Here is a 57671-nt window from a genome sequence, read left to right as displayed (position 1 = left end):
AAAAATTGCCAGCTTTCGGAAATGAAAAACGTGATTATATTTTAAGTGTTAAGTTATCGCGATTACAAATCATAAGGAGGGAATTTGTATGAAACTAGAACTCGGCAAATTTGAGATCAAGGACATCCAGTTTGCAGACAAATCATATGTGGAAAATCACGTATTGTATGTAAACAAAGAAGAGGTGGAAGCACTTGTATTGGAGGACGACAAGCTGATCGGATGCCATTTGGAAATTGCAAAACCTGGTGAGGCAACAAGAATCACACCTGTTAAGGATGTCATTGAACCACGTGTGAAAGTGAGCGGCGGAGAGATTTTCCCAGGAATTATCGGAAAGGTATCACCACAGGTTGGATCTGGAAGAACACATGCTTTAGATGGCTGCTGCGTAGTTACAGTCGGAAGAATCGTTGGATTCCAGGAAGGTGTTATTGATATGAGCGGACCGGCTGCAGAATATTGCCCATTTTCAAAAACATATAATCTGTGCGTAGTCATTGAACCAAAGAATGGATTAGAAACTCATGTATATGAGAAAGCAGGACGTATGGCAGGATTGAAAGTAGCTACATATCTTGGGGAGCTTGTAAGAAATCTTGAGCCAGATGTAATTGAGACATATGAGACAAAACCAGTATTTGAGCAGGCAGCACAGTATCCTGATCTGCCAAAGATAGGATATATACATATGCTTCAGTCACAGGGACTTCTGCATGACACATATTATTATGGTGTAGATGCAAAACAGATCGTTCCGACATTCATGTATCCAACAGAGATTATGGATGGAGCAATCGTATCTGGTAACTGTGTGGCTCCATGTGATAAAGTTACAACATATCATCATTTCCACAATCCGGTTATTGATGAATGCTACAAACATCATGGAAAAGACATTAACTTTATGGGAGTTATCCTTACAAATGAGAATGTATTCCTTGCTGATAAAGAGAGACATTCCGATATGGTTGCAAAATTCTGTGAATGGCTGCAGTTAGACGGAGTTCTGATTACAGAGGAAGGTTATGGTAACCCGGATACAGACCTCATGATGAACTGTAAAAAGGTTGAGAGAGTAGGTACAAAGGTTTGCCTGATCACAGATGAGTTCCCAGGAAAAGATGGTAAATCAGCATCTCTGGCAGATACATGTGAAGAGGCAACAGCACTTGCATCATGTGGACAGGGAAATGCAACACTGATGTTCCCAGCTATGGATAGAGTAATTGGAACTCAGGAATTTATTGAAAGCCAGATTGGTGGATGGGCTGGATGTATCAACGAAGACGGATCTTTCGAGGCAGAGCTTCAGATTATCATCGCATCTACAATCGCAAATGGATTTAACAAACTGGCTGCAAGAGGATACTAAGAAGGGGGATTCAGAGTTATGGCAAAATATAAAATCGTTCATTATCTTAATCAGTTCTTCGGTGGAATTGGTGGAGAAGATAAAGCAGACTTCCAGCCGGAAGTAAGAGAAGAAATTATAGGACCTGGTATGGCACTGAATGACGGACTGGGCGATGATTATGAGATTGTTGCAACAGTTATCTGTGGTGACAACTATTTTGGAGAAAATCTTGATAAAGCAACAGATACAATCGTTGAGATGGTAAAGAAATACGAGCCTGATATCTTTGTTGCAGGACCTGCATTTAATGCTGGACGTTATGGTGTTGCTTGCGGTACAATTTGTAAAGCGGTTGAAGAGCGACTCGGTATTCCGGTACTCTCTGGTATGTATGAAGAGAACCCTGGAGCTGATATGTTTAAACAGGATGTAATCCTTGTAAAGACAGGTAACTCTGCTGCAACTATGAAAAAAGCAGTTCCACAGTTTGTAACATTGATTAAGAAACTGGCTACAGGCGAGGAGATTCTTGGACCATCAATCGAAGGATATCTTGAGCGTGGTATCCGTGTGAACTATTTCGCAGAAGAAAGAGGAGCAACTCGTGGTCTTAAGATGCTGCTTAAAAAGATAGCAGGAGAGCCATTTGAGACAGATCTTCCTATGCCGAAATTCGACCGTGTAGAGCCAGGAAAAGCAATTGAAGATCTTAGCAAAGCAAAGATTGCAATCGTTACATCTGGTGGTATTGTACCAGTTGGTAATCCGGATCATATCGAGTCCTCTAATGCGACGAAGTTTGGATGGTATACAATGGAAGGCATGGACAGAATGTCTAAAGATGACTATATGACAATCCATGGTGGATATGACAGACAGTTCGTACTGGAAAATCCGAACCTTGTAATCCCACTTGATGCACTTCGTAAATTACAGAAGGAAGGCGTATTTGGAGAATTATATCCTTATTTTGCAAGTACAACCGGAACTGGAACAGCTACAAATTCAGCAGCCAAATTCGGTGATGAGATTGGTAAAAAATTAGTTGAAGAGCATGTAGATGCAGTTCTTCTTGTCAGCACTTGAGGTACCTGTACACGTTGCGGTGCAACGATGGTTAAAGGTATTGAAAAATACGGTATCCCAGTAGTTCATCTGTGTACAGTTGTTCCGATTTCCAGAACAATCGGTGCGAATAGAATTATCCCTGCTGTTGGTATTCCTTATCCACTTGGAGATCCAACTGAGGGTGAAGAAGAGTCCTACAAGATTCGTGAGAAACTTGTAAGAAGAGCATTCAAGGCTCTTCAGACTCCGATAACAGAGCAGACTGTTTTTGAAAAAGATGAGTGGTAAGTCATTGACATAAGTATACATTGAGCAATTACCGGCTTATATGCCGGTAATTGCTCATAAGAAAAGAAATGAATGAAAAGGGGGCACATTATGGGTAGTGCGGAAAAGGTGAGTTGGAAACGAGTACTGATACTTGCGGGAGCAATCATTGCATTTACAATTGGATCCGGTTTTGCAACAGGTCAGGAAATCATTCAATATTATACAGCATATGGAGTAAAAGGATTACTTGTAATTTTGGTATTCCTGGTAGCTTTTCTTTATTACAATTTTAACTTTGCAAAAGCAGGTGCAGAGCAGAAGTTTGAAAAAGGAAATGATGTATACAAACATTTTTGTGGAAAGTATGTAGGAACTTTCTGTGATTATTACTCCACATTATTCTGTTACATGTCCTTCTTCGTTATGGTAGGAGGAGCATCCTCTACACTTCATCAGGAATATGGACTTCCGGCATGGGTAGGAGGAGTCGTTCTGACAGCACTGGCAGTGATTACAGTTGTAGGTGGACTGAACTCCATGGTTGATGCCATCGGTGCTGTAGGACCGGTAATCGTAGTGCTTTGTATTGCCATTGGAGTTATTACATTAATTCGTGATGGCGGTGATGTTGGAGCTGGATTGGATATTATTAAAAATGCAGCTTACGAAGGCGCAGCGAATGGGGAAACAATTAAGAGTGCAGGATCCAACTGGCTTGTTTCTGGTTTATCATATGCCGGTTTCGTGCTCCTGTGGTTCGCAAGCTTTACAGCAGCACTTGGTTCTAATAATAAGAAAAAAGAATTAAATTATGGTATTATCGGTGGAACAGTTGCAGTTTGTGTGGCAATTGCAGTAGTAATGTTCGCACAGATTTCAAACATTAATACTCCGATGATTGGAAGTAGTGATACATTTGTATGGAATGCAGATATCCCAAATCTGATTCTTGCAGCTAAGATCTGGAAGCCATTCTCCGCTATCTTTGCAATTATTGTATTTGCAGGTATTTATACAACAGCGGTTCCACTCCTTTATAATCCAGCTTCTAGATTTGCAAAAGAGGGAACATCACAGTTCAAGATTCTCACTATTGTTCTTGGAGTTCTCGGTTTAATTGTAGGATTATTCCTTCCATTCAGAGTATTGGTTAATATTATCTATGTATTAAATGGATATGTTGGAGCAGTTTTAATTCTCTTTATGATTTACAAGAACATCAAAGATCTGATGAATAAAAAGAAAGCAAATTAATATAGAAATTGCCGATAATAGGGGCGCTGAGAAATCAGCGCCCCCTTTGTTGCCTGGAATTAAAAAGTGATTGACCACAGAGCGATTAAAGAATATTTAGAGAAAATGAATAGAATAAGTCGATAATTAACTGTGAATTATTGAAAAAATCTAACAAAACGATTGACAATAAGCACGCTTACTGTTATTATCTTAACATAAACAATAAATAAGCGCGCTTATTAAAAAATGTATCAATGTCGTTCATAGAGACTATCTATGAATCAGAAAAGGAGGACAATCACATGAGACTGGAGATTGGCAATTTCTATGTTAAGGATATCAAGTTTGGCGACAAGTTATCCTTTGATGACGGAGTGCTTACAATTAATAAAGAAAAAGCACTTGATTTTATCCGTGAAGATGAGAGAATCACGGAGGCAGATCTTTATATTGCAAAACCTGGAGATAAGATTCGTATGTGTCCGGTAAAGGAAGCAATCGAGCCTAGAGTAAGATTGGATGGAAGAGGACTTTTCCCTGGATATACAAGTGAACTTGCAAAGGCAGGAGATGGAGTTTTACATGCATTAAAGAACTGCAGCGTACTCGTAGTCGGAAAACACTGGGGAGGTTTCCAGGATGGATTGATCGACATGAGTGGTGAAGGACAGAAATATACATACTTCGGTTATTTGAACAATATTGTACTCGTAGCAGATACGAATGAGGATTTTGAGAAGCATGAGCAACAGAAGAAGAATGATGCACTTAGAAGAGCAGGACATAAACTTGCAGAGTTCATCGGACAGTGTGTAAAAGAACTGACACCGGAAGACACAGAAGTTTATGATCTTGAGGCGATGATCAAACGTAGTCCGGAGATTGAAAAGCTTCCATCTGTTGTATATGTTATGCAGCCACAGTCTCAGATGGAAAATCTGGGATACAATGATCTGGCATATGGCTGGGATATGAACCGTATGCTTCCAACAGTAATGCATCCAAATGAGGTACTGGATGGCGCTATCGTATCTGGAAGTTTCATGCCTGTATCATCAAAATGGTCAACATACGACTTCCAGAACACACCGAATATCAAGGCTCTTTACAGAGAGCATGGTAAGACAATTAATTTCCTCGGAGTAATTATGTCAAACCTGAATGTAGCTTTGGATCAGAAAGAACGTGCTGCACTTTATGTAGCACAGATTGCAAAGACACTCGGAGCAGATGGTGCGGTCGTCGCAGAAGAAGGTTATGGCAACCCGGATGCCGACTTTGTAGGATGTCTTGTTGCGCTTGAGGATGCCGGTGTTAAGACAATTGGAGTTACCAATGAATGTACAGGACGTAATGGTACATCTCAGCCACTTGTAACACTGGATGAGAAGTGTGATGCAATTGTATCCTGTGGAAATGTATCTGAATTAATTGAATTGCCTCCAATGGAAACAGTACTTGGAGAACTTCAGTCGTTAGCAAGAGACGGTCTGTCCGGTGGCTGGGCTGGAGATGAGATCTTAGGACCTTCAGTAAGAGAAGATGGATCCGTTATTATGGAGAATAACTCAATGTTCTGTGGTGATCAGGTAGTTGGATGGTCCCCGAAGACAATGAAAGAATTCTAAGGAGGGCAATAGCGATGAAAAAAGCAATCTTATATATTAATCAGTTTTTTGGTCAGATTGGTGGAGAAGAAAAAGCTGGTATTGAACCAGAGATCCACGAAGGTCAGATTGGACCAGCAATGCAGCTTGAAAAAGAGTTAAATGCAGAAGTTACCCATACAATTATCTGTGGTGACAACTATATTGGTACCAATACTGACGCTGCAGTTGCAACAATTCTCGGAATGCTTGAAGATAAAGAGTTTGATATTTTCCTTGCAGGACCAGCATTTCAGGCAGGACGTTATACCGTTGCATGTGGAACAATCTGCAAGGCAGTAAAAGAAAAATTTGGTGTACCTGTTGTAACATCTATGAACGAGGAGACGCCAGGTGTAGATATGTTTAAAAAAGATATGTATATCTTAAAAGGCGGTAATATTGCTTCAAAGATGAGACAGGATGTAAAAGCAATGGCAAAAGTTGCCAACAAGCTTCTTGCTGGTGAGTCGGTTGGCTCCGCGGATGAAGAAGGATATTTCCCGAGAGGAATCCGTCATCAGGTATGGCTTTCAGATGGAAAACCGGCATATGAGCGTATGGTAGATATGCTTGTTAAGAAATTAAATGGACAGCCGTTTGAGACAGAGCTTCCGATTCCGAAGCTTGATCGAGTACCGATCGCTCCTGCTATCAAGGATTTGTCAAAAGCAAGAATCGCACTTCTGAATACCGGTGGTATTGTACCTGTAGATAATCCGGATCATATTCAGTCAGCATCTGCAACACGTTGGGGACGTTATGATGTGTCAAATATGGAACGGTTAAAAGGTGGAGAGTTCAAGACAATTCATGCTGGATTTGACCCTGCAGCAGCAGACGCAGATCCAAACGTTATTACTCCGATTGATGCACTGAAGGTATTAGAAAAAGAGGGAGTTTATGGAAGCCTCCATCCATATTTCTATACAACAGTAGGAACAGGAACAACTGAGGCAGAGGCTGCCAGAATGGCAAAAGAAATCATTCCATATCTTCAGGAAGATCATGTTGATGGTGTTATCATGGTTAGTACTTGAGGTACCTGTACACGTTGCGGTGCAACGATGGTAAAAGAGGTTGAGAAGGCTGGATTCCCAATCGTACAGATGTGTAATCTGGTGCCTGTAGCTAAGACAGTAGGATCTAATAGAATCGTACCTACAATTTCTATTCCTTATCCACTTGGAGATCCTGATACTCCGAAGGAAGAGCAGTGGAAATTACGTTATCACAGAACAAAAGTTGCTCTGGAGGCTCTGGCAACAGATATTAAAGAGCAGACAGTATTTAAAGTATGATGACTGTTCGATGATTTAGAGTGAACGGGCAGATGGTTATACATCTGCCCACTACTATATCTGGCTTAGTTTGATGAAGGAGAATTGAATATGGGAGAAAAGAAAGGTAAGAATACAGTTTTTTATGTATCACTGATTATCGTCGGCATTATAGCAGTCTGGTCAGTTGCATTTAATGATAGTTTTACGGTAGTAGCTAATGCGGCATTTAAAGTTTTGACCACAGATTTTGGATGGTTATATCTGATTTCTATGATTATATTCTTTGGCTTTATTGTATATTTTGCATTTGGAAAATATGGAAAAATTCGTTTAGGAAGCGATGATTCCAGACCGGAATACAGTAATATAACATGGTTCGGACTTCTATTTGGATGTGGAATGGGAGTTGGTCTTGTATTCTGGGGAGTAGCTGAGCCGCTTACTTATTATCTGAATCCGCCAGATGGAATTGAAGCAGCATCTCAGGCATCTGCAAACTTTGCATTTGAGAATTTCTTTATGCACTGGGGAATTCTTCCATGGGCAAACTATGCAGTTATCGGTCTTGCACTTGCATACTTTATGTTCCGTAAGAACAAAAAAGGTTTGTTAAGTGTTATGCTTGAGCCGTTAATTGGTGAGAAGCTTGCAAATGGATGGCTTGGCAAGGTTGTTGATATTCTTGGTGTATTTGCGACAGTTGCAGGAGTTGTAACATCTCTTGGACTTGGAACATTGCAGATTAATGCCGGATTTAATTATTTATTTGGTGTCCCAATCAATTTAGTAGTAGAAATTATTATTATTATAATTGTATCATTTCTTTATATTGGATCCGCAGTATCCGGGCTGGATAAAGGAATTAAGATTATTTCTGATACAAACCTTTATGTTGCAATCGGACTTTTGGCAGTATGCTTTATAGTGGGACCAAAAGTAGAGACTTTGAATGCATTTGTAAATGGTATGGGTCAGTATATCGGTAATTTTATTCCAACTGCACTTAAGATTAATTCTTATAGTGACAATAGTTGGTTCGGAAGCTGGAGACTGTTTTACTGGGCATGGTTCATTGCATGGGCACCGTTCGTTGGAGTATTTGTAGCACGTATCTCTAAAGGACGGACTATTCGAGAATTTGTACTTGGTGTAGTACTTGTACCGACAATTGCTTCCTGTATTTGGGGGGCAGTATTTGGTAACCTTGGTATCAACCTTGGAGAAAAAGGTCTTATGGCGATTGAAAAGCTCCAGGAAGCGGTAGCAACACCGGAGGTTGGACTTTTCGTAGTGCTTGGACAATATCCGCTTGGATTTATTTTATCACTGGTAGCCTTGGTATCCTTGTGTGCATTCTTTGTAACATCTGCAAATTCAGGAGTTTATGTACTGTCTATGCTGTCAACGGACGGTGCAATCAATCCTCCAAATGGCAGAAAGATTCTCTGGGGAGTTATCCAGTCAGTTATGGCAATCGGACTTCTGATGGCTGGTGGATTGAAACCGCTTCAGACAATCTCACTTGTAGCAGCGTTCTTATTTATCTTTGTAATGTTTGGAACGATTGCAGCATTTATTAAAGTGTTGAAGGAAGAAAAGGCATAGTGAAAATGTTTTTTTCAAAATAATTAAATACAAAAAGCTGAAGAAGGAATGTGTGGAGCATTCTTGGATATATCAGGTGAGAAAAAGAGCTGAAGAATTCGAATCCTTCAGCTCTTTTGATTAAACAATTCTGTAAAACGACAATGTTTGTATATGGGTTTTAATAAGTGTTTTTAATCTAAATCAATATTATAGGATGTAAGCGCTCTGCGGATAAACGAAACAGTTGTCGCAGTCGCTTCTTCAATTGTCAAATATTCAGAGTCTTCCCGTAATGTCTCTAACATACCACGATAAAGCATAATATTCATTGTTGCCAGATTGTGAATGTCTGATTCCGGGAGAAAAATATTCTCTTTATTCAAAGAATCAGTCAATGATAAAAATTCACGTTCTGAGAAATTAGCAGATGAAAGCATATTTTTGTAATTTGCAGCATCTTCACTCCAACTTTCAGGAAAAATATCATAATAAGCGTGAAAATAGTAGGAAAAATCCCAGTTCGTATCTGCATGCTTAAAGAATAGCAGCCAGAAAATGTCTGGATGTGAGAAGGAGTGGAGACAGAAGCATTCCCAAATTTTCAGATATCTTTCAAGTGGCCTTGTAACCGGTTCTAAGTAGGCCGGCAGATCCTTAGCATATTGATCCAGATATTTCATAGCTGAAAAAATTCTCAGTTCTTCAAAATCTGAAAAATAATGATAAAGAGTCGCACTGTTATAGCCGGCTTTTTCTGCAGTTTTCCGAATAGATAAGCTGTCGATACCTTCTTCTTCAATGATCTCCAATGCAGCATTGATGAAGTAGCCCATAGTTTGCTGTCTGTACATTTGTTTACGATCTTTTTGTTGCATAAAAAATCCCCCAATAAAAAGTACTAAGACAAGCCTGCCCTAGTCATGGTATTTATTATATATGAAATACACGAAAAAAGCGAGTAAAATTGTTTGAATTAGTGGAAAATAGTAGATATGTTAACAAAGAAAACGACGAACTCTGCCATGGTTTGCCGTTTCCTTTGCTTAATTAAAGAGTAATAGTGATTCAGATAATATTGAAATTATTTGGCTGCTTTTTCGGCAAATGTAGTCGTTACCAGTTTATTGTACGGTGCACGTGTGTCAAGTTCTTCTGCGCTTTCCAGAATGTCCTGTAAAAGTTCAAAACTTTTTTTCTCAAATATGAGGTTATCTTTCCATGTGTCCTGTTCATAATAACGGCTCACAATTGTTTCTATTGTATTAAGATTTGTTTCTTTAAACTGAGGTGCAATTGCTTCTGCAATTTCCTTTGGTGTATGTTTCTGTACATAATTCATACCTTTTTGCAATGCATCTGTAAATCCTTGAATTACATCTGCATTCTTCTCGATATAACTTTTCTTTGCTGAAAATGCAGTATAAGGTACATAGCCGCTGTCTGTACCGAGAGAAGCAACTACATATCCCTTTTCCTCTTTTTCCAAATTTGTGGCTCCTGGTTCGAACTCAACTGTAAAATCAGCATTTCCTTCTGCAAATGCTGCTGCTGTAGAGCCAAAATCAATGCTCTGATCTATAATCAGATCTTTCGAAGGATCAATCCCATTTTGCCTTAAAATATACTCAAATACCATTTCTGGCATGCCACCTTTTCGTCCACCAAGTACTTTTTTATCTTTCAAATCAGTCCAATGAAAGTCGGGGATTTCTTCTCTTGCTACCAGAAAATTTCCTGCACGTTGTGTAAGTTGTGCAAAGTTCACGACATAATCATTGGCTCCTTCATTGTAAGCATAAATTGAAGCTTCAGACCCCATAAATCCAATATCGGCGGTTCCGGATATGACTGCGGTCATGGTCTTATCAGCCCCAAATCCTGTGACCAGGTCGAGATTAATACCTTCTTCTTCAAAATAACCTTTTTCAATAGCAACATACATAGGTGCATAAAAGATAGAATGAGCTACTTCATTAAGTGTTACTGGCATAAGGTTTTCTTCTTTGTTTGTTTTATCAGTGTTTATAATGGCTGAAGCATGTTTTGTCTCTTTTGTCTGGGAACAGCCAAAGAGAGCTGTCATCGACAATGCAAGAAGTAAAAGAAGTACAGAAATACGTTTTATCATACAGTCCTCCGTTAATAATTTTATATGTTATATAGTATATTCAGTGTTGTAAAACAGGTGCTGCTTTAATGAAGTGTATTTATAAATTGTAACAGAATCTTAAACAGTAGTTTGTTTGGCAAATGGTGGGGGCATAATAGAGAAACATATAATTGACATTATAAAACATATGGCGTATTCTGAATGAAATGGGGAGTATTTGTATGCTCCCCCCCACAGAATACAATTCAGAGTCACAGAAAGAACTTTGAAAGCATTCTTGAATACATATAATAGAAGAAACAGGAGAAAGACTATGAAGAAAATCGGATTTATCGGTGTTGGAATCATGGGAAAGTCCATGGTCAAAAATCTTATGAAAGCGGGATTTGAACTACATATATATGCAAGAACAAAGAGTAAAGTGAATGATGTGATAGAGGAAGGTGCTATCTTTCATGAGACGATTGGAGAATGTGTAAGAGCAAGTGAAGCTGTGATTACGATGGTAGGATTTCCTCAGGATGTGGAAGAAGTTTATTTTGATGAAGGAAATATTATGGATCAGGCAGAGAAAGGAATGTATCTGATTGATATGACAACGACCAGTCCGATGATTTCCAAGAAAATATATGAAGAAGGTAAAAAGAAAGGAGTTCATGTTGTAGATGCACCGGTGACCGGAGGTGATACAGGAGCAAAGGCAGGAACACTTTCTATTCTGGTCGGTGGCAACAAGGAAGATTATGAGGCTTGTATGCCGTTATTTGAAGCTATGGGAACGAATATCAATTATCAGGGAGAAGCTGGATGTGGACAGCATGCCAAGATGGTGAATCAGATCATGATTGCCGGAACCATGTCAGGACTTTGTGAGGCACTTAGCTATGCAAAAGCAAAAGATTTGGATTGTGAGACTGTATTAAAATCTGTTGCGACAGGAGCAGCCGGAAGTAAGCAGCTAGATTTCTTTGGAGAGAAGATACTACACGGAGATTATAATCCTGGATTTTTTATGAAACATTTTATTAAGGATATGAAGATTGCTTTGATTGAGGCAAATCAGTGTGAGCTGGATTTGGATGTGCTTAGTCAGACACTTGCAAATTATGAAGTTTTGGAAGCAGAAGGGTATGGTGATCTTGGAACACAAGCGTTGATCAAATATTATGAAGAAGGTTACAATGAAGAAATCATTGAAGACTAAGATGGAAAGATTCAACAGAAATTAGAATGTGGAAACTAAGATGGAAAGATTCTGTGGAAACGTTGACATTTTCCTTGAAATCCGATATCATATACTTTATCGGGTAAAAGCGCTAAAGCGTCAAAGCTATAAAGGATTTTGAAAATTCAGTATGGAAAGAGGATAATTGAAATCATTTGAAGCTTTGTGCCAGAAAGGGGAATAATTAGCAATGCCTATTACGGATATTTTGGAGAAAAATTGTCGCCTGTACGGCGATGACGTCTGTCTGGTAGAGATTAATCCAGAGATGCCAGAGACAAAAAGGAGCACGTGGAAGGAGTATGATTTGATTGAACCATCCCGTGCACCATATTACAGACGCGAAATTACATGGAATGTATTCAATGAGAAAGCAAATCGATTTGCAAATCTGCTTCTGGAACGCGGAGTCCAAAAAGGGGACAAGGTCGGAATCCTTTTGATGAATTGTCTGGAGTGGCTGCCGATTTATTTTGGTATTCTGAAAACGGGAGCTTTGGCAGTACCGCTGAACTTCCGTTATTCAGCCGATGAGATTAAATATTGTGTAGAACTGGCGGATGTAGATATTTTAGTGTTCGGACCGGAATTTATCGGACGTGTGGAGGAGATTGCGGACGATATCGGAAGAGGAAGACTTCTGTATTTTGTAGGCGATGGCTGTCCGGGATTTGCAGAAGATTATACTTCGCATACAGCAAACTGTTCCAGTCAGTCACCAAAGATTGACATTGTAGATGAAGATGATGCAGCAATTTATTTTTCTTCTGGAACAACAGGATTTCCAAAAGCAATTTTACATAATCATGAATCTCTGATGCATGCTGCACGAGTAGAGCAGAATCATCATGGACAGACAAAGGACGATGTGTTTTTATGTATTCCGCCACTTTACCATACAGGGGCTAAGATGCATTGGTTTGGAAGTCTTTTGACAGGTGGAAAGGCAGTCCTTTTGAAAGGAACGAATCCGAAGACAATTCTTCGTGCAGTTTCAGAGGAAAAATGTACTATCGTATGGCTGCTCGTACCGTGGGCACAGGATTTACTTCTTGCAATTGATAACAAAGATGTAGATTTGAAGGATTATGATCTGGAGCAGTGGAGACTTATGCATATCGGTGCGCAGCCGGTACCGCCAAGTCTGATTCGTCACTGGAAGGAATATTTCCCAAATCATAAATATGATACAAACTATGGATTGAGTGAATCTATTGGACCAGGATGTGTGCATCTCGGATTGGATCATATTGATAAAGTCGGTGCGATCGGTAAAGCAGGATTTGGCTGGGAGACAAAGATTATCGATGAGAATGGAAATCTGGTCGCACAGGGCGAAACTGGAGAGCTGGCAGTCAAAGGTCCAGGAGTCATGACTTGCTATTATAAAGATGAAAAAGCAACGGCTGAAGTACTTCATGATGGCTGGTTGTATACTGGAGATATGGCAATGGAAGATGAAGATGGATTTATCTATCTGGTTGACCGTAAGAAAGACGTCATTATCAGTGGCGGAGAGAATATTTATCCGGTACAGATTGAAGATTTTCTTCGTACCAATAATAAAATTCTGGATGTGGCAGTTATCGGACTTCCAGATCATAGACTGGGAGAAATTTCAGCAGCAATTATTGAGTTAAAACCTGGTGTAGAGTGCACAGAGGAGGAAATTGATGAATTCTGCAAGAAACTTCCAAGATACAAGAGACCTCGTAAGCTGATTTTTGCAAAGGTTCCTAGAAATCCTACTGGAAAGATTGAAAAGCCAAAGCTTCGTGAGAAGTATGGTGCAGCACATCTGGTCGCAGCGCAGAATCAGGTAGAGATTAAATAATAAAGAGTGATTTACTAGAAATATAAAAGTTCAGGGAGGGTTTGACTCGGTACAAGTCAAACCCTCCCTATTTTGGAATTGTCTATTTTCCAGCAGTTATATACTGCAAGTGATTTATTTATGTTCTTTTTGATATTCCAGAGATGCTTCAATAAATCCACGGAACAATGGGTGTGGTCTATTTGGACGGGATTTTAATTCTGGATGAGCCTGGGTCGCGATGAACCAAGGATGATCTGGAATCTCTACCATCTCTACAATACGTCCATCCGGAGAAAGTCCGGATAATAGCATACCATTTTGAGTCAGTACATCGCGGTAATCATTATTTACCTCATAACGATGACGGTGGCGTTCCTGAATTTCTTCAGATCCGTACAGCTTATATGCTTTGGAGTCTTTATTTAAAACACATGGGTAAGAGCCAAGTCTTAATGTTCCACCGATATTTTCTACATCAATTTGTTCTGGCATGATATGAATGACCGGATGTGTAGTATCTGGATCTAATTCAGCGCTGTGAGCATCATTGTATCCAATGACGTCTCTTGCAAATTCAACGATGGATAACTGCATTCCAAGGCAGAGCCCCAGGAATGGAATATTGTGTGTGCGAGCATATTTGATCGCTTCAAGCATACCGTCAATTCCACGATTGCCAAAACCACCTGGAACAAGAATACCACTGACATCGCCAAGAATTTCATCAACATTATCTGCAGTTACCAGTTCAGAATCTACCCACTTGATATTGACAGTAGCGCGGCTGAAAATTCCACCATGTTTGAGTGCTTCTACAACACTGATATAAGCATCATGAAGCTGTGTGTATTTTCCGACAAGTGCGACGGTTACTTCTGTGTTTGGATTTCGCAGATAGTTCACCATTTCTTTCCAGTCTTTTAAATCTGGTTCCGGACAATTTAAGTGCAAGCATTCGCATACTACCTGAGCCAGATGTTCTTCTTCCATTGCAAGTGGAGCTTCATATAAATATTCAACGTCCAGATTCTGCAATACGTGATTTGCAGGAACATTACAAAACAGAGCAAGTTTATCTTTAATTCCTGTTCCAAGTGGATATTCAGAACGACATACAAGGATATCTGGCTGAATTCCCATGCCCTGCAGTTCTTTTACACTAGCTTGTGTTGGTTTAGTTTTCATCTCTTGAGATGCTTTCAGGTATGGAATTAATGTAACATGAATGAGAATTACATTGTCATGTCCTTTTTCATGCTGGAACTGACGGATGGCTTCCAAAAATGGCTGACTTTCGATATCGCCTACAGTTCCTCCGACTTCAATGATTGCTACTTCTGTATTCTCAGCAGCAGGATTGCGATAAAAGCGAGATTTTATTTCGTTAGTAATATGAGGAATAACCTGTACAGTTCCTCCACCGAAATCTCCGCGTCTTTCTTTTTGAAGTACGGACCAGTAGACTTTACCAGTCGTAACATTGGAATTTTTACCGAGACTTTCATCGATAAAACGCTCATAATGACCAAGATCAAGATCTGTCTCAGTTCCGTCATCAGTTACAAATACTTCGCCATGTTGTACCGGGTTCATAGTACCTGGATCAATGTTGATATAAGGGTCAAATTTCTGCATAGTCACGGTATAACCACGAGCTTTCAGAAGACGACCTAAAGATGCAGCAGTGATTCCTTTTCCAAGTCCTGATACGACACCACCTGTAACAAATACATATTTTACTGCCATAATGTCCTCCTTAGAATGAAAAAATATGTTCAAGCATGTCCCCCAAAAAACATATCTCAAAAAATACTTTAAAAGTATACACCTTTTTTATTAAAAAATACAGAGATTTTAGTCTCTTTTTTCATATTTTGCTTCATAAGTTGCCTGAATAGAAAGGCGCTTTAACTGTTTAATGTCTACAGAGCTTACCATGACGGAAGTATGTGCCTGGCATCCTGCAAGATTCGGAAGCTGTTCTAGTGCTTTCTTTGCAAGTGGATTAGAAGCTGCGCTTACAGAAAGAGCAATGAGAACTTCATCAGTATGAAGGCGTGGATTCTTGTTTCCGAGATACTTTGTCTTTAATGTTTGGATTGGTTCGATGGCTTCCGGTGAAATGACATGGCAGGAATGTTCGATGCCAGCCAGATCTTTCAGGGCATTAAGCAGCATGGCAGCAGTTGCTCCGAGCAGTTTGGAAGTCTTTCCTTTTATAATGCGTCCGTCATGAAGTTCGATAGCAGCAGCAGGACCATTAGTTATTTTCTCGTATTCAAGGGCAGCGTCGACAACTTTTCGGTCATGGATAGTAACACCAGCCTGGTTCATCAACATTTCGATGGTATAGACTTCATTGTCGGAGCACTGACCAAGAAGAAGACGGCGCAGGGATTCGTAATATCTGCGTAAAATTTCCTGTTTGGAAGCTTCGCGGCATGCTTCATCATCACAGATACAGTTTCCGGCCATGTTCACTCCCATGTCTGTTGGTGATTTGTAAGGGCTTTCTCCGTAAATGCGTTGGAAAATTGCATTTAATACAGGAAAAATCTCTACATCACGGTTATAGTTAACGGTTGTCTCGCCATAAGCTTCAAGATGGAATGGATCGATCATATTTACATCGTTCAGATCTGCAGTGGCTGCTTCATAAGCTAAGTTGACCGGATGCTTCAGCGGGATATTCCAGATAGGAAATGTCTCAAACTTGGCATAACCGGCACGGATTCCGCGTTCCAGTTCGTGATAGAGCTGGGAGAGGCAGACAGCCATTTTTCCACTTCCTGGTCCGGGAGCAGTCACAACGACCAGTGGTCTGGAAGTTTCAATGTAATCATTTTTTCCATAACCGTTTTCACTTACAATGACCGGAATGTTGGTCGGATATCCTGCAATCAAGTAGTGGCAGTATACACGGATGCCCATTTTCTCCAGGCGGGCTTTAAATAAGGAAGCACTTTCCTGGTTACTGTATTTTGTAATAACAACACTGCCGACATAGAGTCCGCGATCACGGTAAATGTTCATCAGGCGGAGAACATCAGAATCATAAGTAATTCCAAGATCTCCACGGATTTTGTTGCGCTCGATGTCTTCGGCGCTGATCACGATGATAATTTCTGCCTGATCGGAAAGCTTGTCCAGCATACGGAGCTTACTGTCAGGTTGAAATCCAGGCAGTACACGGGAAGCGTGATAATCGTCAAATAATTTGCCTCCAAATTCCAGATAGAGCTTATTGTCAAACTGACTGATTCGCTCTTTAATGTGGGCAGACTGCATCTGCAGATACTTGTCATTGTCAAAACCAATTTTCATAATGAATAAATCCTCTCTTGTCCTCTGTATTATATTATGAGTTCTATCGTTCATATGCCGGAACTGTTCTGAAATATACAGAAAAATTCAGGCATGAAAAACCACAGAAAAAGTATACTACATATTATGGTTAGTTTACAATCTTTTCATAATGTTTTTATTGATTTCTAACAAGGCTGTCCGTATAATGGAGAGTGACACAGGAGGAGAAAAATGGACAACCAGAACGGAAACAAGGATAATAATAAAAATAACAAACAAGGCTTTTCTTTTGTCATACTGATTACGATGCTGACGGCACTTCTGGTATTTGCCATGTATCAGTTTCAGGGAGTGGACAGTGACCAGGAAATTACTTATAACAAGTTCCTGAAGATGATTGATGAGAAGAAGGTCGAGAAAGTTGAAATTAAGAGTGACAGGATTCTGATCACGGCAAAGAAGGAAAGTGGAGATAAGGTCAACAAGGAATATTACACAGGCCGGATGAATGATGATCAATTGGTGGAGAAACTGGAAAAAGCAAAGATTGATTTCAATCAGGAGGTACCGGATACAACTTCTGCAATTGTTGCCCAGTATGCTATGAATATCATTCCGCTTGTCATATTTATTGCACTGATCGTATGGATGACCCGTAAGATGTCGAAAGGCGGAGGCATGATGGGAATTGGCAAGAGTAATGCCAAGATGTATGTGGAAAAACAGACCGGTGTCACATTTAAGGATGTAGCAGGGCAGGATGAGGCGAAGGAATCTTTGCAGGAAGTTGTAGATTTCCTACACAATCCGGGAAAATATACAAGCGTAGGAGCAAAGCTTCCAAAAGGAGCACTGCTTGTAGGACCTCCGGGAACAGGTAAGACACTTTTGGCAAAAGCAGTTGCAGGAGAGGCAAAAGTACCGTTTTTTTCATTGAGTGGATCTGCATTTGTAGAGATGTATGTCGGCGTCGGAGCATCCAGAGTCCGAGACTTGTTTAAGCAGGCACAGCAGATGGCACCTTGTATTATTTTCATTGACGAGATTGATGCAATTGGTAAGAGCCGTGATACACAGATGGGCGGTAACGATGAGCGTGAGCAGACATTGAACCAGCTTCTGGCTGAGATGGATGGATTTGAAAGTAACAAAGGTCTTGTTCTTCTGGCAGCCACGAACCGTTCGGAGATTCTGGATCCGGCACTGTTAAGACCGGGACGTTTTGACCGTCGTATTATTGTGGAACGACCGGATCTTAAAGGACGTGTGGAAGTACTGAAAGTGCACTCTAAAGACGTGAAGATGGATGAGACGGTTGATCTGGAAGCAATCGCACTTGCAACTTCCGGAGCAGTTGGCTCAGATCTTGCAAATATGATCAATGAAGCCGCAATCAACGCAGTTAAGAATGGAAGAAATGCCGTATCACAGGCGGATCTTTTTGAAGCAGTGGAAGTTGTGCTGGTAGGTAAAGAAAAGAAAGACCGTGTGATGAATCAGGAAGAGCGCAAGATTGTGTCTTACCATGAAGTCGGACATGCGCTTGTCAGTGCGTTGCAGAAGGATTCTGAGCCAGTTCAGAAGATTACGATCGTACCGCGTACGATGGGAGCACTTGGATATGTTATGCAGACTCCGGAAGAAGAAAAGTTCCTGAATACAAAGAAAGAACTGCAGGCTATGTTAGTTGGAATGCTCGGAGGACGTGCTGCAGAAGAGATTGTATTTGATACAGTGACAACAGGGGCTTCTAATGATATTGAGAAAGCAACCAGTGTGGCAAGAGCTATGATTACCCAATATGGTATGAGTGAGAAGTTCGGGCTGATCGGGCTGGAATCGGTCCAGAACAGATATTTGGACGGACGTCCGGTTATGAACTGTGGTCAGGAGACAGCTTCTGAGATTGATCATGAAGTTATGAAGATGCTGAAAGAAGCTTATGAGGAAGCAAAGAAACTTCTTTCAGAACACAGAGAATCACTGGATAAGATTGCAGCATTTCTGATTGAGAAAGAGACAATTACAGGAAAAGAATTCATGAAGATTTTCCATGAAGTAGAAGGAATTGCAGAAGAGTAATACAGAAAGTTAATGTATTTGAATACCGTTTCCCGGGCAAATCAGATTTTTGTCAGGGAGGCGGTATTTTCTGTTACATTGAGTTGAAAAAACAGGGAGTAAATTATGTTTGATATTCAGGAAGAATTAAAAAAGCTGCCGGGCAAGCCGGGAGTTTATCTGATGCATGATGAGACAGATAAAATCATCTATGTGGGAAAAGCAATCAGTCTGAAAAACCGTGTACGACAGTATTTTCAGAGCAGTCGTAACAAAGGGGCTAAGATAGAACAGATGGTGACTCACATTTCCAGGTTCGAGTATATCGTAACAGATTCGGAACTGGAAGCGCTGGTGCTGGAGTGCAATCTTATCAAAGAGCACAGACCCAAATATAACACAATGTTGATGGACGACAAGGCTTATCCATTTATAAAAGTTACTGTGCAGGAGCCATTTCCAAGAGTGATGTTGGCAAGAAGAGTGCAGAAAGATAAGGCAAAGTATTTTGGCCCCTATACGAGTGCCGGGGCAGTGAAAGACACAATAGAACTGATTCGAAAGTTATATTTTATCCGAAGCTGTAACCGGAGACTGCCAAAGGATATTGGAAAAGAGCGGCCATGTCTGAACTATCATATTCATCAGTGCAAAGCTCCGTGTCAGGGATACATTTCGAAGGAGGAATACCGCAAGTCTGTAGAGGAAGTATTACATTTTCTGAATGGCAATTATGATCCGATTCTGGAAAAGTTGAAGGCACAGATGGAAGAAGCGTCAGAGTCATTGGAGTTTGAGCGGGCAATTGAATATCGGGAGTTGATAAACAGTGTACAGAAAATTGCACAGAAGCAGAAAATTACAGACACTGCGGGAGATGACAGGGATATTGTGGCAGTATCAAAAGATTTGGAAGATGCGGTTGTGCAAGTGTTTTTTATTCGAAATGGAAGATTGATCGGGCGGGATCATTTTTATTTGAAGCTAGTGGATAAGGAGACAAAGGCAGAGATACTTTCCAGTTTTATCAAGCAATTTTATGCAGGGACACCATATATTCCGGGACAGATTATGTTGCCAGAGGAAATACCAGATCATGAGATTATTGAGGAATGGCTGACAAGGAAAAAAGAGCATAAAGTACATCTGGTCATTCCGAAAAAAGGAACAAAGGAAAAACTGGTAGAGCTGGCAGAAAAAAATGCCCGAATGGTTCTGACGAAGGATAAAGAGCGGATTAAGAGAGAAGAGGGAAGAACGATTGGTGCAGTCAAAGAACTTCAAAATCTTTTGGGCTTAACCGGACTGCATCGTATGGAGGCGTATGATATTTCCAATACAAATGGATTTGAATCAGTTGGCTCTATGGTTGTCTATGAAAAAGGAAAACCGAAGAGAAATGACTACCGTAAATTCAAGATTAAAGGGGTAAAAGGGGCGAACGATTATGCCAGTATGAATGAAGTGCTTACAAGGCGGTTCGGGCACGGCTTAAGAGAAAAGGAAGAAGGCCGAGAACTTGGCAGTTTTACGGCATTTCCAGATCTGATTCTGATGGACGGTGGTAAAGGACAGGTAAATATTGCACTGGAAGTGCTGGATAAGCTGAATCTGGATATTCCGGTCTGCGGTATGGTAAAGGATGAACACCACAGAACCAGAGGGCTTTATTATCACAATGAAGAGATTCCTATTGACCGGAATTCGGAAGCATTCAGACTGATCACGCGCATTCAGGATGAAGCTCACCGGTTTGCAATTACATTTCACAGGCAGCTTCGCAGTCAAGGACAAGTTCATTCGATTTTGGATGATATTCCAGGTGTTGGACCAGCAAGAAGAAAAGATTTAATGAAGCATTTTGCCAACATTGAGGCAATCAAGAATGCCACTGTAGAGGAACTAAAGAGTCTTCCTTCTATGAATGAAAAATCCGCTAAGGATGTGTATGATTTTTTTCACTGATATGCTATAATTTTAATATTAGTAATAGGATGCCTGGAAGGAGAGACATATATGCGAAAAAATGTAGTTCAAATGAAGCAGATTGTCGAGAAGATGAATCTGAAAAATCTGACACCGGATGTAGAGTTGTCGGATAAGGCTGTGGAGGTTCCGGATATTAACCGTCCTGCATTACAATTGACAGGATTTTTTGAAAGATTTGATTCGGAACGGGTGCAGGTCATTGGTTATGTAGAATATAGCTACCTGACAACATTGGAAGAAAAGAAAAAAGAGGAAATTTATGACACGCTTCTTTCTTACAAGATTCCATGCCTGGTATTTTGCCGTGCTTTAAAACCAGATGATATGCTCTTGCAAAAGGCAACAGAAGCGAATATTCCGGTATTTTCAACAGATTCACATACATCTGCATTTATGGCAGAAATCATTCGGTGGTTAAATGTTCAGTTAGCACCATGTATTTCCATCCATGGAGTACTGGTAGATGTCTACGGTGTCGGTGTGCTGATTATGGGAGAGAGTGGTATTGGAAAAAGTGAGGCGGCTCTGGAATTGATTAAGAGAGGGCACCGGCTTGTCAGTGATGATGTTGTGGAGATCCGCAAGGTCAGTGATGAGACACTGGTAGGAACAGCACCGGATATTACAAGGCATTTTATTGAGCTCAGAGGTATTGGAATTGTGGACGTTAAGACTTTATTCGGTGTTCAAAGCGTCAGAGAGACAAAGAATATTGACCTTGTTATTACACTGGAGGAGTGGAATAAAGAGCGTGAGTATGATCGCCTGGGACTGGAAGATCAGTATACAGAATTTCTTGGGAATAAGGTAGTCTGCCACAATCTTCCAATCCGTCCAGGACGTAATCTGGCTATTATTGTAGAGACGGCTGCTATTAATCACAGACAGAAGTCTATGGGTTATAATGCTGCACAGGAGCTATATCAGAGAGTACAACGTAATCTTACAAAAAAAGATTAAAATATATACACGAGGAGAAAATAACTATGAAATACTGTTTTGGAGCAGATGTTGGGGGAACCACTATAAAACTGGGATTGTTTACAGTGGATGGAGAAATTCTTGATAAATGGGAGATTATTACAAGAACTGAAAATGAAGGTGAATCCATTCTTCAAGATATAGCAACGGCTTTAAAGGAAAAGATTCAGGAAAAAGCAATTCCGGCAGAAGAAGTGATAGGAATTGGAATGGGAATTCCGGCACCGGTAAATTCGGAAGGTATTGTGAGAAAGACAGCGAATCTTGGATGGGGATATAAAGAGGTTAAGAAAGAATTAGAGAATCTGACAGGTTGGCAGGTTGTTGTTGGCAATGATGCCAATGTAGCGGCACTCGGTGAGATGTGGAAAGGTGCTGGACATGGTGAGAAGAATATGGTCATGGTCACACTTGGAACTGGAGTTGGCGGAGGAGTGATCATGGGAGGAAGGCCTTTGATCGGTGCCAATGGAGCTGGCGGAGAAATCGGACATATCTGTGTAAATTACTTTGAAGAAAAGTGTTGTGGCTGTGGAAAGAAAGGCTGTCTTGAACAGTATGCGTCTGCAACAGGAATTGCAAGAATTGCCAGAGAACATCTCGCAGCTGATAAGAAAGATTCAATATTGCGAACTTATGATTTAGATAAGATAGATGCAAAAATCGTATTTGATGCCTTAAAAGAAGGTGATCAGCTTGCAGTAGATGTTGTAGAAGAATTCGGAGAATACCTGGCGAAAGGATTAGCAGACGTAGCAGTCGTAGTAGATCCAAGCCTTTTTGTAATTGGAGGAGGAGTGTCAAAAGCAGGAGAAATTCTCCTTACATATATAGAAAAATATTATCGCAAGCGAGCCTTTTTTGCAAATAAAGATACTCAGTTTGCTATTGCAAGCCTTGGAAATGATGCAGGAATCTGTGGAGCTGCAAAATTGATCCTGGATAGTCAAGTGTAGAAGGCAGATGTTTCGAATATAGGAATATAGGAAAGGAGAGTGGATATCCACTCTCCTGTTTTTGCTTTTTAAATTATCAATACTGGGGTAAGCCAAAATGATTATTGTGTGTTACCACCAGCATCACCGCCACCGGTATTGCCGCCGGTATCACCACCACCGGTATTGCCGCCGGTATCACCACCAGTGTTACCGCCACCAGCATCACCGCCACCGGTATTGCCGCCAGTGGTGCCGCCAGTATTATCTCCGGTATTAGTACCGGTATTGTTACCAGTATTATCGCCATTTGTGTCATGGGACTTACTGTCATTTTCTTCAGAATCATAGTCTTCAGAATGGTTTTTATGTCCCGGACAACTCTGATCTGGAAGGCTGTCTGTTGCAAAATATTCTGTTACACTTGGACAACTGGAAGTTGCCAGATATCCGCTAATTGTGCAGACGGATTTTTGCTCTACAGAACTTGGCATTACAAAATCTTTTGCTTCAAGATTCTCATGTACTCTGCTCATGATTCCTTTCCAAATGCGGAAACGGAATTTTGTATCGGAATTACATTCTTTGTTATCATCATAACCGCCCCATACAGCACATGTGTAATATGGTGTATATCCGACAAACCATAAGTCCTTGTTGGATGTTGTTGTACCTGTTTTACCGGCAACCGGCATATTATCTAACTGGCAGGCTTTACCGGTACCTTCCTCTACTACGGTCTGAAGAGCACTCGTAAGAAGTCCGGCTGTACTGTCTTTGATTGCCTGGTGACTTTCGCCAGTTCCGTCAAGAAGAACATTGCCATCATGATCTAAAACTTTCGTGTAAAGAGTTGGTTTATTGTAAACGCCGTTGTTGGCAATTGCAGCATAGGCACTACAGAGTTCGTAATTATAAACACCATCTGTCAGACCACCAAGGGCAAGGGTTTTTGTGTTATCAGAATAAGTTTTTCCATTTACTACTTTGTTAGTTACCAGTGTGTTGATGCCAAGTTTCTCACAATATTCCATACCTACATCTTGAGTAACAAGATCACTGGTCTGCACAGCACAGGAGTTGAGAGAAAGTGCGATAGCGGTACGCATGGATACATCGCCTTTACTTCCTTTAATAGTTTTTCCACCGCCAACATCATAATTTTTATCATCAATGACAGAAGCAAGTGTCATCTCGTCCAGATCCAGAGCCGGTGCATAAGCAGCCAGGATTTTAAAAGTAGATCCAGGTTGTCTCTTGGAACCTTTGTATGCACGATTCAGTCCTAGACTGGTTGATTTGGCACCTCGGCCACCGACCATGGCTTTGATCTGACCGGTATACTGATCCATCAAAGTAATGGAAGCTTGTGGCTGTGGTGAGATGTTTATAACTTCATTGTAAGTATCACCTTCCTGAGCGATGGTAGATTTCCATTCTTCTACCATGGCACGGGCGGCATCTTCACTTTTATATAAAAGTCCTTGATCTTTGTTATAGGTTTCTTTTACATATTTTTTGATGTGGCCGGAAGAGTAATTCTCAGTACTTCCATCTGCACGCGTGACAGTCAGTGCATAGTCGAGACCATATTCGATATTTGATGGATAATTGGAATCATCGTTGGCTTCTTCGTCACAAATCTGCTGAAGAGACTGATTCTGAGTGGAGTAAATGCTAAGACCTCCACTGTAAACAGCATTGTAAGCCTGTGTTTCTGAAAAACCACATTGATCCTGCAGGTCATTCATGACTTGATCTGCAAGTGCATCTACAAAATAACTATATGCGTTGGAAGAATCTGTCTGGGTTTCGTTAACAGACTGGATTCTTGCATATACATCATCTGCCATTGCTTCATCATAAGCAGCCTGGTCGATATATCCCTGTTTCAGCATATTCTTAAGAACCTTATCACGACGCTTCTGGTTCTTTTGAGGGTTCGTGATTGGATTCAGGTTACCAGGACTCTGTGTAATACCTGCAATAACAGCACTTTCAGAAAGAGTCAGTTCTGAAACATCTTTGTTGAAATATCTTTTCGCAGCAGATTGAACACCGAGACAGTTCTGCCCTAAGTTGATGGTGTTCAGATAAGCTTCCATAATCTCATCTTTACTCATCTGCTTTTCGATGGAAACGGCAAGGAACTGTTCCTGGAGTTTTCGCTGTAGCTTATCGTAGAATGTCTTTTCATTTACAAAGTTCGGAAAGACATTATTTTTTATGAGCTGCTGTGTCAGTGTACTGGCTCCCTGGGAACCCCCGGAAATAAGAGAAACACCGGCACGGACAATACCTTTGATATCAATTCCGTTATGCTCATAAAAACGTTCATCCTCGATAGCAACAAATGCATGCTGAAGATCTGCCGGAATCTCATCGATTGTTTTATATACACGGTTAGAACCTGCGGCAACAAAACGTTCAATTTCAGTTGTTCCGTCGTCAGCGTACACTAAAGTTGTAAATCCCTGTGGTTTTACATCATCAGGTGTAATATCCGGAGAATTGTCAATAATCTTTTTCACAAATAGTCCGCCACCGGCAACACCGGCGATTGCAACCACGATGATGCAAAGAAGGAGTGCCTTAAATAATCGGACTCCTACACGCTTTGCCTGCATAGCAGACTTTGACGTAATCTGCTTCTGGCGCTTTGCGGCTTTTTTCTTACCATAATTCATGCGTATATGCCTCCTTTATACCAGGTTATTATAGCAAATTAGCTATTTGAAATAAAGAAAAAAATGAAAACTTCATATTTTCTATGGAAAATCTTAAGAAGTTTGATATAGTAATGTGGTAGGAAGTAAAAAAAGACTTCTTAAGTGTAATATGTATGAATGAAAAATCAAGGGAGTTATGTAAATATGTTGGATAAATATAAAGTTGTGTATAAAGGTGGACAGGATGAAATTATAGAAAAAAAGTCCAGATTTATTGCGACAGTTGCTCCGGTAGAAAGCGAAGAAGAAGCACTTGCTTTTATAGAAGCAATGAAGAAAAAATATTGGGATGCGAGACATAACTGTTTTGCGTATGTCATCGGAGAGAGAGGACAGCTTGCAAGATGCAGTGATGACGGAGAACCTGGCGGCACTGCCGGAAAACCTATGCTGGATGTTCTTCTTGGGGAAGAAATCCGCAATATAGTAGTTGTTGTGACCCGCTACTTTGGAGGAACACTTCTTGGAACCGGAGGGCTTGTAAGAGCTTATTCTTCTTCTACACAGGCGGGAATCCGTGCATCTGTAATTATAACCAGAATCCGGGGGCTTAAACTGAATATTAAGACAGATTATAATGGTCTTGGAAAAGTGCAGTATATTTTGGGACAACGTGGAATCAAGCTGATTGATAGTATTTATACGGAAAATGTAGAATTAAGTGTTTTATTGCCTTTGGGAGAGGTAAAGACTGTGGAAGCAGAGATTACAGAAGGAACTAATGGAAGAGTAAAAATGGAAGAAGGCGATGAGTGCTGGTTCGCACAGATTGATGGGGAGCCGCAGATAGTGGCGTAAGAGCAAAGTTTCTGCGACGCTGCCTCTCGGCCATGGCAGTCGCCATATAGAAAAAAGCAACAAGCAAGAGCCACGATGCCGCGATGCTGCCTCTCGGCCATGGCAGTCGCCATACAATAACAAGCAACAAGCAAGAGCCTCGATGCCGCGATGCTGCCTCTCGGCCATGGCAGTCGCCATACATAAAAATAACAAGAACGACCGGAGAATGTAAACACTCTCCGGTCGTTCTTGTTATTTCCATGTCTTGCTTGTTGCTTTATGAGAATTCTGGTTCGATTAATCCGAAAGATCCATCTTTTCTCTTATATACTACGTTAACTTCTTCATTCTCAGCATTGAAGAATACAAAGAAGTTATGTCCAAGTAATTCCATCTGTACGCATGCGTCTTCTGGATACATTGGTTTGATTCCGAATCTTTTTGTGCGGACAATTTTTACTTCATCGTCTTCAATTGACTCTTCTGTCTCAAAAAGAGTCTTGCTGAAGTTGTTACCTTCCTGATTCTTTGCTACCAGTTTGTTTTTATATTTTCTGAGCTGACGCTCGATGACTTCTTCTACTAGGTCGATGGATACATACATATCGTCGCTTTCCTGCTCGGAACGAATGATGTTGCCTTTTACAGGGATTGTAACCTCAATCTTCTGATGTTCTTTCTGAACGCTGAGTGTTACATGAATCTCTGTGTCAGGTGTGAAGTAACGCTGTAATTTTCCTAATTTGCTCTCTACAGCATCTTTTAATCCTGGTGTTACGTCAATGTTCTTTCCAATAATAATGAATTTCATATTGTCCAACTCCTTTGCTACGTTTTTTCAGACGTTAATATCTGACAGTTGGTGGCCAGAACGGTAATCTATCTGATAGATATAGTATAGCACGTTTTGTTGTTAATGTATAGCACGTATTACTTCAATTCTTGAAATTTTTCCATCAGATTTTTTTGCGATGCGTAGACCGAAGCTTTTGAAGAAAACACAGGCTCCGATCTCGTTATTTATATTTTCTTTTTTTAACTGATCAAGCATCACCTCTTCCAGTGTATCGTTTCCTGAATACGGAAGGTCAATGGAAAGAAGCCTGGCAATATTTTTTGCTTTTGCAGATGCGTGGAAGATGTATTTGTCAGCATCATCAAAATTACAGAATAAGAATTTACGTGTGGCAAATAATACAGCGATTGCGCAGACACCGACAAGACTGCTCCAGATGGAAGAATGATCGATGATGATTTGTCTTGCAATTGCAAATAAGAGAACTTCGAAAACTGTCTGTGGGGAGTGAGAGTACATCATTTTAATAAGCTCGACACCGATGATCAGATTGAAGCAAGTTTCCAGAAGATCTTCGTAGTTAGGCCAGACATTTAAATCTGGAATTTTGTAAATCGCACCGGCTACACGCAGACACAATAAGATAATACCGGCGGTCAATATAAATGAAATAACAAATTCCAAAATATCAGACAGCCGTTTTAAAAATACAGATATAGATTCTTTCATATGTTTTTTGTCTCCTTGGGAATTAGTAATAAGTAAGTAGTAAAAATCTACAATATAGAGTATAAAGTATCGGAGTAGTCTTGCCAATATAGAATTTGGAAAGGATGTAGAAAATATGAAGAACACGGTCAAAAGATTCAAAAAACTGTCCGCAACAAAAATGTATACGGACAGCTTCAAGTCTTGAATAGTATTTTATTATTTCAGGTTGCTTCTTTTTCTCATCTTAGGATCCAGAATTTTCTTGCGGATTCTCAAATTGTCTGGTGTAACTTCCAGAAGCTCGTCAGTGTCGATAAAATCGATTGCCTGCTCCAGACTTAATACTCTCGGAGGTGTCAGGCGGAGAGCCTCATCTGCACTGGAAGAACGAGTGTTTGTAAGATGTTTTGTCTTGCAGACATTAATCTCGATATCATCTGTCTTTGCATTCTGTCCGATGACCATACCGGAGTAAACTTTTTCACCTGCTCCAATGAATAACTGTCCACGCTCCTGGGCAATATAAAGTCCGTAAGTTACAGATTCTCCAGTCTCAAATGCGATCAGAGATCCCTGTTTTCGATACTGAATATCACCTTTGTATGGTGCGTAGCCGTCAAATGCTGTGTTCATGATTCCATTTCCCTTTGTATCAGTCATGAAATCCCCACGGTATCCAATGAGTCCACGGGAAGGAATACGGAACTCAAGACGGGTATATCCGCCATTTCCGGCACCCATCGTCTGAAGTTCGCCTTTTCTCTGGCTCAGTTTCTCGATGACAACACCAGTAAATTCGTCTGGTACATCGATGTATGCAATCTCCATAGGCTCTAAGAGCTTACCATTTTCATCTTTCTTATAAAGAACTTCTGCCTTGCTGACAGCAAATTCGTATCCTTCACGTCTCATATTCTCAATAAGAACAGAAAGGTGAAGTTCGCCACGACCAGAAACTTTGAAAGAATCCATGTTCTCTGTATCTTCGACACGAAGGCTGACATCTGTATTCAGCTCACGCATCAGACGGTCGCGCAGGTGACGGGAAGTCACAAATTTTCCTTCCTGTCCGGCAAATGGGCTGTCGTTTACCATGAAGTCCATGGAAATCGTAGGCTCTGAAATCTTCTGGAACGGAATGGCTACCGGATTTTCAGGAGAGCAGAGTGTATCTCCGATGGAAATGTCGGAAATACCGGAAATTGCTACAATGGAACCGATGGTTGCTTCTTTTACTTCTACTTTTTTCAGACCATCGAATTCGTAGAGCTTACTGATTTTAACTTTCTGCTGTTTGTCCGGATCATGATGGTTGACAACAACCATATCCTGGTTCACTGCGATCGTACCGTTATCTACTTTACCAACACCGATACGTCCTACATACTCATTGTAATCAATTGTACTGATAAGAACCTGAGTCGGAGCTTCCGGGTCGCCTTCCGGTGCAGGAATGTAGTCTAAGATTGTATCAAACAGTGGTTTCATATCTTTCATGTCATCTGTCAGCTCTAAAGCAGCAACACCAGCTTTTGCAGAAGCATATACGAACGGACAGTCAAGCTGCTCATCCGATGCACCAAGATCAATGAGAAGTTCCAGAACTTCATCGATAACAGACTCAGCTCTTGCTTCTGGACGATCGATTTTGTTGATGCATACAATAACAGGAAGTTTTAATTCCATTGCTTTTCTGAGAACGAACTTTGTCTGTGGCATAGCACCTTCAAATGCATCAACTACGAGGATAACTCCGTTTACCATTTTAAGGACACGTTCTACTTCGCCGCCGAAATCAGCATGTCCAGGTGTGTCAATGATATTAATCTTCACCCCGTTATAAGTAACGGCAGTATTTTTAGAGAGAATAGTGATTCCACGTTCTCTTTCAATATCGTTGGAATCCATGACACGTTCCTCAACGGCCTGATTTTCACGGAATACGCCGCTTTGCTTTAATAATTCATCTACCAGTGTCGTTTTACCGTGGTCAACATGGGCGATAATTGCGATATTTCTTACATCTTCGCGTTTTGTCTTCATTTTATAACATCCTTTTCTTTGAATCTTCACTTGTAAACACTTCTAATTTAATATATACAACTTTATTAGTCTACCACATTTTTGAAATTTTACAAGAGTTTAAAAAAGTTGTTCTAAATTCTGTACTTTAAGCATAGATTATTAAAGACCATAGGAAATACGTTTTAGAGGAAGGAGAACTTAAAATTATGTCAGATAAGATTATTGAAAATAACCAGGTGACGATTATGGGGGAGATTGCTTCAGATTTTACTTTCAGCCATGAGGTATTCGGGGAAGGATTTTATATGGTAGAGGTAAAGGTGAAGCGTCTGAGCAACTCGGAAGACCGGATTCCATTGATGATTTCGGAGCGTCTGATTGATGTGACAAGAGATTATACAGGTGAGTATATTATGGTGAATGGTCAGTTCCGGTCTTATAACAGACATGAAGAGCAAAAAAATCGGCTTGTATTATCTGTATTTGTAAGAGAGTTGGAGTTTATTGATGAAGAACTGGATGGAGCGAAGACGAATAGCATTTTCCTGGACGGCTATATCTGTAAACTTCCGGTCTATCGGAAAACTCCACTTGGGAGAGAAATCGCTGACCTTTTGCTGGCGGTGAACAGACCATATGGAAAATCAGATTACATACCATGTATCTGCTGGGGAAGAAATGCGAGATATGCTTCTGCATTTGAAGTAGGAGAGCATGTGCAGATCATAGGCAGAATACAGAGTCGTACTTATATAAAGAAGTTATCGGATACGCTGACGGAAGAGAGAACCGCGTATGAGGTATCTGTAAGTAAACTGGAATGTGTGGAAATATAAAAATGGGCAGGTCAGAATGTTCGCAACTTGTTTAGAAGTATAGTCTTTCATTGACATCCCTTGATAATGATGCTAAAATTTCAATTAATAATGAATCATGACAGATAATTTAAAGCGCATGGAAAGTCAGGAGGAGTACGATGGCTATATTTACTGGAGCTGGAGTGGCAATTGTCACACCATTTAATGATGATGAAGAAAGAAGTATTAATTATGATAAGTTAGATGCACTGCTTGATTACCACTGCAATAATGGAACAGATTGTATTGTAATCTGTGGAACAACTGGCGAGTCTGCAACAATGACAGAAGAAGAACATATGCAGTGCGTAAAGTTTGCAATTGACAGAGTGAAAGGCAGAATTCCAGTTATTGCAGGTACAGGTTCTAATTGTACACGTACAGCAATTGATATGTCTAAGGAGGCAGCAGATTATGGTGCAGACGGATTACTTCTTGTTACACCTTATTATAATAAGGCCACACAGGCAGGACTGATCGCACATTATGAAGCTGTAGCAAAAGAAGCGAAGGCACCAATTATTATGTATAGTGTTGCAAGCAGAACAGGCTGTAATATTGAGCCGGCTACTGTGGCAGAACTTGTAAAGAATGTTGACAATATTGTAGGTGTAAAAGAGGCATCTGGAAATATTTCCCAGGTTGCAAAGATCATGTCTCTGACAGATGGTAACATTGATCTGTACTCAGGAAATGATGATCAAATCGTACCATTACTTTCTCTGGGAGCAAAGGGAGTGATTTCGGTTCTTTCTAATGTAGCTCCAAAGGAGACGCATGATATCTGTGCGAAGTTTTTTGAGGGAGATGTGAAAGGAAGTCTGGACCTTCAGTTAAAAGCAATTCCGCTTATTGAAAAGCTTTTCTGTGAAGTTAATCCGATTCCTGTTAAGAAAGCAATGGAACTTATGGGAAAAGACTGCGGACCGCTTCGCATGCCATTAACTGAACTTTCACCAGAACACACAAAAGCACTTGCACAGGCCATGAAGGGTTTTGGAATTGAGCTGGCATAGAGATTTTTAAGAATGGCAGTAGGAATGATAATTACAGATAAAAGGATATCCCGGGTGATATCCTTTTCTGTCATGTAAAAAGACAAGGAGGAAAAATATTATGGTACGTGCGATTATGCATGGCTGCAATGGCAAGATGGGACGTGCGATCACCACACTTGCAAAAGAAGATGCAGAGGTAGAGATCGTGGCAGGAGTGGATGCATATACGGAAGTTGCAAATGAATATCCAGTGTTCGATAGTATCGAAAAGTGTGATGTAGAAGCAGATGTTGTGATTGACTTTTCAAATGCAAAGGCAGTAGACGGACTTTTGGATTATTGTGTAGAAAAACAGATTCCTGTTGTTCTTTGCACAACAGGACTTTCAGAGGAACAGCTTCAGGAGGTAGAAGAAGCATCCAAGAAGGTAGCAGTTCTTCGTTCTGCCAATATGTCACTTGGAATCAATCTTTTGATGCAGCTTTTGAAAGAGGCGACAAAAGTACTGTCTCCGGCAGGTTATGATATTGAAATTGTTGAAAAGCATCACAACCAGAAATTGGATGCCCCAAGTGGAACTGCAATCGCTCTTGCAGATTCTATCAATGAGGCGGCAGATGGACAGTACGAGTATGTTTATGACAGAAGTCAGGTCAGAAAGAAACGTGATAAAAAAGAACTTGGAATATCAGCCGTGCGCGGAGGTACAATTGTTGGGGAACACGAAGTACTCTTTGCAGGAATAGATGAAGTGATTGAGTTCAAACATACAGCATACTCCAGAACTGTATTTGGAAAAGGTGCGGTAGAGGCTGCAAAATTCCTTGCCGGAAAAGAGGCAGGAAAATACGATATGTCAGACGTAATATTAAAATAATATTACGAGGAATCTTGGGGCAGATTGCAGGAATGCAAAGCACAAAGCAATCCGTAAATATTATAGTTGAAAAAAACAACCATATTATATAAAGGAGAGGTTATGAAAGATTTAGAAGCACGTTATTTGGAGAGACTTTCTCAACTGTATCCGACCATTGCTAAGGCATCAACAGAGATTATTAACTTACAGGCAATTTTAAATTTGCCAAAAGGGACGGAACATTTTCTTACGGATATTCATGGGGAATATGAAGCATTTTCCCATGTTCTTAAGAATGGATCGGGAGCAGTTCGTAGAAAAATTGACGAAGTCTTCGGAAATACTATGAGTAGTAAGGATAAGAAGACCCTTGCTACTCTTATTTATTATCCAAGAGAGAAGATGGAGCTCATTAAGAAAAAAGAAGAAAATATGGAGGACTGGTATAAGATTACGTTGTATCGTCTGATTGAAATCTGCAAGCGGACTTCAAGTAAGTATTCCAGATCTAAAGTCAGAAAAGCTCTGCCTCCGGAATTTGCTTATGTCATTGAGGAATTGATTACAGAGAAAGCAGATGTTATGGATAAGGAGTCCTATTATAATTCTATTGTAGATACGATCATCCGAATCAAACGTTCCGAAGAGTTTATTGTGGCTTTGAGTGAATTGATCCAGAGACTTACTGTAGATCATCTGCATATTGTAGGAGATATTTATGATCGTGGGCCGGGACCACATATTATTATGGACAAGCTGATGGGTTATCATTCTATGGATATCCAATGGGGAAATCATGACGTACTCTGGATGGGGGCGGCAGCAGGACAACAGGGCTGTGTTGCAAATGTTGTCCGCATCTGTGCAAGATATGCAAATCTGGAGATTTTGGAGGATGGCTATGGAATTAACCTCCTGCCGCTTGCTACATTTGCACTGAACACATATCGGGATGATCCATGCAGCTGCTTTGAACTGAAGGATGATCCGGACTATGATCCCAGTGAAACAATGCTGAACATGAAGATGCATAAGGCGATTTCTATTATCCAGTTTAAGATAGAAGGGCAGATTATCAAAAAAAATCCTGGATTTAAGCTGGAACACCGAAATCTTTTGCATCTGATTGATTATGAAAATGGTTTGATCGAGTTGGATGGAAAAACATATGAACTTCTGGATAAAAATTTCCCGACGATCGATCCAAAACGGCCATATGCATTGACAGAAGCCGAAGAAGAGGTGCTGGATCGTCTGACACAGGCATTTGTCAACTGTGAAAAATTACAGAGCCATATGCATTTCCTTTTAAGTAAAGGTGGATTATACAAAGTGTACAATAACAACTTGTTGTATCACGGTTGTATTCCGCTGAATGAAGATGGAAGTTTTAAGTCAGTAAAAATATACGGGCGTTCTTACAAAGGAAAGGCACTTTATGAGGTGCTGGAAAGCTATGTGAGAAAGGGATTTTATGCCATTGACGAGAAGGAACGAAAGCGTGGGAAGGATATGATGTGGTATATCTGGCTCAGCGAGAATTCACCGCTGTTCGGTAAGGACAAGATGGCAACGTTTGAGCGATATTTCCTGGCAGAAAAAGAGACACATAAGGAGAAAAAGAATCCTTATTATGATTTTTTGGAAAATGATAAGGTGGTCGACCGTATTTTGAAAGAATTCGGACTAGAGCATTCCTTTAGTCATATCATCAATGGTCATATGCCGGTAAAATCCAAAAATGGAGAAAATCCGATGAAATGTGGAGGCAAAGTATTTGTTATCGACGGAGGATTTTCAAGAGCATATCAGAAACAGACCGGAATTGCAGGTTATACGCTGATCTATAATTCTTATGGTATGATTTTAAGTGCCCATGAGCCGTTTGAATCGAAAGAATCAGCAATTGAAAATGAAACAGATATTCATTCTGATACCATTGTGACAGAAATTGTATCAAAGCGCCAGTCTGTTTTAGACACGGATGTGGGAAAAGAACTGGTAGAACAGATCCATGATCTGGAATTTCTCCTGGAGGCATACAGAAGCGGCCGCATTGCAGAACGACTGTAAAATAATGTCAATCTCTAAAAAGGTATAGAAAACTGTAAAATGCAGATATTACTATCAGCAAGTGAAGTATTTGCATGTAGCATTCTATACGGAAAAGGAGACGAAAATTATGAAACGGTTAAAAAAGTTATTGTTGATTATGATGTGTGTTGGTATTCTGGTTTCAGTTACTGCCTGTGCAGGAAATTCAAATGATAATGGAGCAGGGCAGAATGATGTGGTGAATGACAATGGCGCGAATGACACACAGACTGGTGATAGTGCCATGGACAAAATCGGTGACGGCCTGGAAGATGGAATTGACGATGTCGGAAAAGGCGTAGGCGATGTAGTCGATGATCTGGATGGTGATGGACGGTCGGATAACCGGAAAAACACAAACAATAACACAGTGAATGATGCGACGACTGGTAATGACAATGTAAACGACAGATAAGAAAAGAATGTAAGATAAGAAGACAAGGTCACATTTTTTCGGGGATAAATGGATTTGTCCCTGTGAGAGTGTGGCTTTTCTTTTAGATAAGGAAAGGAGTTTTTTCATGCATTTCAGACCTTGTATAGACATACATAATGGAAAAGTCAAACAAATTGTAGGCGGTAGTCTTACTGATCAGGGCAATCAGGCAAAGGAAAATTTCACGGCCTCTGAAAATGCGGATTATTATGCAAAAATGTATCAGAAAGACGGACTTATAGGGGGACATGTGATACTTTTAAATCCGGTATCTTCAGAATATTATAGAGAAACGAAAGCACAGGCAATACTGGCACTTGGCGCATATCCAAAAGGACTTCAGGTGGGCGGTGGAATCCATGCCGAAAATGCAGAAGAGTTTCTGGAGGCGGGGGCAAGCCATGTGATCGTAACATCTTATGTGTTCCGCGACGGGAAGATAAATTGGGAAAATATGGAAAAACTTAAATATGCAGTGGGGAAAGAAAATGTTGTCATTGATTTGAGCTGCAGGAAAAAAGAAGACGGTTATTATATAGTGACAGACCGCTGGCAGAAGTTTACGGATGTAAAACTGACACAGGAAGTTTTAAGGGAAATTGCCGGATATTGCGATGAATATCTGGTGCATGGTGTAGATGTAGAAGGAAAATCAGCAGGAATTGATGCAGAGCTGGCAAAAATTCTTGGAGAGTTCGATGTGATACCAGTGACTTATGCAGGAGGAATCGCAAGTCTTGAGGACATTGAACATTTTAGAAAAAAGACGGGTGGAAAAGTGGATTTTACAATAGGAAGTGCGCTGGATCTTTTTGGAGGACATCTTCCATATGAGCAGATTAAAAAATATTAGTATAGAATTTATGCAGCTTAGTTCGCAACAAGAATGCGAGAGAATTCTTGAATGATGAGAAAATATTTCAAGTGTGAACAGTTTGAAAACACTTTGTAAATTGGTTGAATTGCATTCTTGATAGTGATAGAATGGATACTGAGTAAATTTACGGACAAGGAGTAATGTATAGATATGGGCTTATTGCAAAAAATTTTTGGAACACATAGTGAAAATGAGTTAAAGCGTATCTATCCCATTGTAGATGAGATTGAAGCGTTGGGGCCGCAGATGGAGCAGCTTTCCGACGAGGAGCTTAAGAATAAGACACAGGAATTTAAGAGCCGTCTGAAAGGCACAGAGACACTGGATGATATTCTGCCGGAGGCGTTTGCAGTTGTGCGTGAGGCGGCAGGACGTACACTTGGCATGAAGCATTACAGAGTACAGTTGATCGGAGGAATTATTCTTCATCAGGGACGTATTTCTGAGATGAAGACTGGTGAAGGTAAGACACTGGTTTCTACACTTCCGGCTTATTTGAATGCATTGACCGGTGAGGGGGTGCATATTGTAACAGTCAACGACTATCTGGCAAAGCGTGATGCTGAGTGGATGGGACAGGTTCATGAGTTCCTGGGACTGACTGTCGGAGTTGTATTGAATAGCATGGATAATGATGAGAGACGTGCTGCATACAATTGCGATATTACTTATGTAACGAACAACGAACTCGGATTTGATTATCTGAGAGATAACATGGTTATTTATAAAGAGCAGCTCGTTCAGCGTGGACTGAAATATGCTATCATCGATGAGGTCGATTCCGTATTGATTGATGAGGCGAGAACACCACTGATCATTTCCGGTCAGAGTGATAAATCTACCAAGCTATATGAAGCATGCGATATTCTTGCGCGTCAGTTGGAAAAAGGCGAGGCGAGTGGTGAATTCAGTAAGATGAATGCCATTATGGGCGAGGATATTGAAGAGACTGGTGATTTTATCGTCAATGAAAAAGAGAAGAATATCAACCTGACAGAAGATGGTGTAAAGAAAGTTGAAAAGTTCTTTCATATTGAGAACCTGGCTGATCCGGAAAACCTGGAAATCCAGCATAATATTATCCTTGCGCTGCGTGCACATAATCTGATGTTCCGTGACCAGGATTATGTTGTAAAAGACGATGAAGTACTCATCGTTGACGAGTTTACCGGACGTATTATGCCGGGACGCCGTTATTCAGACGGACTTCATCAGGCAATCGAAGCAAAAGAGCATGTGAAGGTTAAGAGAGAAAGTAAGACACTGGCAACCATTACTTTCCAGAACTTGTTTAACAAATTTGAGAAGAAAGCCGGTATGACAGGTACAGCCCTTACTGAGGAGAAGGAGTTCCGTGAGATTTATGGAATGGATGTAATTGAGATTCCGACTAATCGTCCGGTTGCGAGAAAAGACTTGGAAGATGCCGTATATAAGACAAAGAAAGAAAAATTCAATGCAGTATGTGATGAAATTGAAAAAGCGCATGCAAATCATCAGCCAGTGCTTGTTGGTACAATTACAATTGAGACTTCTGAACTTTTAAGCAGTATGCTCAAACGAAGAGGAATTAAGCATAATGTATTGAATGCTAAGTATCATGAGCTGGAGGCTGAAATCGTGGCGCAGGCAGGTATTCACGATGCGGTTACGATTGCAACGAATATGGCCGGCCGTGGTACAGATATCAAGCTGGATGATGAGTCAAGAGAAGCCGGTGGATTAAAGATCATCGGTACTGAGCGTCACGAATCCAGACGTATTGATAACCAGTTACGTGGCCGTTCCGGCCGTCAGGGGGATCCGGGAGAATCTAGATTCTACATTTCTTTGGAAGATGACCTGATGAGACTGTTCGGTTCTGAGAGACTGATGCAGGTGTTTGAGACGCTTGGAGTAGAAGAAGGCGAGCAGATCGAGCATAAGATGCTTTCCAGTGCGATTGAGAAAGCTCAGCAGAAGATTGAGAGCAATAACTTTGCAATTCGTAAGAATCTGTTAGAGTACGACCAGGTTATGAATGAGCAGAGAGAAATCATCTACGAAGAGAGAAGACGTGTGCTGGATGGCGAGAATATGCGTGATTCCATCTTCCATATGATTAATGATTACATTGAGAATACTGTAGATGCTGAAGTTTCAGTAGATCAGGACTATGAGGACTGGGATCTGATTGAACTGAACCGTGTAATAGGAGCGGTCATTCCGATGGCACCGGTAACACCGGATGATGTCAAAGGTATGGGACAGAAAGAGCTGAAGCATCTGTTAAAAGAGCGCGCAGCAAAAGCGTATGAAGCAAAAGAAGCAGAGTTCCCGGAGCCGGAGCATATCCGTGAGCTGGAACGTGTCGTGCTTTTGAAAGTTATTGATGCAAAATGGATGGATCATATTGACGATATGGATCAGCTCCGTCAGGGAATCGGTCTTCAGGCTTACGGTAACCGTGACCCGAAGATTGAGTATAAGATGCTTGGATATGATATGTTCGGCGAGATGACTCAGGCAATTACAGAGACAACAGTCAGAACTTTGATGCATGTAAGAATCGAGCAGAAAGCTGAGCGCGAGCAGGTCGCAAAAGTAACTGGAACCAATAAAGATGACACAGCTCTTCGTGAGCCGAAGAAGCGGGAAAACAAGAAGATCTATCCAAATGACCCTTGCCCATGTGGAAGTGGTAAGAAGTACAAACAGTGCTGTGGAAGAAATAAATAACAGACAAATCTAAAAAGGGATGAATCTCCCGTTGCGAAAAGTGACGGGAGAGATGTCGTTATGCAGTAAGTTAAAAATATAAAAAAGAAAGAGGTGAGGCAGTGTGATTGAATTAGAACAGTATAAGGGAATTATGAACTCCTATGAAGAACCTCTTGCCGAAATGAGGGATTCACTTTGACATTTCCGGCAAAGAGAACAGGGTTGAGGAACTGGAACGTAAGATAGAAGAACCGGGATTCTGGGATGCGCCGGAAGAATCACAAAAAATCATGAAAGAATTAAAAGATCTTCAGGAACATTTGAAAGTGATCCATGCATTATATTCGGAGTATGATGATATCTGTACACTGATTGAGATGGTTGATGAAGAGGAAGACCGCTCGATGGTGAAGGAAATTGAAAAGGATATTGCTCATTTTGAGGAAGATTTTGAAAAACTCAGAATTGAGACATTGTTATCTGGAGAATATGATTCCTGCAATGCGATTATGACATTACATGCCGGAACAGGCGGAACGGAGGCATGTGACTGGGTGAATATGCTGTACCGTATGTATACCAGGTGGTTTCAGACAAAAGGATTTTCGGTTCAGGTACTGGACTATCTGGATGGAGATATTACCGGAATAAAAAATATTACATTTGAAGTAGTTGGAGACAATGCCTATGGCTATCTGAAATCAGAAAAAGGTGTACATCGGCTTGTAAGAATTTCGCCATTTAATTCAGCGGGAAAGAGACAGACTTCTTTTGCTTCCTGCGATGTGGTGCCGGATATTGAAGAAGACATTGATATTGATATTTTAGATGATGATCTGAAAATTGATACCTATCGTGCAAGCGGGGCTGGCGGACAACATGTCAATAAGACATCTTCTGCAATCCGAATCACGCATTTGCCGACAGGAATTGTAGTTCAATGCCAGAATGAAAGATCACAGCATCATAATAAAGAAAAAGCTATGCAGATGTTGAAGGCAAAATTAAAGCTGCTGCAGGAGCAGGAACAGGCAGAAAAAGTATCAGATATCCGGGGAGAAGTAAAAGACATCGGATTCGGTAATCAGATAAGGTCCTATGTTATGCAGCCATACACGTTGGTAAAAGACCATAGAACGAATGTGGAAAATGGCAATGTTACGGCGGTTCTTGACGGAGATCTTGATATGTTTATAAACGCCTATTTAAAATATGTATCAGGCGGTGAAAAGGGAGGAACGGTATGATAAATATAGCAGTGATGGGGTATGGTACAGTTGGTTCAGGTGTCGTGGAAGTTATTGATACCAATGGTGAGCGCATTGCCCAGAGAATCGGGGATGCACTGAATGTAAAATATGTGTTGGACATCAGGGATTTTCCAGAAGACCCGATACAGGAAAAAATAATTCATGATTTTGAGACAATTATCTCCGATGATGAGATTCAGATCGTTGTGGAAGTCATGGGAGGAATCGAGCCTGCGTATACATTTGTAAAAAGAAGCCTTCTTGCCGGAAAATGTGTCGTAACTTCCAATAAGGCACTTGTGGCAAAGCACGGTGCAGAATTGCTTTCTATTGCAAAAGAAAAGAACATAAATTTTCTGTTTGAGGCAAGTGTAGGCGGTGGCATTCCGATCATCCGTCCGCTTAATTCTTCGCTGACAGCAGATGAGATTGAAGAAATTACCGGAATCCTCAATGGCACAACGAATTATATGTTGACGAAGATGTTTTATGAGGGAGCAGATTATGCTTCTGTATTAAAGGAAGCACAGGATAACGGATATGCAGAGCGAAATCCGGAGGCAGATGTAGAAGGATATGATGCCTGCAGAAAGATTGCAATTTTGTCATCTCTGATTTCCGGTCAGCAGGTAGATTTTGAAGATATTTACTGTGAAGGAATTACACAGATTACAGTAGAAGATATGAGATATGCAAAGGCTATGGGAACTACAATCAAGCTTTTGGCTTCCAGCAAGACACATGCCGGAAGACTTGGCGCGATGGTCGCACCTTGCATGCTTTATCCGGATCACCCGCTTTACAATGTAAATGGTGTTTTCAATGCAATTTTCGTTCATGGAAATGTCTTGGGAGATGCGATGTTCTATGGAAGCGGGGCAGGAAAACTTCCAACGGCAAGTGCTGTTGTATCCGATGTTGTGGAAGCGGCCAAGAACCTGAACCGCAATGTGATGACTATGTGGAAAGAAGAGAAACTCCGTCTGGAAGATAAGTCTTCCATGAAGAGACGATTCTTTATCCGTATGAAAGGGAACGTGGAGGAGAAGATTGAAGATATCCGTTATTCCTTTGGGGATGTTGAAATCGTGAAGGTTGACGGTCTGGACGGAGAGTTTGGATTTGTGACTCCGATCATGATGGAAGGTGATTATGATACAAGAGCGAAGAGTTATGAAGACCAGATTCTTCATATGATCCGTATTGAAGATTAGGGAAAGGGAGAAACTATGCTGATCGTTAAAAAATTTGGCGGGACTTCTGTTGCCAATAAAGAACGAATATTTAATGTGGCAAGACGCTGCATTGAAGACTATAAAGCAGGGCATGATGTGGTAGTCGTGCTTTCTGCGATGGGAGATACAACAGATGAGCTGATTGAACTTGCAAATTCCATCAACCCAGATGCAAAGAAGCGTGAGTTGGATATGCTTTTGACAACAGGAGAACAAGTGTCAGTATCATTGATGGCTATGGCTATGCAGGCACTGGATGTGCCAGCGGTATCTCTAAATGCATTCCAGGTTGCGATGCATGCAACATCACGTTATGGAAATGCAAGATTTAAACGTGTAGATACTAAGCGTATCAGACATGAACTGGATTCCAGAAAGATTGTGATCGTAACAGGATTCCAGGGTGTGAATAAGTATGACGATATTACAACACTTGGACGAGGTGGTTCAGACACAACTGCAGTTGCGCTTGCTGCGGTACTTCATGCAGACAAATGTGAGATTTATACAGATGTTGATGGAGTCTTTACAGCTGATCCGAGAATTGTAAAGAATGCAAAAAAATTAGATTTTATTACTTATGATGAGATGCTGGAGCTGGCGAGCCTTGGAGCGAAAGTACTTCACAACCGTTCAGTCGAGATGGCAAAAAAATACAATGTAGAGCTGGTAGTCAGATCTAGTCTCAATCAGACAGAAGGAACCGTAGTAGGGGAGGGAACAGGAATGGAAAAACTGTTAGTAACAGGAGTTGCAGCAGATAAAAATACAGCAAGAATCTCTGTAATCGGAGTAGAAGACAAACCAGGAACAGCTTTTAGTGTATTTGATACATTGGCAGCCAATAACATTAATGTAGATATTATTTTACAGTCTGTAGGACGCGAGGGGACAAAAGATATTTCCTTTACTGTTGCTTCGTATGATCTTGAACATGCGTTAGAAGTTCTGGATAAGAATAAAGAAAGACTTACGATTAAGGATATTACATACAACAAAGATGTGGCAAAATTATCTGTTGTAGGAGCAGGAATGATGAGCAATCCGGGAGTTGCATCCAGAATGTTCGAGGCGCTGTACAATTCCAGAGTCAATATCAACATGATTTCAACATCAGAAATTCGTATTACAGTACTCGTAGCTGAGAAAGATATTGATAAAGCTATGAATGCAGTACATGATGAATTTGTCATGGAAGAATAACAGATGGGATCTCTTCCCAATCTGTTATTCTTCCTGATTATTTGAATTTGCAAGAAAGCCGGTAATAATCTGTCTCACTTCGTCAGAAGCAGCACGAAAAAGAAGTAAAAGCTTTAGCTCTTCATCGGTGAGATAGATGATATTATCGGATTTTTTGCATTTAATATACGGAATTTCGCCCTCGGAAATTCTATCGGGCTGCATGGAATACAGAGGAATCTTGTAGCCGTTACAGAATAAAAGTTCATCAATGGTAATATGATAAAAGTCAGCAATTGATTTGAGTAATTCCAGATCAGGGGTGCGTGTGCCACGCTCGTAATTGGAATATGTCTGACGAGAAATATTCAGATATCTGCTAAATTCATCCTGCTTAAGATTACTTCGCTCACGCAGAATACGAAGATTCTCGGTCAATTGGATATTGGCCATTGATGTTTCCTCCATTGAATCAAAAATATGTTTACATCATAACAATTTGTTCAATAAATAAAAGAATATGCGCCGAAATGTGGCAAAATAAGAAAAAGCAACAATATGTTGCTTTTAAATAAAATTAACAATATAATCAGACTATTTTAAACTAAGAGTACTGTTGTGATATTCGCTGGAGAATGTAACATCTGTTCCAAACCATTCTGGTGGTGTGAAAGAGAGTGCCGAAGCTTCATCTGGAAATTCTACTTCAGCCAGAAGCAGTGGAGCCAGATCGTCTTCAAAGACATCTAATTCAATAGTTAGAGAATCATTGAGTGGAATCATATAACGTTTTTTTCTGATGAGACGTCCGTCAATCTTTGTGAGCAGATGCTGATATGAAGCTTCATCAAGTGGCAGATTATATTCTTCTCTTGCCATGAGACCTTTTGATTTATAAGTGAGTTCATGTTTATTATTGTCCTTCCGGATACGAATAACCGGATCCGTGTTCAGATAAGCCTGTTCGATGTGACGACAGGGATAATCCTGATAATCTTCCGGAAGAGTATCAATAAGATATTTGCGTTCTATTTCCATATTATAATACCTCCATGGCATAATCATAATTCAGTTTACACAAAAAGTAAACAGTGTTACTATTAAGAAAATGAGTCAAGAAAAACAAGAAAAGGAGAGATCCGTTATGAAATTTAGTATGAAAAAAGTAACTGTATTATTAGCAGATGGATTTGAAGAGATTGAGGCTCTGACGGTAGTAGATCTGCTTCGAAGAGCAAAAGTGTATGTGGATACAGTATCAATTACAGATGATTATACAGTGCGCGGAGCACATGGAATACCTGTGCAGACAGAGGATCTGATCACAGAGATTGATTTTAAAGAATCCGATATGATCGTGCTTCCGGGTGGAATGCCGGGAACAACAAATCTGAAAGAAGATGAGAATGTCAGAAAGGCAGTTCAAGAAGCATATGACGACGGAAGATATGTGGCAGCAATTTGTGCGGCACCGACAATTCTCGCAGATATGGGACTTTTAAAAGGAAAGAGAGCGACTTGCTATCCAGACATGGAAAGTGAAATTGAAGATGCATATCTGACCGGAGCACCAGTAGCAACTGACGAAAATATCATTACAAGTCAGGGAGTTGGAACTGCAATTGATTTTGCACTGAAACTGATCGAAGTGCTTATCAGCGAGGAAAAAGCAGTAGAAATTGCAGATTCTATTGTATATCAGAGATAATTTATGAAAACCTTATAAAAAAACGCAATATCCGTAAAATCGAACTGGATATTTGGAAATGTTTGTGATATACTTCTTGAGTGAATGCAATGTAATATGCCCTTTTGCGGATTGCCCATGCAAGGGGGATAGAAATAGGAGGAAAAGGGTAAATGAGTTTACAGGTAGAAAAATTAGAAAAAAATATGGCGAAACTCACAATCGAAGTTTCTGCTGATGAATTAGAAAAAGCACTTCAGAACGCATACAAGAAACAGAAAAATAAAATCAGTATGCCAGGATTCCGTAAAGGAAAAGTTCCGCGTCAGATGGTTGAGAAGATGTATGGAGCAGATGTATTCTATGAAGATGCAGCGAATGCTCTGATTCCACAGGCTTACTCAGAGGCTTACGATGAGTGTGATCTTCAGATCGTATCTCAGCCGGAGATTGATATTACACAGATCGAGAAAGGAAAACCGTTCATCTTCACAGCACTTGTTGCTACAAGACCGGAGGTTACTCTTGGAGAGTACAAAGGACTTGAGGTAGATAAAGTATCTACACGCGTAACACAGAAAGAAGTTGACGCTAAGATCCAGGAAGAGGCTGGAAAGAACGCAAGAACAGTTGCAGTAGAAGGACGTCCGGTTAAAGACGGAGATGAAGTTGTTCTTGATTTTGAAGGATTTGTTGACGGAGAAGCATTCGAGGGCGGAAAAGGAGAGAACTATTCTCTTACAATTGGTTCCGGAACATTTATTCCAGGATTCGAGGATCAGCTTATCGGAGTAGAGGCAGAGAAAGAAGTAGAAGTTAAAGTTACATTCCCGGAGGAGTATCACGCAGAGAACCTTCAGGGAAAAGATGCTGTATTCAAATGTACAGTACATGAGATCAAAGAGAAAGAGCTTCCAGAGATTGATGATGAATTCGCAGCAGAAGTATCTGAGTTTGATACATTAGATGAGTACAAGGCTGATGTAAAAGCTAAGATTAAAGAAGAAAAAGCTAAAGAAGGAAAAGCAAAAAAAGAAGATCAGGTAATCGCAAAAGCTATCGAGAATGCAACAATGGAGATTCCTGAACTTATGATCAAGACACAGGCGCGCCAGCAGATGGATAATTTTGCTCAGAATCTGATGTCACAGGGACTGACAATGGAGCAGTATGCACAGTTCACAGGAATGACAGCAGACAAGATGATGGAGCAGATGCTTCCATCAGCAGAGAAGAACATTAAGACACGTCTTGTTCTCGAGGCAATTGCAAAAGCTGAGAATATTGAGATTTCTGACGAGAAGATTGATGAGAAGTTAGCTGAGATGGCTAAGTCTTACGATATGGAAGTTGAAAAACTTAAAGAGCTTGTAGGAGAGGCTGAGAAACAGCAGATGAAAGACGATATGGCTGTTCAGGAAGCAATTGATTTCCTTGTTGAGAACGCTGTAGAGAAATAATAAGTCACTGAAATATAACAGGGAGGCATATGTATGAGTTTAGTACCTTATGTCATTGAACAGACAAGCAGAGGAGAGCGTTCCTATGATATCTATTCAAGATTATTAAAGGACAGAATTATATTTTTTGGAGAAGAAGTTACAGATGCATCAGCGAGTGTAGCAATCGCGCAGCTTCTTTTCCTGGAAGCAGAGGATCCGGAAAAGGATATTCATCTGTACATTAACAGTCCGGGCGGATCTGTATCTGCAGGTCTGGCAATTTATGATACTATGCAGTATATCAAATGTGATATTGAGACAATCTGTATCGGTATGGCAGCAAGCATGGGATCATTCCTTCTGGCCGGAGGTACAAAAGGAAAGAGACTTGCCCTTCCAAATTCCGAGATTATGATTCATCAGCCATCTGGGGGAGCTCAGGGTCAGGCAACTGAAATTCAGATTGCAGCAGAGCATATTCTGAAGACTCGTGAGAGATTGAACCGCATTCTTGCAGAGAATACAGGACAGCCGCTGGAGGTCATTAGCAGAGAGACTGACAGAGATAATTTTATGTCCGCTGAGGAAGCCAAAGCATTTGGATTAATCGATGAAGTAATTACAAGACGATAGGGAACAGATATGTTCCCTATTCTTTAATGAGGTGTAGAATATTGGGAAGAAATGATGATCAGATAAGGTGTTCATTTTGTAATAAGTCACAGGCTCAGGTGAAAAAATTGATTGCAGGACCGAATGATACTTATATCTGTGATGAATGTGTGGAAGTATGCTCTGAGATTATAGAAGAAGAGATGGCATATGATGAAAATGATTCCTGGACTCCGTTTTCAGATATCAATCTTTTGAAACCGGAAGAGATCAAGGAATTTCTTGATGATTATGTGATTGGACAGGATGAGGCAAAAAAGGTTCTTTCTGTTGCTGTATATAATCACTACAAGCGTATTATGGCACAGAGAGATCTCGGCGTCGAATTGAATAAGAGTAATATACTGATGCTGGGTCCGACAGGGTGTGGTAAGACACTTCTTGCCCAGTCACTCGCAAAAATTCTGAATGTTCCATTTGCAATAGCTGATGCAACAGCTCTTACTGAGGCAGGATATGTAGGAGAAGATGTGGAAAATATTCTTCTAAAACTGATTCAGGCTGCAGATTATGATATTGAACGTGCAGAGTATGGTATTATCTATCTTGATGAGATCGATAAGATTACAAGAAAATCTGAGAACCCGTCAATTACAAGAGATGTATCTGGAGAAGGTGTTCAGCAGGCACTTCTTAAAATTGTAGAAGGCACGGTTGCAAATGTTCCTCCACAGGGTGGAAGAAAGCATCCACATCAGGAATTGATACAGATAGATACAACGAATATTTTATTTATCTGTGGCGGTGCATTTGAAGGAATTGATAAGATTATTGAGAAACGTATTGATCAGAAATCTATCGGATTTAATGCAGAAATTGCAGAGAAGCATGAAGATGATGTAGATAAATTGTTAGCTCAGGTGCTGCCACAGGATCTTGTGAAATTTGGATTGATTCCGGAACTGGTAGGGCGTGTACCAGTTACAGTATCTCTTGAGATGCTGGATCATGATGCTTTGATCCGTATCTTGACAGAGCCAAAGAATGCAATCGTAAAGCAGTATCAAAAACTTTTGGAACTAGATGGAGTGAAATTAGTATTTGACGATTCTGCATTAAACGAGATTGCAGATATATCATTGAAAAGAAAGACCGGAGCCAGAGGACTTCGGGCAATCATGGAAAATACAATGATGGATATTATGTATCGCGCACCGTCCGATGAGACACTGAAAACGTGCCGGATCACCGGTGACGTGGTGACAGGAAAAGCAAAACCAGAGTGTGAACACACTTCTGTGAATACACAAAGCGCATAATGAAAGAGGCGGGTACGAGTAAAATTGTTCCCGTCTCATTTTTGAATTATAGGAGTAAACAGTATGGAAAATGAGTTGATGAGTCTGCCGATGGTGGCACTTCGTGGACTTGCAGTGCTGCCAGAGCAGGTGACACATTTTGATGTGAGCCGTGAAAAATCTGTGCAGGCAATCACACAGGCCATGAAAAAAGATCAGAAAATATTTCTTGTAATGCAGAAGGAAGTTGAAGTGGAAGAGCCAAAGGAGTCAGATCTTTACAGAATTGGCTGTATTGCAACTGTAAAACAGATTGTAAAGCTTCCGGGAAATATGAAACGTGTTCTTGTATCAGGAGAGCAACGCGCAGGACTTTCCTGGATTGAATCTGAAGAACCTTATTTTCAGGCCGCGGTAAAGATATTGCCGGATTTCTGCAAACCGGAAGACAGGGAACTGTTGGAAAATCCGATTAATGAAGAAGGAATGGTACGTGGACTTCGTGATCTGTTCAGGGATTATATGTCAAAAAATCCAAAGCTTGCAAAAGAACTCGCTATGATGATCGAAGAGATAAAATCGCTGCGCGTCATGGTCGATACAATTGCTGCCAATCTTCCAATGGATTATGAAGATACCCAAAAAGTTCTGGAAGAGCAGGATATTCTTCAGAGATATGAAGACATTTCTCTTCGTGTGGTCAATGAGATGCGTGTACTCAGTGTGAAAGAGGAACTGCAGAAAAAGGTAAAAGAGCGTGTAGATAAGAATCAGAGAGAATATATCTTAAGAGAAGAGATGAAACTGATTCGTGAGGAACTAGGTGAAGATACACTTCAGACAGATGCGGAGGAATTCGAACAGGCAGTGAAAGACTTAGATGCATCTGGCGAAGTGAAAGAAAAATTAGCAAAAGAAATTAAAAGATTTAAAAATCAGATGGCAAGTCCGGCAGAGTCTGGTGTTGTAAGAACTTATATTGAAACGATGCTTGAGATGCCGTGGAATAAGAAATGTGAGGAGAATCTTGATATCAAAGCTGCGAAAGAAAAGCTTGATGAAGAACATTATGGTCTGGAAAAGGTAAAAGATCGTATACTGGAATTTCTGGCAGTTAGAATCCTCACAAGTAAAGGACAGACTCCGATTCTTTGCCTTGCTGGCTCTCCGGGAACCGGTAAGACCTCTATTGCAAGATCACTTGCAGAAGCGCTTGGAAGACCTTATGTCCGTATTTCTCTTGGTGGTGTGCGTGATGAGGCTGAGATCCGGGGACATCGCAAGACTTACGTAGGCGCAATGCCTGGAAGAATTGCGACAGCACTTCGAAATGCAAAAGTAAAGAATCCACTGATGCTTTTAGACGAAATTGATAAAGTTAGTAATGACTATAAAGGAGATACATTTTCTGCACTTCTGGAAGTACTGGACAGTGAACAGAATGACAAGTTCCGTGATCATTATCTGGAAGTTCCAATCGATTTGTCGGAAGTACTGTTTGTTACGACAGCTAATACATTACAAACAATTCCAAGACCACTTCTTGACCGTATGGAAGTAATCGAGATCAACAGTTATACAGAAAATGAGAAAATTCATATTGCCCAGAGACATCTGATTCCAAAGCAGTTAAAAAGTCATGGACTTTCAGAGGAACAACTTTCAATCAGTAAGAAAGCACTTCAAAAAATTGCGACCGTGTATACAAGGGAAGCGGGAGTTCGTCAATTGGAAAGGAAAATTGGAGGCATCTGCAGAAAGTCAGCCAGAGAGATTCTGGAAGACAATAAGAAATGTATTAAAGTTACAGAACGTAATCTGGAGCATTATCTAGGCAAAGAGATTTACCAGTTCCAGAAGGCAAATGAACAGGATGAAGTCGGAATTGTCCGAGGACTTGCATGGACCAGTGTCGGAGGGGATACACTTCAGATTGAGGTTAATGTGATGCCGGGGGAGGGTGAGATCCTTCTGACTGGTCAGCTTGGCGATGTAATGAAAGAATCTGCAAGAGCCGGGATCAGTTATATACGTTCTGTCAGCAAAGAACATGGTATTGATGAGAAATTTTTTAAAGAACATGATATACATATCCATATTCCGGAAGGAGCAGTACCAAAAGATGGACCGTCTGCAGGTATTACAATGGCAACGGCGATATTCTCAGCTGCGACAGGAAGAAAGGTACGTGCAGATGTGGCTATGACCGGTGAGATTACACTAAGAGGAAGGGTGCTTCCAATCGGTGGATTAAAAGAAAAACTTTTGGCTGCAAAAAATGCCGGAATCCGGATGGTTCTGATTCCAAAAGAAAATGAGAGGGATATTGAAGAAATGTCTTCAGAGATTACAAAGGGTCTTAAGATAGTCAGTGTATCTCATATGGATGAAGTGCTTGATTATGCATTTTTGAAAGAGCAGGAGGGATAGAAGATGGTCATTAAAAATGTAAATCTTGAAACAGTATGTGGAATTACAAGTGTTTTGCCAAAGAATACAAAACCGGAGATCGCATTTGCGGGAAAATCAAATGTAGGAAAATCATCGCTGATCAATGCGTTGATGAACCGGAAATCTTATGCAAGAATTTCAGCGACTCCGGGTAAAACACAGACGATTAATTATTATAGTATTAATGATGAAATGTATCTTGTTGACCTTCCGGGTTACGGATACGCAAAAGTGTCTGAACAGGAAAAAATTAAATGGGGACAGTTGATTGAACGTTATCTTCATAGTTCCGCACAATTGAAAGCAGTATTCCTGTTGATTGATATCAGGCATGCACCATCTGAAAATGACAGAATAATGTATCAGTGGATTGTTGAACAGGGATTTCATCCAATCATTATAGCAACGAAACTTGACAAGATTAAAAGAAGTCAGGTACAGAAGCAGATGAAAGTGTTAAGAGAAGGGCTGAAACTGATTCCAGGGACAACGATTATTCCATTTTCTTCTCAGACAAAGCAAGGAAGAGATGAAATCTGGGATATGGTAGAAAATCAATTTCTCAATCAATAATCACTAGGATATTCCTTTTTACAGATGCTTATGATATAATATACAGAGATGTTGTCTGTCTGTAAGTAAAGTGCCAGATGACAGAAATGATCGAAACAGATCATACAGATATTAAAAAAATGAACTGTATGAAATGTAGCGCAAGGAGTAATGAACTATGAAAAGAGTATTGTTAAAGCTCAGCGGGGAAGCTCTCGCCGGGGAGAAAAAGACAGGATTTGACGAGGCAACATGTATTGGAGTCGCAAAGCAGGTAAAACAGCTTGTTGATGACGGTGTTCAGGTAGCAATTGTAACAGGTGGAGGTAATTTCTGGAGAGGAAGAACCAGCGAGACAATTGACCGTGTAAAGGCAGATCAGATTGGAATGCTTGCAACAGTTATGAACTGTATTTACGTATCTGATATTTTCCGTTTTGCAGGAATGGAGACAGAAGTATTTACCCCGTTCGTATGCGGTGCATTTACTACATTATTTTCAAAAGATAAAGCTGTGGAAGCATTGAATCAGGGAAAGGTTGTTTTCTTTGCAGGAGGAACCGGACACCCGTATTTTTCTACAGATACAGGTGCTGTACTTCGCGCCATTGAGATTGAAGCAGATGCAATGCTTCTGGCAAAGGCAATCGATGGAATCTATGACAGTGATCCAAAGGTAAATCCACAGGCAAAGAAATATAACGAAATTAGTATTCAGGAGATCATCGACAAAAAGCTGATGGCGGTAGATCTGACGGCTTCTATTATGTGCCTTGAGAATAAGATGCCGATGCTTGTATTCGGACTGAATGAGCCGAACAGCATTGTAGAGACAATGAGTGGAACATTTACAGGAACAAAAGTGACTGTATAATAAGGAGGATATAGCAATATGAATGAGAAATTAAAAGTATATGATACAAAGATGCAGAAGACAATGGATAGTCTGGACAGTGAGATGGGAACGATTCGTGCAGGACGTGCAAATCCGAATGTGCTGAACAGAATTATGGTAGATTATTATGGAACACCAACACCAATCCAACAGGTAGCGAACGTATCTGTTCCGGAACCGAGAATGATTCAGATCCAGCCATGGGAGAAGAGCATGCTCAAAGTTATCGAGAAAGCAATCATGGTTTCTGATCTGGGTATCAATCCGACAAATGACGGAACTGCTGTAAGACTGATCTTTCCGGAACTTACAGAAGAACGACGTAAAGAGCTTGTAAAAGATGTTAAGAAAAAAGGCGAGGCGGCGAAAGTTGCAATTCGTAACATCCGTCGTGATGGAAATGATGCATTTAAGAAGCTGAAAGGTTCTGATGTTTCTGAAGACGAGATCAAGAATCTGGAAGATGAACTTCAGAAGATGACGGATAAGTATGTTAAAGAGATTGACAGTGCTGTTGAAGTAAAATCAAAAGAAGTTATGACTGTATAGTCTGGAATGAAAAGAAGAGGGCAGCCCCGGCAGATATGCAGGAGGGGTCTGTCCTCATTTAATGTTGATAAGATTTAATGTTGATAAGAAAAAAATTTCACAGAAGAATGCCGAGGCATTCTTGAATTGTGTCAGATTTGAAATGTGTGAGATAATTTTAGTCAGCAGGAGGATAATATTATGAATATACCACAGCATGTTGCGATTATTCTAGATGGTAACGGACGCTGGGCAAAGGCAAAAGGAATGCCGCGTAATTATGGGCATGCACAGGGAAGTAAGAATGTAGAGAAGATTTGTGAAGAAGCATGGTGCATGGGAATAAAATATCTGACCGTATATGCTTTTTCTACTGAGAACTGGAATCGTCCAAAAGAAGAAGTAAATGCTCTGATGAAGCTGCTTCGCAATTACATGAAAACCTGTCTTAAGACAGCAGCGAAAAATGATATGAAAGTCCGTGTAATCGGAGATATTACAAAATTGGATGAAGATATTCAGAAGAGAATTCTGGAGCTTGAAGAGGCAACGAAAAATAATGACGGATTGAATTTTCAGATTGCAATCAATTATGGAAGCCGTGATGAAATCACAAGAGCGGTACGCACGTTGGCTGAAGATGTAAAAGAAGGAAAACTTATGCCGGAAGAAGTGAATGAGGCATGTATAGAAAGGTATCTGGATACACACGATATTCCAGATCCTGACCTTCTGATTCGCACAAGTGGAGAGCAGAGATTGTCCAATTATCTTTTGTGGCAGCTTGCTTATACAGAGTTTTATTTTACCGATGTTCCATGGCCGGATTTTTCCAAGCAGGAATTGGAGAAGGCAATTGAACAGTATAATCGCAGGGACAGACGCTATGGCGGCGTGAAGGAGGAATAAGATGTTTAAGACAAGGCTCATAAGTGGAATTATACTGGTGATTGTGCTGATTGCGACAGTCGGAACTGGAGGAAATGTTCTTTTTGGTCTGCTTGCGGTTGTCAGCCTGATTGGATTGACAGAATTATATAAAGTGATAGAAGTTCAGAATAAACTTTTAGGATTTGCAGGATATCTGGCAACAGTGGCCTATTATGTACTGCTCTATACTGGGAATCTTCAGTATATGACACTTTTTACGATTGTGTTTTTAGTATTAGTTATGGCGGTATATGTATTTACATTTCCAAATTACAGATCTGAACAGGTGATGACTGTATTTTTTGGAGTGTTTTATGTAGCAGTAATGTTGTCCTACATTTATCAGACACGCATGCTGGAAGATGGGGGCATAGTTGTATGGTTGATTTTCTTAAGTTCCTGGGGCTGTGACACTTGTGCATATTGTGCCGGTATGCTTCTTGGAAAGCACAAGATGGCACCAAAACTCAGCCCAAAGAAATCTGTAGAAGGTGGTATTGGTGGCGTACTGGGGGCTGCACTTCTAGGAGTGTTATTTGCATTAGCTGTGAATCAGTGGGCAGGAGCACAGGCAGGAGTTCTGGAATACGCAATCATTTGCGGAGTCGGTGGAATGATTTCACAGGTTGGAGATCTGGCTGCTTCTGCAATCAAAAGAAATCATGAGATTAAGGATTACGGGAAATTGATCCCGGGACATGGTGGAATTCTGGACCGGTTCGACAGTGTAATATTTACAGCTCCGATTATTTATTATCTGACCATGGCGCTGGCGGGGAATTTGTAACGAGAAATCATATGATATATAAAAAGGTGGTAATATGAAGAAAATAGCAATTCTGGGTTCTACAGGTTCCATTGGAACACAGACACTGGAAGTCGTAAGAGAAAATGGAGATATCGAGGTACTTGGTCTGGCAGCAGGAAGTAATATTTCGCTTCTGGAAGAGCAGATAAGAGAATTTCAGCCAAAACTTGTAGCTGTCTGGGATGAGAAAAAAGCAGCAGAATTAAAAATAAAAGTACAGGATCTGGATGTAAAAATCGTAACTGGTATGGACGGACTGATTGAAGTATCAGTTATGGAAGAAGTGGAGATACTGTTGACAGCTGTTGTTGGTATGATTGGAATCCGCCCGACGGTTGAGGCAATTAAAGCAGGAAAAGATATCGCTCTCGCAAATAAAGAAACATTGGTAACTGCGGGACATATCATTATGCCCCTGGCAAAAGAAATGGGGGTTTCCATTCTTCCGGTGGATAGTGAGCACAGTGCCATTTTCCAGTCACTTCAAGGCAATAAGATGAATTCAATCCATAAGATTTTATTGACAGCTTCGGGTGGACCGTTCCGCGGGAAAAAACAGGAAGACCTTTTGAATATTCAGGTAGAAGATGCGCTAAAGCATCCGAATTGGGCAATGGGACGGAAAATTACGATTGATTCTTCAACTATGGTCAATAAAGGTCTGGAAGTCATTGAAGCAAAATGGCTTTTTGGAGTGGAGGTGGATAAAGTACAAGTCGTTGTACAACCGCAGAGTGTCATTCATTCTATGGTGGAATATGAAGATGGCGCAATTATTGCACAACTTGGTACACCAGATATGAAACTTCCAATTCAATATGCACTTTATTATCCTAAGCGCAGGTATTTGCCGGGAGACAGGCTGGATTTCTGGCGCATGGGAAAACTGGATTTTGAAAAGCCGGATATGGATACATTTTACGGACTGGCACTGGCTTATGAAGCAGGAAGAACAGGTGGATCGCTTCCAACTGTATTCAATGCGGCAAATGAAATGGCAGTCGGACAATTTTTGAACAGGGAGATTAAATATCTGGAGATTATAGAGATTATAGAGGATTGTATGAGAGCACATAAGAATATTGAGAACCCGACACTTGACCAGATTCTGGAGACAGAAGCTGAAACTTACGCACGAATCAAAAGCAGGAGGTAATCGTTAGATTTGGGTATTATATTTGCAATCTTAATTTTTAGTTTTATTGTGTTCTTTCATGAACTTGGACATTTTACACTTGCAAAGTTAAACGGCATTGATGTACAGGAATTTGCTATTGGCATGGGTCCGACATTATTTTCAAAAGAATACAAAGGGACAGTTTACGCTGTACATTTGTTGCCAATCGGTGGATTTTGTGCAATGGGCGAAGACGATGAAGAGACAGAGTCACCTGGAAACTTCAATAAAAAATCTGTATGGGCAAGAATTTCAGTCATTGCAGCGGGACCGATTTTTAACTTTATTATGGCATTTGTTCTCGCTGTAATTTTGACAGCAATGGTCGGATATGATAAACCAGTTATCTCGAGTGTAGAAGAAGGATATTCTGCGGCAGAGGCCGGCATACAAGAGGGAGACACCATTGTTCGGATGGGTGGAAAGAAAATTAATATTTTCCGTGAGATTACTTATTATAATCAATTCCATCAAGGAGAGACTGTGAAAGTAACGTATCTCCATGACGGAGAAAAACATACAGCGACATTAGTACCGAAGATGGATGACGAACTTGGATATTATCGTATCGGAATCAGTGGAGGTGGAAATACAAAAGCAAATGCATGGACATCTGTTCAATATGGTGCGTACGAAGTTAAATTCTGGGTATGTACTACATTTGAAAGTCTAAAACAACTGGTGACAGGAAACGTAGGCGTCAAACAATTATCCGGTCCAGTAGGAATCGTAAATATGGTAGATACAACTTATAATGAAAGCAAGTCATATGGTGTATTTATTGTAATAGCACAATTCCTTAATATTGGAATTCTGCTATCGGCAAACTTAGGGGTCATGAATTTATTACCATTACCGGCATTGGACGGAGGACGACTTGTATTTTTACTCATAGAGGCAATCCGTAGAAAACGGATTCCACCGGAGAAAGAAGGCTACGTGCATCTGGCAGGTATGGCACTTCTAATGATTTTGATGGTAGTAGTGATGTATAACGATATTGCCAGAATTTTCTTTTAATTGTAGTTGGGGACGGGGTTTTTCTGAAAAACCCCCGTCCCCAACTGAAAAGTAACTTGTCCCAAATTGAAATTGTGTATGAGGTGTTGAATTGGAGTATACAAAAGCGACAATTGATGATATGGAAGAATTCTATGATCTTGTTCAAAATACGATTCAAGAAGTTTATCCAAAGTACTATCCGGAGGAAGTGGTAAGGTTCTTTAGCCAGCAGCATTGCTGGGAGAATTTGGAACGTGATCTTGAAGAGGAACGCATTTATATCCTTCAGGATGGGGAGTGTGTGATTGGTGCCGGCAGTTTTGAGGGCAACCATATTACTCGGGTCTTTGTGAGAAAAGATTATCAGAGACATGGCGTTGGCAGTCTGATCATGCAGCGGCTGGAAGATGTGATTGCCAGAGAATATGAGTCGGTACGTCTGGAGGCTACGTTGCCTGCAGTAATTATGTTTGAAAAGAGAGGGTACCGTACAATTCGCCATGAAAAGTGGACTGTGAGAAATGGGGCAGTGCTTGTGTATCCTGTGATGGAGAAAATATTGCGTAGATAAGAGGACATAAGGGAAAATGAAGACGATTACTATAGAAGATGTAGAGAAGAAAGATATAAATCAGGTCACAATTTTGGATATCCGTCCGGAGGATGCTTACTGTAGAGGAACCGTTGAAGGTGCAATCAATATTCCGATGCAGAAAGTGGACAATCGAAGAGATGAGATTCCGAGAGATAAACCAGTATATGTACTTTGCCACACCGGGGAGTGGAGTGCTTATACAGTAAATATGCTGGAAGAAGCAGGATATGAAGCGTACAATATTGAAGGTGGATATCGTTCTTTTCTACGTATGATGCTTGGACGTTTTGTGGAAAATGAGACAGTCATGGCTGAAAAACAGAAGGATATTGAAAAAAGTATTATTAAAAAGTTCCGTAAATCTGTCTGGTGCAAATTTACGAAGGCAATTCGGGAGTATGAACTTGTAAAAGACGGAGATAAGATTGCTGTCTGTATTTCTGGTGGAAAAGATTCTATGCTTATGGCGAAACTTTTTCAAGAGCTTAGAAAGCATGGAAAAGCAAATTTTGAACTAGTCTTTCTTGTAATGAATCCAGGATATAATGCAGATAACTGGAAGATTATTCAGGATAATGCAAAGGTCCTTGGAATTCCGTTAACAGTATTTGAAAGCAATATTTTTGATACTGTAGCAGACATTGACAAAAATCCGTGTTATCTCTGTGCAAGAATGCGCAGAGGTTATCTTTATTCACATGCGAAGGAGCTTGGATGTAATAAGATTGCATTAGGACACCATTATGATGATGTGATTGAGACGATTCTGATGGGAATGCTATACAGTGGAAAGATTGAGACAATGATGCCTAAACTTCATAGTACGAACTTTGAAGGTATGGAGTTGATCCGACCAATGTATCTGATTAAAGAGGCGGATATTATTGGATGGCGAGATTATAATCAATTAAATTTTATCCAGTGTGCATGCAGGTTTACAGAAAATTGTGCAACCTGTGGCGGAGGACGTGGTTCCAAACGTGATGAAATGAAAGAACTAATCGCGCAGTTCAGAGAAGAAAGCAATCTGATTGAAAAGAATATTTTCCGAAGTGTTCATAATGTAAATTTAAGAACAATCATTGGATATCACAAAGATGATGATATTTACAATTTCCTTGATGACTACGATGAACGTGGAAAAAAGAAACATGAAAAAATGTAATTATTCTGTCAGTTTGAGGGTTTTATGTGATACAGGAAAACATACCTGTATCACACAAAAATTTAGATATTCAAGAATGCCTCGGCATTCTTGCTGCGAGGTGCGCAGTAGAAGTATGTCATGCAATTGC

General features: G+C 40.5%; 47 protein-coding genes. 37 read left to right on the top strand and 10 right to left on the bottom strand.

All coding sequences use genetic code 11. The features are described 5' to 3' along the window. Positions 1–88: 88 nt before the first annotated feature. The 6 genes from grdG (at position 89) to LI164_RS10975 (ending at position 8465) form a co-directional block, all read left to right on the top strand. Entirely contained in the window at positions 89–1375 is a 1287-nt protein-coding gene (grdG, locus tag LI164_RS11000; protein ID WP_227087129.1) for a sarcosine reductase complex component B subunit alpha, read from the top strand. 18 nt (positions 1376–1393) lie between these two features. Further along, positions 1394–2713 carry a sarcosine reductase complex component B subunit beta gene (grdF, locus tag LI164_RS10995; RefSeq protein WP_081445636.1) on the top strand — a complete coding sequence of 440 codons (1320 nt, stop codon included), beginning with the start codon at positions 1394–1396 and terminating at the stop codon, positions 2711–2713. Between the two features lie 90 nt (positions 2714–2803). Beyond that, on the top strand, positions 2804–3949 hold the full coding sequence (locus tag LI164_RS10990) for a membrane protein (RefSeq protein ID WP_040015199.1): 1146 nt from the start codon (positions 2804–2806) through the stop codon (positions 3947–3949). 284 nt (positions 3950–4233) lie between these two features. After that, the gene (locus LI164_RS10985) at positions 4234–5559 is read left to right on the top strand and encodes a glycine/sarcosine/betaine reductase component B subunit (protein WP_005342390.1); all 1326 of its coding nucleotides are present in this window, start codon (positions 4234–4236) and stop codon (positions 5557–5559) included. A gap of 14 nt (positions 5560–5573) precedes the next feature. Further along, positions 5574–6878, top strand: coding sequence for a betaine reductase selenoprotein B (grdH, locus tag LI164_RS10980; protein WP_117606797.1), 1305 nt, complete (start codon positions 5574–5576; stop codon positions 6876–6878). 90 nt (positions 6879–6968) lie between these two features. Beyond that, a complete protein-coding gene (locus tag LI164_RS10975) occupies positions 6969–8465 on the top strand; it encodes a BCCT family transporter (protein ID WP_117606798.1) in 1497 nt (498 codons plus the stop codon). A gap of 173 nt (positions 8466–8638) precedes the next feature. Here LI164_RS10975 and LI164_RS10970 read toward each other — a convergent pair whose 3' ends face one another. Together LI164_RS10970 and LI164_RS10965 are read right to left on the bottom strand one after the other, a co-directional pair. After that, positions 8639–9322: a TetR/AcrR family transcriptional regulator gene (locus LI164_RS10970; RefSeq protein WP_005342386.1), complete on the bottom strand. Its 684-nt coding sequence runs from the start codon at positions 9320–9322 to the stop codon at positions 8639–8641. 206 nt (positions 9323–9528) lie between these two features. Further along, complete coding sequence (locus LI164_RS10965; protein WP_147567852.1) at positions 9529–10575, bottom strand: ABC transporter substrate-binding protein; 1047 nt, start codon at positions 10573–10575, stop codon at positions 9529–9531. Between the two features lie 295 nt (positions 10576–10870). Between LI164_RS10965 and LI164_RS10960 the strand changes: the two genes are divergently transcribed. Together LI164_RS10960 and LI164_RS10955 are read left to right on the top strand one after the other, a co-directional pair. After that, a complete protein-coding gene (locus LI164_RS10960; protein WP_117606801.1) occupies positions 10871–11761 on the top strand; it encodes an NAD(P)-dependent oxidoreductase in 891 nt (296 codons plus the stop codon). 211 nt (positions 11762–11972) lie between these two features. Continuing rightward, positions 11973–13616 (top strand): class I adenylate-forming enzyme family protein, encoded by a 1644-nt coding sequence (locus tag LI164_RS10955; protein ID WP_005331377.1) that lies wholly within the window; start codon positions 11973–11975, stop codon positions 13614–13616. 114 nt (positions 13617–13730) lie between these two features. On the opposite strand, the gene LI164_RS10950 is transcribed toward LI164_RS10955, so the two are convergent. Further along, a complete protein-coding gene (locus LI164_RS10950) occupies positions 13731–15344 on the bottom strand; it encodes a CTP synthase (RefSeq protein WP_117606802.1) in 1614 nt (537 codons plus the stop codon). Positions 15345–15452: 108 nt separating this feature from the next. After that, positions 15453–16922, bottom strand: a complete 1470-nt coding sequence (locus LI164_RS10945) for a DUF1846 domain-containing protein (RefSeq protein WP_005339724.1) — start codon at positions 16920–16922, stop codon at positions 15453–15455. Between the two features lie 213 nt (positions 16923–17135). Between LI164_RS10945 and ftsH the strand changes: the two genes are divergently transcribed. From ftsH to LI164_RS10925, 4 genes are all read left to right on the top strand, one after another. Continuing rightward, positions 17136–18986, top strand: a complete 1851-nt coding sequence (ftsH, locus tag LI164_RS10940) for an ATP-dependent zinc metalloprotease FtsH (RefSeq protein ID WP_227087128.1) — start codon at positions 17136–17138, stop codon at positions 18984–18986. Positions 18987–19091: 105 nt separating this feature from the next. Then, positions 19092–20930, top strand: a complete 1839-nt coding sequence (gene uvrC, locus LI164_RS10935) for an excinuclease ABC subunit UvrC (RefSeq protein WP_227087127.1) — start codon at positions 19092–19094, stop codon at positions 20928–20930. Between the two features lie 51 nt (positions 20931–20981). Beyond that, the gene (hprK, locus tag LI164_RS10930; protein WP_005331358.1) at positions 20982–21914 is read left to right on the top strand and encodes an HPr(Ser) kinase/phosphatase; all 933 of its coding nucleotides are present in this window, start codon (positions 20982–20984) and stop codon (positions 21912–21914) included. A gap of 26 nt (positions 21915–21940) precedes the next feature. Next, entirely contained in the window at positions 21941–22891 is a 951-nt protein-coding gene (locus tag LI164_RS10925; RefSeq protein WP_118359510.1) for an ROK family glucokinase, read from the top strand. A gap of 101 nt (positions 22892–22992) precedes the next feature. On the opposite strand, the gene LI164_RS10920 is transcribed toward LI164_RS10925, so the two are convergent. Then, the gene (locus LI164_RS10920) at positions 22993–25557 is read right to left on the bottom strand and encodes a transglycosylase domain-containing protein (protein WP_227087126.1); all 2565 of its coding nucleotides are present in this window, start codon (positions 25555–25557) and stop codon (positions 22993–22995) included. A 186-nt stretch (positions 25558–25743) separates the two neighbouring features. Here LI164_RS10920 and LI164_RS10915 point away from each other — a divergent pair, with 186 nt between their 5' ends. Next, a complete protein-coding gene (locus LI164_RS10915; protein WP_040015313.1) occupies positions 25744–26397 on the top strand; it encodes a YigZ family protein in 654 nt (217 codons plus the stop codon). 259 nt (positions 26398–26656) lie between these two features. Here the strand turns inward: LI164_RS10915 and raiA are convergent, their stop codons facing one another. The 3 genes from raiA to typA all read right to left on the bottom strand — a co-directional run bounded on the left by raiA (position 26657) and on the right by typA (position 29929). Continuing rightward, positions 26657–27190 carry a ribosome-associated translation inhibitor RaiA gene (gene raiA, locus LI164_RS10910; RefSeq protein WP_005331351.1) on the bottom strand — a complete coding sequence of 178 codons (534 nt, stop codon included), beginning with the start codon at positions 27188–27190 and terminating at the stop codon, positions 26657–26659. A 102-nt stretch (positions 27191–27292) separates the two neighbouring features. Then, a complete protein-coding gene (locus LI164_RS10905) occupies positions 27293–27904 on the bottom strand; it encodes a hypothetical protein (RefSeq protein WP_005331349.1) in 612 nt (203 codons plus the stop codon). Between the two features lie 198 nt (positions 27905–28102). Further along, complete coding sequence (gene typA / locus LI164_RS10900; protein WP_005331348.1) at positions 28103–29929, bottom strand: translational GTPase TypA; 1827 nt, start codon at positions 29927–29929, stop codon at positions 28103–28105. A 188-nt stretch (positions 29930–30117) separates the two neighbouring features. Between typA and LI164_RS10895 the strand changes: the two genes are divergently transcribed. The 10 genes from LI164_RS10895 (at position 30118) to LI164_RS10850 (ending at position 42420) form a co-directional block, all read left to right on the top strand. Beyond that, a complete protein-coding gene (locus LI164_RS10895; protein WP_005339739.1) occupies positions 30118–30747 on the top strand; it encodes a single-stranded DNA-binding protein in 630 nt (209 codons plus the stop codon). Positions 30748–30887: 140 nt separating this feature from the next. Then, entirely contained in the window at positions 30888–31784 is an 897-nt protein-coding gene (gene dapA, locus LI164_RS10890; RefSeq protein ID WP_005331346.1) for a 4-hydroxy-tetrahydrodipicolinate synthase, read from the top strand. A 100-nt stretch (positions 31785–31884) separates the two neighbouring features. Further along, positions 31885–32643 (top strand): 4-hydroxy-tetrahydrodipicolinate reductase, encoded by a 759-nt coding sequence (gene dapB, locus LI164_RS10885; RefSeq protein ID WP_005331345.1) that lies wholly within the window; start codon positions 31885–31887, stop codon positions 32641–32643. A 102-nt stretch (positions 32644–32745) separates the two neighbouring features. Next, positions 32746–34698 carry a fructose-bisphosphatase class III gene (locus LI164_RS10880; protein WP_005331344.1) on the top strand — a complete coding sequence of 651 codons (1953 nt, stop codon included), beginning with the start codon at positions 32746–32748 and terminating at the stop codon, positions 34696–34698. A 109-nt stretch (positions 34699–34807) separates the two neighbouring features. Next, positions 34808–35134: a hypothetical protein gene (locus LI164_RS10875; RefSeq protein ID WP_005339748.1), complete on the top strand. Its 327-nt coding sequence runs from the start codon at positions 34808–34810 to the stop codon at positions 35132–35134. A gap of 106 nt (positions 35135–35240) precedes the next feature. Then, positions 35241–36008, top strand: coding sequence for a phosphoribosylformimino-5-aminoimidazole carboxamide ribotide isomerase (gene hisA / locus LI164_RS10870; protein WP_227087125.1), 768 nt, complete (start codon positions 35241–35243; stop codon positions 36006–36008). 174 nt (positions 36009–36182) lie between these two features. Next, positions 36183–38750: a preprotein translocase subunit SecA gene (gene secA / locus LI164_RS10865; protein ID WP_227087124.1), complete on the top strand. Its 2568-nt coding sequence runs from the start codon at positions 36183–36185 to the stop codon at positions 38748–38750. A gap of 103 nt (positions 38751–38853) precedes the next feature. Continuing rightward, positions 38854–39979 (top strand): peptide chain release factor 2 gene (gene prfB, locus LI164_RS10860; RefSeq protein WP_105308843.1). Its coding sequence is split into 2 segments (ribosomal slippage): positions 38854–38928 and positions 38930–39979, totalling 1125 coding nucleotides; the frame shifts between segments, so codons are not numbered across the junction. After that, on the top strand, positions 39976–41196 hold the full coding sequence (locus tag LI164_RS10855) for a homoserine dehydrogenase (RefSeq protein ID WP_227087123.1): 1221 nt from the start codon (positions 39976–39978) through the stop codon (positions 41194–41196). The genes prfB and LI164_RS10855 overlap by 4 nt, the downstream gene beginning before the upstream one ends. A gap of 15 nt (positions 41197–41211) precedes the next feature. Beyond that, the gene (locus LI164_RS10850; RefSeq protein ID WP_227087122.1) at positions 41212–42420 is read left to right on the top strand and encodes an aspartate kinase; all 1209 of its coding nucleotides are present in this window, start codon (positions 41212–41214) and stop codon (positions 42418–42420) included. Positions 42421–42444: 24 nt separating this feature from the next. Here LI164_RS10850 and LI164_RS10845 read toward each other — a convergent pair whose 3' ends face one another. Together LI164_RS10845 and LI164_RS10840 are read right to left on the bottom strand one after the other, a co-directional pair. Then, complete coding sequence (locus LI164_RS10845) at positions 42445–42852, bottom strand: helix-turn-helix domain-containing protein (protein ID WP_040015310.1); 408 nt, start codon at positions 42850–42852, stop codon at positions 42445–42447. A gap of 141 nt (positions 42853–42993) precedes the next feature. Continuing rightward, positions 42994–43437: a CYTH domain-containing protein gene (locus LI164_RS10840; protein ID WP_005339758.1), complete on the bottom strand. Its 444-nt coding sequence runs from the start codon at positions 43435–43437 to the stop codon at positions 42994–42996. A 106-nt stretch (positions 43438–43543) separates the two neighbouring features. Between LI164_RS10840 and LI164_RS10835 the strand changes: the two genes are divergently transcribed. The 14 genes from LI164_RS10835 (at position 43544) to LI164_RS10770 (ending at position 57541) form a co-directional block, all read left to right on the top strand. Then, entirely contained in the window at positions 43544–44107 is a 564-nt protein-coding gene (locus LI164_RS10835) for a DJ-1 family glyoxalase III (RefSeq protein ID WP_005331330.1), read from the top strand. A gap of 152 nt (positions 44108–44259) precedes the next feature. After that, positions 44260–45546, top strand: a complete 1287-nt coding sequence (gene tig, locus LI164_RS10830; RefSeq protein ID WP_117613447.1) for a trigger factor — start codon at positions 44260–44262, stop codon at positions 45544–45546. Between the two features lie 33 nt (positions 45547–45579). Continuing rightward, complete coding sequence (gene clpP, locus LI164_RS10825) at positions 45580–46161, top strand: ATP-dependent Clp endopeptidase proteolytic subunit ClpP (protein ID WP_005331327.1); 582 nt, start codon at positions 45580–45582, stop codon at positions 46159–46161. A 38-nt stretch (positions 46162–46199) separates the two neighbouring features. Further along, positions 46200–47459 (top strand): ATP-dependent Clp protease ATP-binding subunit ClpX, encoded by a 1260-nt coding sequence (gene clpX, locus LI164_RS10820; RefSeq protein ID WP_029731763.1) that lies wholly within the window; start codon positions 46200–46202, stop codon positions 47457–47459. A 63-nt stretch (positions 47460–47522) separates the two neighbouring features. Beyond that, positions 47523–49868, top strand: coding sequence for an endopeptidase La (gene lon / locus LI164_RS10815; RefSeq protein WP_227087121.1), 2346 nt, complete (start codon positions 47523–47525; stop codon positions 49866–49868). Positions 49869–49871: 3 nt separating this feature from the next. Continuing rightward, positions 49872–50462: a ribosome biogenesis GTP-binding protein YihA/YsxC gene (gene yihA / locus LI164_RS10810; RefSeq protein ID WP_005331324.1), complete on the top strand. Its 591-nt coding sequence runs from the start codon at positions 49872–49874 to the stop codon at positions 50460–50462. Positions 50463–50619: 157 nt separating this feature from the next. After that, complete coding sequence (gene pyrH, locus LI164_RS10805; protein WP_005331308.1) at positions 50620–51315, top strand: UMP kinase; 696 nt, start codon at positions 50620–50622, stop codon at positions 51313–51315. 18 nt (positions 51316–51333) lie between these two features. Further along, positions 51334–51885, top strand: coding sequence for a ribosome recycling factor (gene frr, locus LI164_RS10800; protein ID WP_005331304.1), 552 nt, complete (start codon positions 51334–51336; stop codon positions 51883–51885). A 177-nt stretch (positions 51886–52062) separates the two neighbouring features. After that, positions 52063–52773: an isoprenyl transferase gene (locus LI164_RS10795; RefSeq protein WP_331464374.1), complete on the top strand. Its 711-nt coding sequence runs from the start codon at positions 52063–52065 to the stop codon at positions 52771–52773. Position 52774: 1 nt separating this feature from the next. After that, entirely contained in the window at positions 52775–53581 is an 807-nt protein-coding gene (locus tag LI164_RS10790) for a phosphatidate cytidylyltransferase (RefSeq protein ID WP_005331297.1), read from the top strand. A 34-nt stretch (positions 53582–53615) separates the two neighbouring features. Then, a complete protein-coding gene (locus LI164_RS10785; RefSeq protein ID WP_005331296.1) occupies positions 53616–54758 on the top strand; it encodes a 1-deoxy-D-xylulose-5-phosphate reductoisomerase in 1143 nt (380 codons plus the stop codon). 9 nt (positions 54759–54767) lie between these two features. After that, the gene (rseP, locus tag LI164_RS10780; protein ID WP_005339776.1) at positions 54768–55799 is read left to right on the top strand and encodes an RIP metalloprotease RseP; all 1032 of its coding nucleotides are present in this window, start codon (positions 54768–54770) and stop codon (positions 55797–55799) included. Between the two features lie 91 nt (positions 55800–55890). Beyond that, positions 55891–56352 (top strand): GNAT family N-acetyltransferase, encoded by a 462-nt coding sequence (locus LI164_RS10775; RefSeq protein ID WP_005331292.1) that lies wholly within the window; start codon positions 55891–55893, stop codon positions 56350–56352. 16 nt (positions 56353–56368) lie between these two features. After that, on the top strand, positions 56369–57541 hold the full coding sequence (locus LI164_RS10770) for an ATP-binding protein (RefSeq protein ID WP_227087119.1): 1173 nt from the start codon (positions 56369–56371) through the stop codon (positions 57539–57541). Positions 57542–57671 lie beyond the last annotated feature (130 nt).

Origin of the sequence: Dorea sp. 210702-DFI.3.125 (assembly GCF_020560945.1) — a bacterium.
GTDB lineage: Bacteria > Bacillota > Clostridia > Lachnospirales > Lachnospiraceae > Dorea > Dorea formicigenerans.
This window is presented reverse-complemented; position numbering and strand designations above follow the sequence as displayed.

Coding starts and splice junctions, on each gene's coding strand:
- grdG (WP_227087129.1), top strand. CDS start 89: ATGAAACTAGAACTCGGCAAATTTGAGATCAAGGACATCCAGTTTGCA.
- LI164_RS10990 (WP_040015199.1), top strand. CDS start 2,804: ATGGGTAGTGCGGAAAAGGTGAGTTGGAAACGAGTACTGATACTTGCG.
- LI164_RS10985 (WP_005342390.1), top strand. CDS start 4,234: ATGAGACTGGAGATTGGCAATTTCTATGTTAAGGATATCAAGTTTGGC.
- LI164_RS10975 (WP_117606798.1), top strand. CDS start 6,969: ATGGGAGAAAAGAAAGGTAAGAATACAGTTTTTTATGTATCACTGATT.
- LI164_RS10970 (WP_005342386.1), bottom strand. CDS start 9,322: ATGCAACAAAAAGATCGTAAACAAATGTACAGACAGCAAACTATGGGC.
- LI164_RS10965 (WP_147567852.1), bottom strand. CDS start 10,575: ATGATAAAACGTATTTCTGTACTTCTTTTACTTCTTGCATTGTCGATG.
- LI164_RS10960 (WP_117606801.1), top strand. CDS start 10,871: ATGAAGAAAATCGGATTTATCGGTGTTGGAATCATGGGAAAGTCCATG.
- LI164_RS10955 (WP_005331377.1), top strand. CDS start 11,973: ATGCCTATTACGGATATTTTGGAGAAAAATTGTCGCCTGTACGGCGAT.
- LI164_RS10950 (WP_117606802.1), bottom strand. CDS start 15,344: ATGGCAGTAAAATATGTATTTGTTACAGGTGGTGTCGTATCAGGACTT.
- LI164_RS10945 (WP_005339724.1), bottom strand. CDS start 16,922: ATGAAAATTGGTTTTGACAATGACAAGTATCTGCAGATGCAGTCTGCC.
- ftsH (WP_227087128.1), top strand. CDS start 17,136: ATGGACAACCAGAACGGAAACAAGGATAATAATAAAAATAACAAACAA.
- uvrC (WP_227087127.1), top strand. CDS start 19,092: ATGTTTGATATTCAGGAAGAATTAAAAAAGCTGCCGGGCAAGCCGGGA.
- hprK (WP_005331358.1), top strand. CDS start 20,982: ATGCGAAAAAATGTAGTTCAAATGAAGCAGATTGTCGAGAAGATGAAT.
- LI164_RS10925 (WP_118359510.1), top strand. CDS start 21,941: ATGAAATACTGTTTTGGAGCAGATGTTGGGGGAACCACTATAAAACTG.
- LI164_RS10920 (WP_227087126.1), bottom strand. CDS start 25,557: ATGAATTATGGTAAGAAAAAAGCCGCAAAGCGCCAGAAGCAGATTACG.
- LI164_RS10915 (WP_040015313.1), top strand. CDS start 25,744: ATGTTGGATAAATATAAAGTTGTGTATAAAGGTGGACAGGATGAAATT.
- raiA (WP_005331351.1), bottom strand. CDS start 27,190: ATGAAATTCATTATTATTGGAAAGAACATTGACGTAACACCAGGATTA.
- LI164_RS10905 (WP_005331349.1), bottom strand. CDS start 27,904: ATGAAAGAATCTATATCTGTATTTTTAAAACGGCTGTCTGATATTTTG.
- typA (WP_005331348.1), bottom strand. CDS start 29,929: ATGAAGACAAAACGCGAAGATGTAAGAAATATCGCAATTATCGCCCAT.
- LI164_RS10895 (WP_005339739.1), top strand. CDS start 30,118: ATGTCAGATAAGATTATTGAAAATAACCAGGTGACGATTATGGGGGAG.
- dapA (WP_005331346.1), top strand. CDS start 30,888: ATGGCTATATTTACTGGAGCTGGAGTGGCAATTGTCACACCATTTAAT.
- dapB (WP_005331345.1), top strand. CDS start 31,885: ATGGTACGTGCGATTATGCATGGCTGCAATGGCAAGATGGGACGTGCG.
- LI164_RS10880 (WP_005331344.1), top strand. CDS start 32,746: ATGAAAGATTTAGAAGCACGTTATTTGGAGAGACTTTCTCAACTGTAT.
- LI164_RS10875 (WP_005339748.1), top strand. CDS start 34,808: ATGAAACGGTTAAAAAAGTTATTGTTGATTATGATGTGTGTTGGTATT.
- hisA (WP_227087125.1), top strand. CDS start 35,241: ATGCATTTCAGACCTTGTATAGACATACATAATGGAAAAGTCAAACAA.
- secA (WP_227087124.1), top strand. CDS start 36,183: ATGGGCTTATTGCAAAAAATTTTTGGAACACATAGTGAAAATGAGTTA.
- LI164_RS10855 (WP_227087123.1), top strand. CDS start 39,976: ATGATAAATATAGCAGTGATGGGGTATGGTACAGTTGGTTCAGGTGTC.
- LI164_RS10850 (WP_227087122.1), top strand. CDS start 41,212: ATGCTGATCGTTAAAAAATTTGGCGGGACTTCTGTTGCCAATAAAGAA.
- LI164_RS10845 (WP_040015310.1), bottom strand. CDS start 42,852: ATGGCCAATATCCAATTGACCGAGAATCTTCGTATTCTGCGTGAGCGA.
- LI164_RS10840 (WP_005339758.1), bottom strand. CDS start 43,437: ATGGAAATAGAACGCAAATATCTTATTGATACTCTTCCGGAAGATTAT.
- LI164_RS10835 (WP_005331330.1), top strand. CDS start 43,544: ATGAAATTTAGTATGAAAAAAGTAACTGTATTATTAGCAGATGGATTT.
- tig (WP_117613447.1), top strand. CDS start 44,260: ATGAGTTTACAGGTAGAAAAATTAGAAAAAAATATGGCGAAACTCACA.
- clpP (WP_005331327.1), top strand. CDS start 45,580: ATGAGTTTAGTACCTTATGTCATTGAACAGACAAGCAGAGGAGAGCGT.
- lon (WP_227087121.1), top strand. CDS start 47,523: ATGGAAAATGAGTTGATGAGTCTGCCGATGGTGGCACTTCGTGGACTT.
- yihA (WP_005331324.1), top strand. CDS start 49,872: ATGGTCATTAAAAATGTAAATCTTGAAACAGTATGTGGAATTACAAGT.
- pyrH (WP_005331308.1), top strand. CDS start 50,620: ATGAAAAGAGTATTGTTAAAGCTCAGCGGGGAAGCTCTCGCCGGGGAG.
- frr (WP_005331304.1), top strand. CDS start 51,334: ATGAATGAGAAATTAAAAGTATATGATACAAAGATGCAGAAGACAATG.
- LI164_RS10790 (WP_005331297.1), top strand. CDS start 52,775: ATGTTTAAGACAAGGCTCATAAGTGGAATTATACTGGTGATTGTGCTG.
- LI164_RS10785 (WP_005331296.1), top strand. CDS start 53,616: ATGAAGAAAATAGCAATTCTGGGTTCTACAGGTTCCATTGGAACACAG.
- LI164_RS10770 (WP_227087119.1), top strand. CDS start 56,369: ATGAAGACGATTACTATAGAAGATGTAGAGAAGAAAGATATAAATCAG.